51 protein-coding genes and 1 pseudogene (2 of these 52 cut by a window edge) are annotated in these 57671 nt (G+C 61.5%); 22 read left to right on the top strand and 30 right to left on the bottom strand.

What is annotated here, in order from left to right; all coding sequences use genetic code 11:
• On the bottom strand, window positions 1-999 hold the 5' portion of the coding sequence (locus OF122_RS17080) for an NAD-dependent succinate-semialdehyde dehydrogenase (RefSeq protein ID WP_264225383.1). The gene continues 492 nt to the left of window position 1, outside the view; 999 of the gene's 1491 nt are visible here — the first part of the coding sequence; it begins with the start codon at window positions 997-999; the stop codon falls past the left edge of the window.
• Window positions 1000-1186: 187 nt separating this feature from the next.
• Between OF122_RS17080 and OF122_RS17085 the strand changes: the two genes are divergently transcribed.
• Entirely contained in the window at window positions 1187-2116 is a 930-nt protein-coding gene (locus OF122_RS17085) for an aldo/keto reductase (RefSeq protein ID WP_264225384.1), read from the top strand.
• Window positions 2117-2286: 170 nt separating this feature from the next.
• Here OF122_RS17085 and OF122_RS17090 read toward each other — a convergent pair whose 3' ends face one another.
• The 5 genes from OF122_RS17090 to ehuB all read right to left on the bottom strand — a co-directional run bounded on the left by OF122_RS17090 (window position 2287) and on the right by ehuB (window position 6063).
• The gene (locus OF122_RS17090) at window positions 2287-2811 is read right to left on the bottom strand and encodes an Lrp/AsnC family transcriptional regulator (protein WP_264225385.1); all 525 of its coding nucleotides are present in this window, start codon (window positions 2809-2811) and stop codon (window positions 2287-2289) included.
• A 124-nt stretch (window positions 2812-2935) separates the two neighbouring features.
• Complete coding sequence (ehuA, locus tag OF122_RS17095) at window positions 2936-3715, bottom strand: ectoine/hydroxyectoine ABC transporter ATP-binding protein EhuA (RefSeq protein WP_264225386.1); 780 nt, start codon at window positions 3713-3715, stop codon at window positions 2936-2938.
• Window positions 3712-4404 carry an ectoine/hydroxyectoine ABC transporter permease subunit EhuD gene (ehuD, locus tag OF122_RS17100; protein WP_264225387.1) on the bottom strand — a complete coding sequence of 231 codons (693 nt, stop codon included), beginning with the start codon at window positions 4402-4404 and terminating at the stop codon, window positions 3712-3714. The genes ehuA and ehuD overlap by 4 nt, the downstream gene beginning before the upstream one ends.
• Window positions 4405-4408: 4 nt before the next feature.
• On the bottom strand, window positions 4409-5080 hold the full coding sequence (ehuC, locus tag OF122_RS17105) for an ectoine/hydroxyectoine ABC transporter permease subunit EhuC (RefSeq protein WP_264225388.1): 672 nt from the start codon (window positions 5078-5080) through the stop codon (window positions 4409-4411).
• A 113-nt stretch (window positions 5081-5193) separates the two neighbouring features.
• Window positions 5194-6063, bottom strand: a complete 870-nt coding sequence (gene ehuB / locus OF122_RS17110) for an ectoine/hydroxyectoine ABC transporter substrate-binding protein EhuB (RefSeq protein WP_264225389.1) — start codon at window positions 6061-6063, stop codon at window positions 5194-5196.
• A gap of 393 nt (window positions 6064-6456) precedes the next feature.
• On the opposite strand from ehuB, the gene eutB reads away from it, so the two are divergent.
• The 4 genes from eutB to argE all read left to right on the top strand — a co-directional run bounded on the left by eutB (window position 6457) and on the right by argE (window position 11080).
• Window positions 6457-7449 carry a hydroxyectoine utilization dehydratase EutB gene (gene eutB, locus OF122_RS17115; RefSeq protein ID WP_264225390.1) on the top strand — a complete coding sequence of 331 codons (993 nt, stop codon included), beginning with the start codon at window positions 6457-6459 and terminating at the stop codon, window positions 7447-7449.
• A 180-nt stretch (window positions 7450-7629) separates the two neighbouring features.
• Window positions 7630-8622 carry an ectoine utilization protein EutC gene (gene eutC, locus OF122_RS17120; RefSeq protein WP_264225391.1) on the top strand — a complete coding sequence of 331 codons (993 nt, stop codon included), beginning with the start codon at window positions 7630-7632 and terminating at the stop codon, window positions 8620-8622.
• Between the two features lie 33 nt (window positions 8623-8655).
• Window positions 8656-9840, top strand: a complete 1185-nt coding sequence (locus OF122_RS17125; RefSeq protein WP_264225392.1) for a M24 family metallopeptidase — start codon at window positions 8656-8658, stop codon at window positions 9838-9840.
• A 73-nt stretch (window positions 9841-9913) separates the two neighbouring features.
• Window positions 9914-11080 (top strand): acetylornithine deacetylase, encoded by a 1167-nt coding sequence (gene argE, locus OF122_RS17130; RefSeq protein WP_264225393.1) that lies wholly within the window; start codon window positions 9914-9916, stop codon window positions 11078-11080.
• 205 nt (window positions 11081-11285) lie between these two features.
• Here argE and OF122_RS17135 read toward each other — a convergent pair whose 3' ends face one another.
• From OF122_RS17135 to OF122_RS17195, 13 genes are all read right to left on the bottom strand, one after another.
• The gene (locus OF122_RS17135) at window positions 11286-12287 is read right to left on the bottom strand and encodes a TIGR03842 family LLM class F420-dependent oxidoreductase (RefSeq protein ID WP_264225394.1); all 1002 of its coding nucleotides are present in this window, start codon (window positions 12285-12287) and stop codon (window positions 11286-11288) included.
• Between the two features lie 164 nt (window positions 12288-12451).
• Entirely contained in the window at window positions 12452-13249 is a 798-nt protein-coding gene (locus OF122_RS17140; RefSeq protein WP_264225395.1) for an ABC transporter ATP-binding protein, read from the bottom strand.
• Window positions 13246-14304, bottom strand: a complete 1059-nt coding sequence (locus tag OF122_RS17145) for a putative F420-0 ABC transporter permease subunit (RefSeq protein ID WP_264225396.1) — start codon at window positions 14302-14304, stop codon at window positions 13246-13248. Before OF122_RS17145 ends, OF122_RS17140 begins: the two co-directional genes overlap by 4 nt.
• A gap of 2 nt (window positions 14305-14306) precedes the next feature.
• A complete protein-coding gene (locus OF122_RS17150) occupies window positions 14307-15239 on the bottom strand; it encodes a putative F420-0 ABC transporter substrate-binding protein (protein ID WP_264225397.1) in 933 nt (310 codons plus the stop codon).
• A 188-nt stretch (window positions 15240-15427) separates the two neighbouring features.
• Window positions 15428-16237, bottom strand: a complete 810-nt coding sequence (gene cofE / locus OF122_RS17155; protein WP_264225398.1) for a coenzyme F420-0:L-glutamate ligase — start codon at window positions 16235-16237, stop codon at window positions 15428-15430.
• On the bottom strand, window positions 16237-17259 hold the full coding sequence (locus tag OF122_RS17160) for a TIGR03557 family F420-dependent LLM class oxidoreductase (RefSeq protein ID WP_264225399.1): 1023 nt from the start codon (window positions 17257-17259) through the stop codon (window positions 16237-16239). Before OF122_RS17160 ends, cofE begins: the two co-directional genes overlap by 1 nt.
• Window positions 17260-17504: 245 nt before the next feature.
• Window positions 17505-18428: a Gfo/Idh/MocA family protein gene (locus OF122_RS17165; protein WP_264225400.1), complete on the bottom strand. Its 924-nt coding sequence runs from the start codon at window positions 18426-18428 to the stop codon at window positions 17505-17507.
• Entirely contained in the window at window positions 18428-20170 is a 1743-nt protein-coding gene (gene araD, locus OF122_RS17170) for an L-arabinonate dehydratase (RefSeq protein WP_264225401.1), read from the bottom strand. Before araD ends, OF122_RS17165 begins: the two co-directional genes overlap by 1 nt.
• A 15-nt stretch (window positions 20171-20185) precedes the next feature.
• Window positions 20186-21184 (bottom strand): AraD1 family protein, encoded by a 999-nt coding sequence (araD1, locus tag OF122_RS17175; RefSeq protein ID WP_264225402.1) that lies wholly within the window; start codon window positions 21182-21184, stop codon window positions 20186-20188.
• A gap of 57 nt (window positions 21185-21241) precedes the next feature.
• The gene (mmsB, locus tag OF122_RS17180) at window positions 21242-22444 is read right to left on the bottom strand and encodes a multiple monosaccharide ABC transporter permease (RefSeq protein ID WP_264225403.1); all 1203 of its coding nucleotides are present in this window, start codon (window positions 22442-22444) and stop codon (window positions 21242-21244) included.
• Between the two features lie 109 nt (window positions 22445-22553).
• A complete protein-coding gene (gene mmsA / locus OF122_RS17185) occupies window positions 22554-24086 on the bottom strand; it encodes a multiple monosaccharide ABC transporter ATP-binding protein (RefSeq protein WP_264225404.1) in 1533 nt (510 codons plus the stop codon).
• Window positions 24087-24223: 137 nt separating this feature from the next.
• Window positions 24224-25291 carry a multiple monosaccharide ABC transporter substrate-binding protein gene (gene chvE, locus OF122_RS17190; RefSeq protein WP_264225405.1) on the bottom strand — a complete coding sequence of 356 codons (1068 nt, stop codon included), beginning with the start codon at window positions 25289-25291 and terminating at the stop codon, window positions 24224-24226.
• Between the two features lie 259 nt (window positions 25292-25550).
• Window positions 25551-26324, bottom strand: coding sequence for a FadR/GntR family transcriptional regulator (locus OF122_RS17195; RefSeq protein ID WP_408636263.1), 774 nt, complete (start codon window positions 26322-26324; stop codon window positions 25551-25553).
• A 207-nt stretch (window positions 26325-26531) separates the two neighbouring features.
• Between OF122_RS17195 and OF122_RS17200 the strand changes: the two genes are divergently transcribed.
• The 3 genes from OF122_RS17200 to OF122_RS17210 are packed head-to-tail and all read left to right on the top strand — an operon-like array spanning window position 26532 to window position 28893.
• Entirely contained in the window at window positions 26532-27434 is a 903-nt protein-coding gene (locus OF122_RS17200) for a 2-dehydro-3-deoxygalactonokinase (RefSeq protein ID WP_264225406.1), read from the top strand.
• Window positions 27431-28036, top strand: a complete 606-nt coding sequence (locus OF122_RS17205) for a 2-dehydro-3-deoxy-6-phosphogalactonate aldolase (protein WP_264225407.1) — start codon at window positions 27431-27433, stop codon at window positions 28034-28036. Before OF122_RS17200 ends, OF122_RS17205 begins: the two co-directional genes overlap by 4 nt.
• Entirely contained in the window at window positions 28033-28893 is an 861-nt protein-coding gene (locus OF122_RS17210; RefSeq protein WP_264225408.1) for an SMP-30/gluconolactonase/LRE family protein, read from the top strand. Before OF122_RS17205 ends, OF122_RS17210 begins: the two co-directional genes overlap by 4 nt.
• 54 nt (window positions 28894-28947) lie before the next feature.
• On the opposite strand, the gene OF122_RS17215 is transcribed toward OF122_RS17210, so the two are convergent.
• The 3 genes from OF122_RS17215 to OF122_RS17225 all read right to left on the bottom strand — a co-directional run bounded on the left by OF122_RS17215 (window position 28948) and on the right by OF122_RS17225 (window position 32001).
• On the bottom strand, window positions 28948-29973 hold the full coding sequence (locus OF122_RS17215; RefSeq protein ID WP_264225409.1) for a TRAP transporter substrate-binding protein: 1026 nt from the start codon (window positions 29971-29973) through the stop codon (window positions 28948-28950).
• Window positions 29974-30139: 166 nt separating this feature from the next.
• On the bottom strand, window positions 30140-31462 hold the full coding sequence (locus OF122_RS17220; protein WP_264225410.1) for a TRAP transporter large permease: 1323 nt from the start codon (window positions 31460-31462) through the stop codon (window positions 30140-30142).
• On the bottom strand, window positions 31459-32001 hold the full coding sequence (locus OF122_RS17225) for a TRAP transporter small permease (RefSeq protein WP_264225411.1): 543 nt from the start codon (window positions 31999-32001) through the stop codon (window positions 31459-31461). Before OF122_RS17225 ends, OF122_RS17220 begins: the two co-directional genes overlap by 4 nt.
• Before the next feature lie 251 nt (window positions 32002-32252).
• On the opposite strand from OF122_RS17225, the gene OF122_RS17230 reads away from it, so the two are divergent.
• The 3 genes from OF122_RS17230 to OF122_RS17240 all read left to right on the top strand — a co-directional run bounded on the left by OF122_RS17230 (window position 32253) and on the right by OF122_RS17240 (window position 35165).
• A complete protein-coding gene (locus tag OF122_RS17230; RefSeq protein WP_264225412.1) occupies window positions 32253-32711 on the top strand; it encodes a MarR family winged helix-turn-helix transcriptional regulator in 459 nt (152 codons plus the stop codon).
• 92 nt (window positions 32712-32803) lie between these two features.
• Window positions 32804-34639 (top strand): DNA helicase RecQ, encoded by a 1836-nt coding sequence (gene recQ, locus OF122_RS17235; protein WP_264225413.1) that lies wholly within the window; start codon window positions 32804-32806, stop codon window positions 34637-34639.
• Between the two features lie 64 nt (window positions 34640-34703).
• A complete protein-coding gene (locus tag OF122_RS17240; protein ID WP_264225414.1) occupies window positions 34704-35165 on the top strand; it encodes an Lrp/AsnC ligand binding domain-containing protein in 462 nt (153 codons plus the stop codon).
• A gap of 26 nt (window positions 35166-35191) precedes the next feature.
• Here OF122_RS17240 and OF122_RS17245 read toward each other — a convergent pair whose 3' ends face one another.
• Window positions 35192-35515 (bottom strand): ArsR/SmtB family transcription factor, encoded by a 324-nt coding sequence (locus OF122_RS17245; RefSeq protein ID WP_264225415.1) that lies wholly within the window; start codon window positions 35513-35515, stop codon window positions 35192-35194.
• Between the two features lie 298 nt (window positions 35516-35813).
• On the opposite strand from OF122_RS17245, the gene OF122_RS17250 reads away from it, so the two are divergent.
• The gene (locus OF122_RS17250) at window positions 35814-38306 is read left to right on the top strand and encodes a PIG-L family deacetylase (RefSeq protein WP_264225416.1); all 2493 of its coding nucleotides are present in this window, start codon (window positions 35814-35816) and stop codon (window positions 38304-38306) included.
• Between the two features lie 52 nt (window positions 38307-38358).
• Here OF122_RS17250 and OF122_RS17255 read toward each other — a convergent pair whose 3' ends face one another.
• The 3 genes from OF122_RS17255 to OF122_RS17265 are packed head-to-tail and all read right to left on the bottom strand — an operon-like array spanning window position 38359 to window position 42851.
• Complete coding sequence (locus tag OF122_RS17255) at window positions 38359-39249, bottom strand: DMT family transporter (protein WP_264225417.1); 891 nt, start codon at window positions 39247-39249, stop codon at window positions 38359-38361.
• Window positions 39250-41601, bottom strand: a complete 2352-nt coding sequence (locus tag OF122_RS17260) for a PIG-L family deacetylase (RefSeq protein ID WP_264225418.1) — start codon at window positions 41599-41601, stop codon at window positions 39250-39252.
• An 8-nt stretch (window positions 41602-41609) separates the two neighbouring features.
• On the bottom strand, window positions 41610-42851 hold the full coding sequence (locus OF122_RS17265) for an ROK family transcriptional regulator (protein ID WP_264225419.1): 1242 nt from the start codon (window positions 42849-42851) through the stop codon (window positions 41610-41612).
• A gap of 324 nt (window positions 42852-43175) precedes the next feature.
• Here OF122_RS17265 and OF122_RS17270 point away from each other — a divergent pair, with 324 nt between their 5' ends.
• The 6 genes from OF122_RS17270 (at window position 43176) to OF122_RS17295 (ending at window position 49817) form a co-directional block, all read left to right on the top strand.
• Window positions 43176-44438 carry an extracellular solute-binding protein gene (locus OF122_RS17270; RefSeq protein ID WP_264225420.1) on the top strand — a complete coding sequence of 421 codons (1263 nt, stop codon included), beginning with the start codon at window positions 43176-43178 and terminating at the stop codon, window positions 44436-44438.
• A 111-nt stretch (window positions 44439-44549) separates the two neighbouring features.
• The gene (locus OF122_RS17275) at window positions 44550-45482 is read left to right on the top strand and encodes a carbohydrate ABC transporter permease (protein ID WP_264225421.1); all 933 of its coding nucleotides are present in this window, start codon (window positions 44550-44552) and stop codon (window positions 45480-45482) included.
• Window positions 45482-46342, top strand: coding sequence for a carbohydrate ABC transporter permease (locus OF122_RS17280; protein WP_264225422.1), 861 nt, complete (start codon window positions 45482-45484; stop codon window positions 46340-46342). Before OF122_RS17275 ends, OF122_RS17280 begins: the two co-directional genes overlap by 1 nt.
• 3 nt (window positions 46343-46345) lie before the next feature.
• Window positions 46346-47848: an argininosuccinate lyase gene (gene argH / locus OF122_RS17285; protein WP_264225423.1), complete on the top strand. Its 1503-nt coding sequence runs from the start codon at window positions 46346-46348 to the stop codon at window positions 47846-47848.
• Window positions 47848-48918 (top strand): ABC transporter ATP-binding protein, encoded by a 1071-nt coding sequence (locus OF122_RS17290; RefSeq protein ID WP_264225424.1) that lies wholly within the window; start codon window positions 47848-47850, stop codon window positions 48916-48918. The genes argH and OF122_RS17290 overlap by 1 nt, the downstream gene beginning before the upstream one ends.
• Window positions 48915-49817 carry a carbohydrate kinase family protein gene (locus OF122_RS17295; protein ID WP_264225425.1) on the top strand — a complete coding sequence of 301 codons (903 nt, stop codon included), beginning with the start codon at window positions 48915-48917 and terminating at the stop codon, window positions 49815-49817. Before OF122_RS17290 ends, OF122_RS17295 begins: the two co-directional genes overlap by 4 nt.
• A gap of 19 nt (window positions 49818-49836) precedes the next feature.
• Here the strand turns inward: OF122_RS17295 and OF122_RS17300 are convergent.
• The 4 genes and pseudogenes from OF122_RS17300 to OF122_RS17315 all read right to left on the bottom strand — a co-directional run bounded on the left by OF122_RS17300 (window position 49837) and on the right by OF122_RS17315 (window position 54063).
• Window positions 49837-50609: pseudogene (locus tag OF122_RS17300) on the bottom strand (IS5 family transposase).
• Between the two features lie 169 nt (window positions 50610-50778).
• Window positions 50779-51727 (bottom strand): IS630 family transposase gene (locus OF122_RS17305; protein WP_264224182.1). Its coding sequence is split into 2 segments (ribosomal slippage): window positions 50779-51390 and window positions 51392-51727, totalling 948 coding nucleotides; the frame shifts between segments, so codons are not numbered across the junction.
• Between the two features lie 91 nt (window positions 51728-51818).
• Complete coding sequence (locus tag OF122_RS17310) at window positions 51819-52820, bottom strand: 4-hydroxyproline epimerase (protein WP_264225426.1); 1002 nt, start codon at window positions 52818-52820, stop codon at window positions 51819-51821.
• Between the two features lie 10 nt (window positions 52821-52830).
• On the bottom strand, window positions 52831-54063 hold the full coding sequence (locus tag OF122_RS17315; protein WP_264225427.1) for an NAD(P)/FAD-dependent oxidoreductase: 1233 nt from the start codon (window positions 54061-54063) through the stop codon (window positions 52831-52833).
• A gap of 129 nt (window positions 54064-54192) precedes the next feature.
• Here OF122_RS17315 and OF122_RS17320 point away from each other — a divergent pair, with 129 nt between their 5' ends.
• From OF122_RS17320 to OF122_RS17335, 4 genes are all read left to right on the top strand, one after another.
• Complete coding sequence (locus tag OF122_RS17320) at window positions 54193-54915, top strand: GntR family transcriptional regulator (RefSeq protein ID WP_264225428.1); 723 nt, start codon at window positions 54193-54195, stop codon at window positions 54913-54915.
• A 137-nt stretch (window positions 54916-55052) separates the two neighbouring features.
• Window positions 55053-56015 (top strand): dihydrodipicolinate synthase family protein, encoded by a 963-nt coding sequence (locus tag OF122_RS17325; protein WP_264225429.1) that lies wholly within the window; start codon window positions 55053-55055, stop codon window positions 56013-56015.
• Between the two features lie 221 nt (window positions 56016-56236).
• Window positions 56237-57292: a LacI family DNA-binding transcriptional regulator gene (locus OF122_RS17330; RefSeq protein WP_264225430.1), complete on the top strand. Its 1056-nt coding sequence runs from the start codon at window positions 56237-56239 to the stop codon at window positions 57290-57292.
• A gap of 2 nt (window positions 57293-57294) precedes the next feature.
• Window positions 57295-57671, top strand: the 5' end (the start) of a protein-coding gene (locus OF122_RS17335) for an ABC transporter permease (RefSeq protein WP_264225431.1). 601 nt of this gene lie beyond the right edge of the window; only the first 377 of its 978 coding nucleotides appear in the window; the start codon lies at window positions 57295-57297; its stop codon lies off the right edge, out of view.

Genomic DNA, 57671 nt, shown 5'->3' on the forward strand with positions numbered 1-57671 from the left:
ACCGACCGAAAGGGCGGCGGCGGCCTCGGCGAACCGTTCGGCAAAGCTTTCGTAGATGCGGCGGTCGATGAAGAACCGGTTGGCACCCAGGCAATCCTGGCCGGAGGTGGCGAACTTGGCCTTTACGGCCTCTTCGACGGCCTGATCGAGATCGGCGTCGGCAAAGACGATGAAGGGGGCGTGGCCGCCAAGTTCCATGACGAGGCGTTTCACGGTGCCGGCCGACTGGCGATAGAGCAGCTTGCCGATTTCGGTCGAGCCGGTGAACGAAAGCACCCGGACGCGAGCGTCCGCGGTCCAGGGTTCAACGACGGTGGGCGCCTTGCCGGTCACCACGTTAAAGGCCCCGGCCGGGATGCCCGCGCGGGCGGCGAGGACGGCGAGGGCCGTTGCCGAAAACGGAGTTTCCGATGAGGGATGAACAAGGCAGGTGCAGCCGGCGGCCAATGCGGCGGCGGCCTTGCGGGTGATCATGGCCGAGGGGAAATTCCAGGGGGTAATGAGCGCCGCAACGCCGGCCGGTTCGCGCCAGATTTCAACTTCCGCATCCGGGAGGTGGGAGGTGACGGATTCTATATTGGGGCGCTTGGCTTCTTCGGCAAAAAATTCGACGAACGAGGCGGCATAGGCGATTTCGCCGCGTGATTCCGAAATGGGCTTGCCCTGTTCGGCGGTCATGATCAGCGCGAGGTCTTCGCGCGCATCCATGATGAGATCATACCAGCGGCGCAGGATTGTGGAGCGTTCCTGGGGGAGCAGGCCCGACCAATGCGCAAAGGCGGTCTCGGCCTGACCGATGGCACCAGAGGATTCTTCTGCACTGAGTGCCGGGATAGAGCCGATCACATCGCCGGTGGCGGGATCGGTGACGGCGATATCCTCGCCCGAGGCAGCGGCCACCGGGCGGCCGGCGATATGGGCCAACTGGCAGAACAGCTCGGGATCGGTCAGCGTTGAGGCAGGGCCGGACGGGGCATATTTGGCGGACAGGCTCGACATGGGGCACGGAGTCCTTCGTTTAGCGGGGAACCAGGCCGACCATAGCGGGGAAGCGGGAGAGACGGGCGCCAAACTGGTGGGGGGTAAGGCGATGGTTCTCATGGTTTGATGGCCGAAGCGAAGAGGGTTATTCTGCCGGACCCGACTCGCCCCTTTCTTTCCCCAATTCCCCAAGGTCCGATCCGAAATGAAAACCTATGACATCCCCGCGTTCGGCCGGGCCGTTTCCAGTGTCGTTCTAGGCATGATGCGCATTGCGAAAATGGAGAATGGCGAGATCGACGCCCTGGTGCACGGCGCGCTCGATAACGGGGTCAACGTGTTCGACCATGCCGATATCTATGGCGGGGAAAGGCACAAATGCGAGGCGCGGTTCGGCGAGGCTGTGGCCATCTCAGCGGCCGAACGCGAGCAGATATCCGTTCAATCGAAGGTCGGCATCCGCAAGGGGTATTTCGATTTTTCGGCCGATCACATCGCCGCCACTGTCGATGAATCGCTTAAGGCCCTCAAGACCGACTACCTCGATGTCTTGCTGCTGCATCGCCCCGACACGCTGGTCGAACCCGAAGAGGTGGCGGAGGCGTTCGATGCGCTGCACGCGGCGGGCAAGGTGCGCCATTTCGGGGTCTCCAACCATACGCCGGGGCAGATCGAGCTGCTCAAGACGGCGGTGCGCCAGCCGCTGATCTTCAATCAGGTGCAACTCTCGCTCGCTCACGCGCCGATGTTCGCGCAAGGGGTGGCGGCCAATATGGCCGGGCTTGAGCAATCGGCGAGCCGCGATAACGGGCTGCTGGAATATTCGCGGCTCAACACCATGACTTTGCAGGCATGGTCCCCGTTTCAGGCGGGGTTTTTCGATGGCGTTTTCGTGGGCGACCGCGAGCGGTTTCCCGCGCTCAACGCGGTGCTCGACGAATTGGCCGAAACCCATGGCGTGACGCCATCGGGCATTGCCGTGGCATGGATCATCCGGCATCCGGCCAATATCCAGGTGGTGCTGGGCACCACCAAAGCCAGCCGGGTGGCGGAAGCGGCGGCGGGATCGGATGTGGAGCTGAGCCGGGAGGAATGGTATCGGCTGTTTACGGCAGCGGGGCATACGCTGCCCTGACGATGTGCCGTTATCCCGGTGATGGGTGGCTGCAAATAGCGCCTTTCTGCGCTTCCGGTACTCACGTACCTGAAGTACGCTCCGTTCCGGTTCTTGAAAGCCACAATTTTCGCTCACCCCTGACCGGGATTCCAGCACATCGCGGCTTTGCCGATAGGCTGTAAGCCCCTCTACCCCGCCTCGGCCACCGCGCTCACCGGCAAAGGCGTGTCCTTTACCGGGGCGGTGACAACGTAGGAATAGTAGCGCCGCACGCCGATCTTGGCGGCGAGCAGGTCCTCGATGAGCTTTTGATAATCCTCGAGGTCGCGGGTGATGATCTTGAGCATGTAGTCGATGCCACCGCCCACGGCCCAGCATTCGACGATCCGCTCGATATTGCCGATGGCCGTCTCGAAGCGGGAGAAATCCTCGGCCTGATGGCTTTCGAGTTCGATCTGGACGAAAACGATGGTCAGCGGGCCGAAGGCACGCAGCGAAATGCGTGCACCGTAGCTTTCGATAATGCCGGCGTCTTCGAGGCGTTTGAGACGTTCCCAGCAGGGGGTGGGCGTGAGGTTGACCCGTTCGGCGAGCGTAGCCTTGGGTATGCGGCCCTCGCGCTGGAGGATCGCCAGAATTTTCAGGTCCCGGTCATCGAGCTTGATTTGAGCCTGGCGAATGGCAGCGCCCCTTTTTGCCAAATGCTTTTGCATCGGCGCAAGCTACTCTCTTGGGGGGGCTAACGTCCAGATTTAAGACAAGAAAAGTTTCACAGCACAAAGCCTCACCGAAACCCAAGTCCGGTGAGCCAAACCTGCCGGGCGCCGTCGGGAAGGGCTAGTTGCCTTCCAGAACGGCCTTGAGAAATTCGCGCGTGCGCTCTTCCTTGGGGTCGGTGAACAGAACCTCGGGCTTGTCCTGTTCGAGCACTTTGCCGCGGTCGAAAAAGCAGACGCGGTCGGAAATCTGCCGCGCGAAATTCATCTCGTGGGTGACCAGCAGCATGGTCAGATCGTGTTCTTCGGCCAGACGGCGGATGACGCCGAGCACCTCGCCCACCAGTTCGGGATCGAGCGCGGAGGTCGGCTCGTCAAACAGCATGATCTTGGGCCGCATGGCCAGCGCCCGGGCGATGCCCACGCGCTGCTGCTGGCCGCCGGAAAGCTGGTGGGGGTATTTGTCGGCCTGGTCGGTCAGGCCCACCATTTCAAGCAGATCGTCGGCGCGCTCTTTGGCTTCGGCTTTCGAGACGCCCAGAACCTGGGTCGGCGCTTCAGTGAGATTGCGCCGCACGGTCATGTGCGGGAACAGATTGAACTGCTGGAACACCATGCCCATCTTTTCGCGCATCTTGCGCAGATGGGCCTCGCCGGCCGGCTTGAGGCTCCCGTCCCCGGCCTTTTCGTGCCAGAGCGTATCGCCATCGACATAGACCACGCCCTCGGAAATCGGCTCGAGCGTCATCAGGATGCGTAGCACCGTCGATTTGCCCGAGCCCGACGGCCCGATGATGGTGACCTTTTCGCCCGGCTGCACTTCGAAATCGAGTTCGTTGATGACCGTGAAGGTGTCGAAACGTTTGACGACCTTGTCGAACTTGATGATGGGGTCGGTCATTTGAGCGGGATCCCTCTTTTGGGCAGGGCGCGGTCAACGAAGCGAACGCCCGTCGAAGCCACCAGGGTCATGATGAGATAGATCCCACCCACCATTGAGAGCGGGATCAGGTAGTTGAACGTCCTGTCGCCGATGATGCGGGCGACGTTGAGCATTTCAAGCACGGTCACCACCGAAAGCAGCGGCACGTCCTTCATGATCGAGACGAGATAATTGCCCATGGCCGGGATGATGCGCGGGATGGCCTGGGGCAGGATGATGTGGGTGAAGGTGCGGCCACCCGAAAGGTTGAGCGCCCGCGCCGCCTCGTGCTGGCCCTTGGCGACGGCCTCGATACCGGCGCGATAGACCTCGGAGGTATAAGCCGAATATTGCAGGCCCAGCGCCAGCGCACCGGTCATGAAGGCGGGCAGCGTGATGCCGAATTCGGGCAGCACGTAATAGAGAAAGAACAGCTGGATCAGAAGCGGCGTGTCACGCAAAAACTCGGTGACCACGGCGGCGGGCCAGGAAATGATCTTGAGCGGTGCGGCCTTGAGCGCGGCCCAGACCAGCCCCACGACCAGCGCGATGAAAAAGCCCAGCACGGTGGCCTGAATGGTCACCCACATGCCGATGAGAAGAATAGGCAATATGGACGCGGCAAACGCCCAGCCCGAGGAGGTGTCCCATGCGATTCCGAAAAGCATTTTCTTACCTCGCTCCGGCGCGCCAGCGGCCAACGAACCGCTCGAGCAGCTTCATCATGGCGGTCAAAACCAGCGCCAGCCCGAAATACATCAGCAGCGCCAGCGTGTAGATCGTTGTCGAATCCTGGGTGAAATTGCGCAATTGCTCGGCGCGGAAGGCCAGATCGGACAAGGAAATGAGCGAAACGAGCGCGGTATCCTTGAGATTTTGAATGGCCAGATTGCCGAAAGACGGCATCATCTCGGGGATGGCCTGCGGAAGCGCGATGCGCCAGAGCGTCCGGCGCGGCGTGAAATTGAGCGCCTTGGCGGCCTCGTACTGATCCTTGGAAACCGACTGGATGGCCCCGCGCACCACTTCGGCGCCATAGGCCCCGATATTGAGCGAGAGCGCCATCACCCCGGCGACCACGGGGGGCAGGCGCAGGTCGATGCCGATGGCTTGCCCTGCGACCGGCAGCGCGAAGTACAACCAGAACAGCTGCACCAGCAGCGAGGTGCCGCGGAAAATTTCGATATATCCTATCGAAATCGCCTTGATGAGCGGGTTATGGGCGAGCTTGCCGATGCCTGCAGCGAACGCAAGAATCGCTCCGAACACCGTTGAATAGATCGTCAGCTCGATGGTCACCCAAGCCCCCAGCATCAGGGGGCTGAGATATTGCGTCCATTCCATGAAGGCGTTCTCGACCTAGCTTTTTATGGATACGGGTGAAGCCTAACCAATTTACCGGCGGGCGCGGCCAGATTGAGCAGCGCCCGCCGGCAGATCAGATCACACAGCCGAGCTTATTCGGTGCAAAGCTCTTCAGTGCTCATGTCGAACGAGCGCGAGGTGTCCGCATCGGTAAAGCCGTAGCCGGACACGGTCTCGAGCCATTCGTCGGTCTGCTTGTATTCGGCCAGCACTTCGTTGACCGCGTCGCGCAGCTCTTCATTGCCCTGGGCAAAGACGAACCCGCCCCAGGAGCGCTGTTCGGTGCCGTCGATGACCGGATCGGTGAACCCTTCAGCCACTTCCACGGCATCACTCTGGCCGGCCAGTTCGCTGGCGGTCAGACCGGTTGCGGCATAGGCGTCGGCGCGGCCGGTCGAAACCGTCGAGATCGCGTCGGCGTTCGACGAGATCGTCACGAGCTGGTCTTCGGACACACCGAGCGCCTGCATCATGTCGAGCTGGTTGGCGCCGGCCATGATGGCGACGGTCAGATCGGAATTTTCGGCGAAATCGGCATAGCCGCTCAGCCCTTCGGGATTGCCGGCGGGCACCAGAAGACCTTCACCGTATGAGGTGTTGGGCTCGGAATAGATGACCGTGGCACAGCGGGTGGGGATGATGGCCATCTCGGCGGCGACCATGTCGAAGCGGTCGGCCTGAAGGCCGGGGATCAGCGAGGAAAAGTCCGTGGTGATCCATTCGATATCGGTCACGCCGAGTTCCTCGACGATGTGCTTGGCCACGTCGGGGCCGGCACCCATGGCTTCGCCGGAAACCGGATCGATATAGCCATAGGGAATTTCGTTGGCGACGGCGATGCGGATCGAACCGCTCTCCTGGATTTCTTCAAGGCTCGCCGCCTGCGCGGCGCCTGCGACGGTGAGCGCTGCGGCGCTGGCGAGCAGGGTTGTTTTGAGGGCCTTGGAAATTGTTGCGTGCATAATGTTCCTGTCCTTTGATATTATCGCTGACATTGTGCGCAGTGCGGCAATTGAGACCAAATATGGCTCCAATTCACCGAAAGTCGGGCAGCATCATTCCCGAAGTCACTCCAGGGACAAAGCCGCCTCATCACTGCCGAACTTGAGCGTTCGCTGCACATAATGCTTTAACACGGGCTAGGGTTGCCAACTTCTCGCCACAAGTCGAGGGACGATACGTCTATAAGGGCGCGGTCTGGCAGCAAGATCGACTGCGCCGGCGGGGTCAAAATGGAAGGACCGCCCTCGCGCCGGGGCTGCATAGTCGTTGGACAAATTTGCCGGACCAGCCCGATCGTGGCGCATAGAGCCGGCGTGTCGGCTGACTCTTACGCTGGACCCAAGGAGTGGTGCATGGCCGCAATGGTGACGATGGCAGACGTGCTGGCAGCCCGCCGACGCATACGCCCGCTCGTACACCGTACGGCGCTGACCGAAAGCCTGTCGCTGTCCAAAGCGAGCGGGCAGACGATCCTCCTCAAAAACGAACAGCAGCAACTGACCGGCAGCTTCAAGCTGCGCGGCGCGACCAATGCGGTGCTCTCGCTTTCGGTTGACGAGCGCGGGCACGGAGTTGCGGCGGCCTCCACCGGCAATCATGGCCGTGCCCTGTCCCATGCCGCCAAGGCGGCGGGGACGCGGGCAGTGATCTGCATGTCGTCTCTGGTGCCATCCAACAAGGTCGAGGCGATAAAGGCGCTCGGCGCGGAAGCGCGGATCGTGGGCAAGAGCCAGGACGAAGCGCAGGTCGAGGTGGACCGGCTGGTTACCGAAGAAGGGCTCATCGATATCCCGCCTTTCGATAAGGCCGAGGTGATCGCCGGACAAGGCACGATCGGGCTGGAAATTTTAGAGGATGCACCCGAGCTCGACGCGGTGCTGGTGCCGCTTTCCGGTGGCGGGCTGATCGCGGGGGTCGCGCTGGCGATCAAGACGGTTTCGCCCAATACGCGCGTCATCGGGGTGTGCATGGAGCGCGGCGCGGCCATGGTCGCCTGCCTTGCGGCGGGCAAACCGGTCGAGGTCGAAGAGCTTGAAACGCTCGCGGATTCGCTGGGCGGGGGAATCGGGCTGTCCAACCGCTATACCTTTTCAATGGTGCGCGATCTGGTGGACGAGACCATTGTTTTGACCGAGCGGGAAATCGCCGAAGCGATTGCACACGGATATGCCGAGGAACGCGAGGTGCTCGAAGGCGCTGCGGCCGTTGGAATCGGGGCGATCCTTTCGGGCAAATTCGTACCGAGGGGCCCGACCGCGCTGGTGCTGTCGGGCAAAAATATCGACATGGGCGTCCATGCCCAGATCGTTGCGGGCACGCACAAGGCCCTGCGGGAGGCGGCGTGATGGGGATTTTCACTACCGCCGGGCGCTTTGCTGATGCCTTTAGTTGGATTCCGGGAACAAGTCCCGGAATGACAATGGGGGGAAGTAAGCTCTCGCGCTCACCATACACTCGACTGTCATTCCGGGACTTGTTCCCGGAATCCATCTTGAAGCCGCGCCCCAATCTCAGGAGGCCGTGTGATGGCTGATGTGCAGATCCTCACCGAAGCCGACCTGAAAAAGCTCGTGCCGCTCGATCCCGAGGCCGTTCAATGCGTCGAGGACGCTTTCCGCACCTTGGCCGGAGGCAAGGTGGCGATGCCGCCGATCCTTCGGCTCGACATTGCCGAGGCCAATGGCGAGGTGGACGTCAAGACCGCCTATGTGCCGGGGCTGGACAGTTTTGCCATCAAGATGAGCCCGGGGTTTTTTGACAATCCCAAGATCGGGCTGGCTTCGACAAACGGGCTTATGGTGGTCTTGTCGGCAAAAACGGGGCTGCTCGAAGCGCTGCTGCTCGACAACGGGTACCTGACCGATGTGCGCACGGCGGCGGCGGGCGCGGTGGCGGCACGGCATCTTTCGCGTGAAAATTCGGAAAGTGCCGCAATCATCGGGGCCGGCATGCAGGCGAAACTGCAGCTCGAAGCGCTGGCGCTGGTGCGCCCGATCAAGAAGGCCGTCATCTGGGCGCGCGACCGGGGCAAGGCCGAGGATCTGGCGCGGCACGCTTCGCTGAAACTGAAGATCGCCGCATTGGTGGCCAGCAGCCCCGAGACGGCGGTGCGCGGTGCCGACATCGTGGTCACCACCACCCCGGCCACCGAACCGCTGGTTCTGGCCGACTGGATCGAACCCGGCCAGCATGTAACCGCCATGGGGTCGGACGCCGAGCACAAGAACGAGATCGATCCCGCGCTGGTCAAAAAAGCCGATCTCTATGTCGCCGACCGGTTGAGCCAGACCCGGCTTCTGGGCGAATTGCACCACGCCATCAAAGCGGGACTGGTGGGCGAAGGGGACAATTTTGCCGAACTGGGCGCAGTGATCGCCGGGACAGTGCCGGGCCGGACATCTCAAACGCAAATCACCTTCGCCGATCTCACCGGCACCGGGGTTCAGGATACGGCGATTGCCACCCTGGCCCGAACCCGCGCGCTTGCCAGCGGCGCGGGCACACTCTTTCAGACCTGATCGTCAGGTCTTTTTCTGGAGCGCCAAGGCAAAATGCCCAATACCCGCCTGCCCTTTACCCTGCCCGAATATTACGAGCGCCTCGAGGCCGTCCGCCGGTCGATGCAGACGCAGGGCATCGACGTTCTGATCGTCACCAATCCCTCCAACATGCACTGGCTGACCGGCTATGACGGATGGAGCTTTTACGTGCATCAGGCGGTGATCGTTTCACTCACCGACGAGCCCTTGTGGTGGGGGCGCCCCATGGATGCGGTGGGAGCTGAAAAGACCACATGGCTGGCAACGGAATCGATCTATTTCTATCCCGATGATTTCGTGCAGAACCCCGACAAGCACGCCTATGTGCATCTGTGCGGTGTGCTCAAGGACAAGGGCTGGGACCAGCGCCGCATCGGCGTCGAGATGGACAATTACTATTTCACCGCCGGGTGCCTTGAAACGCTGCGCGCCGAAATTCCTTATGTGGCAGTGGCCGATGCCACTTCGGTCGTCACCTGGCAGCGTTCTGTCAAATCGGAAGCCGAGATCGAATATATGCGCCGCGCTGCACGGATCGTTGAAGCGATGCATGCACGTATCCGCGAGGTGACGCGGCCCGGTCTGCGCAAGAACGAACTGGTCGCCGAAATCTACCACGCCTCCCTGGTCGGCGCCGATGGCTATGGCGGAGACTATTCGGCAATCGTTCCGCTTACCCCCTCGGGGCGCGATGCGGCGGCGGCGCATCTGACCTGGGACGACCGCGAGATGGTCAAGGGCGAAGGCACGTTCTTTGAGATCGCCGGGTGCTACAAACGCTATCACTGCCCGATTTCACGCACCGGCTATCTGGGCAAGCCGCCCAAGGACATGCTCAGGGCGCAGGAAGCCGTCCTCGAAGGCATGGAGGCGGGCATGGCGGTAGCCAAGCCGGGCTATACGTGTGGGGAAATCGCCGATGCGTTTTTCGGCGTGCTCAAGAAATACGGCGTCGAGAAGACCTCGCGCACCGGCTATTCGGTCGGGCTGTCCTATCCCCCCGATTGGGGCGAACACACAATGAGCATCCGTCCGGGCGACCCTTCGATTCTGCGCGCCAACATGGTGTTCCATTTCATGCCAGCCATCTGGACGCCCGAATGGGGGCTGGAGATCACCGAAACCATGCGCATCACCGACGAGGGCGGGCCGGAGTGCCTGGCCAATGTGCCGCGCGAGATGTTTGTGAAGAACTAGAAGGGGCAAGGCCCCTCGCCCCGACCCTCTCCCCAGAGGGGCGCGGCCCTAACCAAATATTGTGGAGTTTGATTTGGCCCATAGACTGCTCGGTGAAACGCTCGAAATCCTCGCGGACCTGATCGGCTTTGAGTCGGTGTCGGCGGACAGCAATCTCGAGATGATCGCCTATATCAACCACCGGCTCGACCAGATCGGCACGCGCACCTATCTGACGCTGAACGAGACGGGCAACAAGGCCAACCTTTTCGCAACGCTCGGCCCGCCCGAGGCCGACGGCGGGATCGTTCTGTCGGGGCATACCGACGTGGTGCCGGTGGAAGGGCAGGACTGGAGTTCGGACCCCTTCACGGCCACGCTGCGCAACCGGAAAATCTACGGGCGCGGGGCGTGCGACATGAAGGGGTTCATCGCCTGCACGCTGGCTTTCGCGCCCTATTTCCAGGAAATCGGGATCAAACGCCCCATCCATCTGGCCTTCACCTATGACGAAGAGGTGGGGTGTCTTGGCGCGCATGTGATGCTCAACGAGCTCAAGACGACCGGCCGCAAGCCTTCGCTGTGCATCGTGGGCGAACCGACCATGATGAAGATCGTCGAGGGCAACAAGGGGTGCTGCGAATACACCACCCACTTCACCGGGCTCGAGGGCCATGGCTCGATGCCCGACCGGGGGGTCAATGCCGTCGAATATGCGGTGCAGTACGTCACCAAGCTGCTCGAAATCGGCGGGGCGCTGAAATCGCGCGCGCCGGAGGGCAGCCGGTTCGATCCGCCCTGGTCGACGATCCAGATCGGGAAAATGGCCGGTGGCATCGCGCGCAACATCATTCCCGGCCAATGCTCGGTCGAATGGGAGTTGCGGCACGTCAATTCGGGCGATTTCGCCTTCACACACGAGCAGATCACCGGCTTTGTCGAGGATGTGCTGCTGCCGAAAATGGTGGACATCCATCCCGACGCGGCGGTCATCACCGAAACCATCGGGGAAGTGGCCGGGCTCGAACCGATGACCAAATCGGAAGCCGTCGCGCTGGTGCGCGCGCTGACCGGCAATGAGGACCCCGCCGAATGCGTGGCCTTTTCAACCGAGGCGGGCCTGTTTCAGGAAATGGGCATCGATACGGTCATCTGCGGGCCGGGTTCGATCGAACAGGCGCACAAGCCCGACGAATTCGTCGAACTCGACCAGCTTTCAGCGTGTCTGGACATGATCGAGGGGCTGGAAAAGCATCAATAGGTTGGGTGAGGATTTTTCGCGGGGAGATGACGACGGGCGCGGTGCATTTGCACTCTGCAGTCATCCCGGGCGGAGACCCGGGATCCAGTAGCCGGCAGCGTGGCGGCTCCGTCTCAAGCGTTGGGGGTACTGGACCCCGGCTCAAGGCCGGGGTGACGGTGTTGGTTTGGAGGCGGGGAAGGAACTCGCTGAGGCCTTTTGCATCCTAGCGGAACGCCGGAATGATCTCGCGGCCATAGCGGGCGATGATGTCTTCTTCCTCGCCACTGTCGAGATAGATGTTGAACTGGGTGACGCCCGCCGCTTCCAGATCGCGGATTTTTGCGATGTGATCCTCGGGCTCGCCGAGCACGCAGAAGCTTTCAACGATGTCGTCGGTGATGAAATCGAGGTACGGGTTATCGGACTGGCCGTGCTTGGAATAGTCATAGCCGCGCCGCGCTTCGATGTATGAGGTCAAACTGGCGGGCACCTTGTCGGAATCCGCCCCGTATTTCTCGACGATATCGGCCACGTGATTGCCCACCATGGCCGGGAACCATTTTGTGGCTTCGATGGCCTTCTTCTTGTCCCCGAAATAGGCCGGCGCGGCGGCCATTGACCGATAGGCCGACATATCGCGCCCGGCGGCCTTGCCCGCTGCGATGCACTGGTCGGTGAACCATTTGCACAGGCCCGGCTCGGCAATCTGGAGCACGACGCCATCGGCGCTTTCCCCAGCGGTTTTCAGCGCCAGCGGACCATAGGCGGCAATCCAGCTCGGCATGTCGTGGCCCACCGCCCAGGGAAACTGCACCGGATTGGGCACATCGCCATACATCACCTCCTCGCCGCGCACCATGGCGCGGGTCTTGGCAATGAACTCGGCCACGCGCTTCAATGTCGCGGGCTTGTGGCCCATGACACGGCGCGAGGAATCCCCCCGGCCGACGGCCAGATCGAAGCGCCCGCCGCTCTGCTTGGCGAGCGAGCCGAACAGCGATGCCGCCACCGACCAGTCGCGCACGTCGGGATTGGTGACCAGCGGCCCGAACCGCATGTGTCTGGTCCATTCCATGCCCATGGCCATGGCCGGGTACGGATCGCGCCAGAGAATGTGGGAATCATAGAACCAGCAATAGGTGAACCCGGCATATTCGGCGGCCTGGATCAGATAGCGTGCCCTGTCGTGATCGACAAAACCCTTGAAGGTTATTCCGAATTCCATGATGTTCCTGCCCTCTTGAACCGTTCGCTCCGTTTGCCGCGGAGCAATATTTTGACCAGACGATCAAATTTTTGATCGCCGCGCAAGCGGAATTTGTCGGAGGCTTTCAGGATAAGTGGGCGCCACTTATCCGGCTGGCAAGCGGGCAAAGCCAAAGCTGCAGATCATTTCCTCGCTTCGGTGAAATGATCCGGCCCATAGGCGATCATCGGGCGGCCCGAGCGAGGGTTATGCACAATTGTTGCCGCAACGCCATAGACGCGCGCCAGAAATGCGGCGTCGATGACCGTTTCGGGTGCCCCTTGTGCCACCACCCTGCCCCGATCGAGCGCCACGACATGGTCGAACCAGGCGGCGGTCAGGTTGAGATCGTGCATGGTGACGAGAATGGTCAGCCCTTCGCCCGCGAGCGCGCGCAGGATTTCCATGACGGCGATCTGGGCCGAAAGGTCGAGATGGTTGGTGGGTTCGTCGAGCAGCAGCAGGCGCGGGGATTGGGCCAGGGCGCGCGCAATATGCACCCGCTGTTGCTCTCCCCCTGAAAGAGTGGGAAAGCGCCGGGCTGCGAATTCGGTGACCCCGGCCCGGGCCATGGCGCGGGCGGCGATCTCCTCGTCACCGGTCTCGCTGTCGGCAGCCCACAGGCCCTGATGCGGCAGGCGACCCAGCATCACCACGTCATGGACGTCGATGGGCTGCTCGGTCGCGGCGCTCTGTTCGACCAGCGCGGCGACGCGGGCGCGCTCCCGGCGCGGCAGGGCGTGAAAATCGGCACCCTCGAAGTCGATATGGGCGCGCGCCCCCGGCTCGAAGCCGAGGATCACCCGCAGCAGCGAGGATTTCCCGGCGCCATTGGGGCCGATCAGCGCGTTGAGACGGCCCGGCTGGATGGCAAAGGATACATCATCGAGGATGGTCTTGCCCTCGAGGGTGAGACTGGCGCTTTGGATGGAAAGGCTCATGTGGCTCGCCTGTTGCGCAACAGGATGAGGAAAAAGGCCGGAGCGCCGATAATGGCAGTGACGATGCCGACGGGCAGCTCACGCGGGTCGAACAGGGTGCGGGCCGCCGTATCGGTCCACACCATGAAAACGGCCCCGGCCAAAGCCGCGAGCGGGAGCAGATGGCGATGGCGTCCGCCGGCGACCAGCCGCACCGCATGGGGCAGGATCAGTCCCACAAAGCCGATGGCGCCCGAAATCGCGACAAGAACGCCGGTCAGCAGCGCCGTGCCGCCGAGCATGATCCAACGGGTTTTTTCCACATCGATGCCCAGAGCGCGGGCGGCCGTATCGCCGAAGACGAAGCCGTCAAGGATACGGCCCGAGGCAATGAGCGGAGCGCCGACCGCGGCGAGCGCCACAAGCGCCAGCCCGGTATCGGACCAGCGCGCGCCGGCCAGCGAGCCCATCAGCCAGGAAAGAATTTCGCGGTAGGAATCCCCGGTCGCCGTCCAGAAGATCAGAAACGAGGTGAGCGCCGAGGCGAGCGCGGAAACGGCCAGCCCGGCCAGAATGGCGCGCGACGCGGTGATGGCGCCGAGCGAGCGGGCCAGCCCCAGCGTCAGGCCCATGGCAATCAGTGCGCCAATGAACGCCCCGACCGGCAACAGCAGCGTCGCGCCGATCAGCATCATGGAGACAGCACCCACCGAAGCGCCCGAGGACAGGCCCAAAAGATAGGGATCGGCCAGCGGATTGCGGGTCAGCGCCTGCATCACCGCGCCGCAAATGGCCAGCCCGGCCCCCACGGCGGCAGCGGCCAGAACGCGCGGCAGCCGCAATTCCCAGACGATCCCCTCGCGCAGGCGCGAGACCGGGTTGTCGGCAAGAAGGCCGAGCTTGTGGGCGATCACCGCCCAGACCTCGCCAGGAGAAATATCGGCAGGGCCGATAGTCACCGCGACGATGAGAGACACCCCGAGCGCCAGCGCCAGCCCCGCCAGCCCGGCCTGAAACTTCAGCCGCCGCAATGCGGCGGGCGTCAGGGCGGACAGGCCGAGCGGGGCGGCGACCATGGCTAGAGATCGAGCTCCTGGAGTTGCCGGGCCAGATCGGCGGTGGCGGGGATGGAGCGGATGCCCGGTTCGGCGGCAGGGAACGGGATGATGATGTAGCGCTCGTTTTGAACGGCGCTCATATTTGCCGTCGCCGGATTGTCGTTGAGCAGCGTGATTTTCTGGGCGACCGAATTCCACGCCGCATCGACGAGGATCATCACGTCCGGGTCCTGATCGACGATGGCTTCCCAGCTTGCCGAGGTCCACGTGTCGGCCACATCGGCAAAGATATTGGCAATGCCCAGTGCCTCCATGGTCATCTGCGGGCCGCCGAGACCGGCCCCCACATAGGGCGTTGAAGTGGCCGAGGAATACCAGACGCCGGTCAGGTTTGAGGTGGGCTTGACCTCTTCGAGCATGGTACGCTGTTCGGCCACCAGTTGGGCGGCGCGATCCTCGACATCGAAAATTAAGCCCATTTCGACGATCTGGTCGAACACGTCTTCAAACGAGAGCTTTTCCAGCGTGCCTTCCGAGCGGCAGGCGGTCGGCGCGACATAGGTGGCAACCCCCAGCGCATGCAGGCTGTCGCGTGTCCCTGCCCCATCGGCGGCAAAGCTCGATTCCCAGCCGCCATAGACAAAATCGGGCTCGGCTTCGAGGACCACTTCCTGGGAGGGAACGCGATCGGCAAGGACGGTCAATGGCGTATCGGGCACCCATTCTTCGGGCACCGGACCGTCCTGAAAGCCGACGCCGACGATCCTGTCGCCAAGGCCCAAAGCCAGAAGCAGTTCGGTGGCGGTCGACTTGATGGTGACGACCCTTTCGGGCGGCGCATCGAAGGTAACGGTCGTGCCGCAATTTTCGATTTCGAGCGGATAGTCAGTGGCGAGGGCAGGGGTTGAGAGGGCGGCGGCGACCAGGAAACCGGAGAGTGCCGCAATGGCCATGGCCCCTCGCTCCCGCCGGAGAAGCGAAAGACGAAAAGTCGTGCCACGCCCCCAGCTTGTCACCCCGGCCTTGAGCCGGGGTCCAGTAGCCGGCAGCGTATGCGATTTTGCCGGAGCGCTGCCGTGTACTGGATCCCGGGTCGCGCCCGGGATGACGGCGATGCTTGCGGCACAGGACGTAAATCCGCTCATTTCACCTTTTCCTTTTTCGCCGCCAGCTCGCGCATCGCAGCCTCATAGCCCTGCTTATAGGCCTCGGTCGAGCCGAAGCGGAACATGTCGTCTTCGCCCAGCCTTGCCAGGGTTTTCGCGCCGGGGCTTTCCGGGTCGATCACCAGCTTTCCCAGGCCCCGCGCTATCGCCACTGGCATGCGGGACGCCTTGCCCTTGACCAGATCGGCGGCGGCGGCAAGCTCATCGGCAAGCACGGTGACCGTAACGTTCAATGGCCGGCCATTGGCATCGACCCCGCCGCGCAGATCGTCGACCAATTGCACGCCCGCCGCGCCGATGGCCGCATCGGTCTGGCCGACGCGCCAGGGGCGGCCAAGGGTATCGGTGATGATGATGCCGAGCCTCTTGCCGGTCTTCGCCCGCAGGGCCTTGCACAGCGCCCGCGCCGACGCGTCGGGGTCACGCGGCAGGCGCAGGGCTAGGCCGTCGGGGACGTTGGAGGTGTCGAGCCCCGCGGCGGCCATCACCAGCCCCTGCCGGGTTTCAACGATCTTGGTGATCCCGCCCGCATGCGCGCGCTCGGCGACGATGCGGACCGTATCTTCCTCAATGGCCATTTCGCGCGCCGCGATGGGAACCTGCATGCCTTCGGCTTTGGAGACGATCTTGGACGTGACGATCAGGATATCGCCATCGGCCAGCGCGGCGTCCGGATCGGAAATGGCCATGTCGTCGATGGCGCCTGAAATCAGCGCGACCAGATCGTCCCCCGCCGCGATCTCGGGGATGCCTTCTATGCCCCAGAGTGTCAGTCGGTTGGCCATCAGCGCTTCTTGAGTTTGGGCAGCACTTTTTCGGCGAACACGTCTATCCATTCGCGCTGGTTACGGCCCACATTGTGCAGATAGATGCGATCGAAGCCGAAATCGGCGAACTTTTGAATATGTTCGAGATGCTCGTCAGGATCGGGCGAAATCACCATTCTTCCCTTGAAGTCCTCGGGGCGGACCAGCTTGGCCATCTGCTCGAAATCGAAAGGAGAGCGGATGTCGGCCTTGGGGAATTTCATGCCGCCATTGGGCCATTCGGTCATGGCGTTGGCCAGTGCTTCTTCGTAGGTCTCGGCCCAGCTCAGATGGAGCTGGAGCACCTTGGGCATGGTGTCGGGGTCCTTGCCCGCCTCGCGGGCGCCTTCGGAAAATTTTTCAAACAGCATCTCGATCTTTTCGAGCGGAGCGCCGACCGTGATGATGCCATCGGCAAATTTGCCGGTCTTTTTGGCGTTGAGCGGCCCGGCGGTCGCCACGAGAATTTCGGGCGCGGTTTCAGGCATGGTCCACAGCCTTGTGGATTCCATGCGGTAATATTCGCCCTTGTGCTTGGTGTCCTTGCCGGCAGCCGAGTTCTCGAACAGCTTTTTTATGATCTGGACGGCCTCGAACATGCGGGCGGAACGCTCGCCCACATCGGGCCAGTATTGGGCGAGGAAACTTTCATTGAGCGCTTCGCCCGCCCCCACACCCAGCCAGTGGCGGTTGGGATACATGGCGGCCAGCGTGGCCGACGCCTGCGCCACCATGGCGGGGTGCCAGCGGAAAGTGGGGGTCGTGACGCCGGGGCCCATATCGCCCTTGGTGCGCTCGCCGATGGCGGTCAGAACGTTCCAGACAAACGCCGATTGGCCCTGCTGGGGCACCCAGGGCTGAAAATGGTCGGCGGCCATGGCGCCGTTAAAACCCTTTTGCTCGGCATATTCGGTCAATTCCACGCAATCGCGCGGGTGAAACTGCTCGAGCATCACCGCATAGCCGATCAACCCCTCTTGTCCCGATTTGAAAACGGACATCGATGCGACTCCCCTTGGCTTTGCCATCAGTCAATCACAAAGCCGGAATGAGCAACAGGGGGATTTTTGACCTTTTGGTAAAATTTTTTTGGTACGAAGGAACATAGCGCTCCTTCTTGCTCAGACTGTCATCCCGGACCTGATCCGGGATCCAGTAAACCGAAGCGCTGGCGATTGCGCGCTGGCGCGGAGCGTACTGGCCCCCGGCTCAAGGCCGGGGTGACAATTGGTGCAGCAGGCCAGCCTTATTCGATAAACGCTTCTACCTTGGAAATCTCGCCGAGCATACAGGCGTCGGCCACCAGTTGCAGCGGAGAAATATCGACATCGCTTTTGCCCTGCGCCAGAAGCGAGGCGAAATGGGCGTAGATGCCGTCATATTCGGTGTCGTCGGCGGCCAGTTGGGTTTGCCCGTCGATCTTGAGCACCGCACCGCCGCTCGAGAGTTCGAGCAGTCCCGCATCGGTTCGAACGGTGATGTCCCAGGTCTGCGGCCCCTCCTGGCGCCAGTCGAAATCGGCGGTGACCTTATGGCCGGTGACCGCAACGAAATCGATTTTCGCCGCGATGGGGGTCTGGCGGTTCTCCGGCACCTCGAGCACCGCGCCGGTCACCAGCACCGGTGCGGGCAGGACATGGGTGAGGATCGAGAGCGCGTTGATGCCGGGATCGAACACGCCCATGCCGCCGGGCTCCCAGATCCAGTCCTGGCCGGGATGCCAGCGGCGCACGTCCTCGCGCCAGACGATCTCGACGCTTTTTATGGCCTTGTCGGCCAGCCACGCGCGTGCCGGTTCGACGCCCTGCGCGTAGCGCGAGTGCCATGTGGCAAACAACGTTACGCCATGTTCGGCGGCCATCGTCTTGAGCCAGTCGACTTCGGCGACGGTGGCGCCGGGCGGCTTTTCGAGCAGCACGTGCCGGCCGGCGCGGATGGCGGCTTCGGCGTATTGGCGGCGCACCTGCGGCGGGGTGCACAGCGCCACTGTGTCGATATCGGGACGCGCCGCGAGCATCTCATCGAGCGCCTGGAAATGGTCGACACCCTCGAGCTCGGCGTTGCGCGAGACGATGGCGGCCAGCTCGAAATCGGGGTTCTTGGCGATCGAGGGCAGATGCTGGTCACGGGCGATCTTGCCCAGCCCGACAATGGCGATCCTGTGTGTCATCAATGGGAATCCCTGCCCACTTCGCGGCCGCGACAGCCCCTGAGAAAATCGAAATCGGCGCCGGTATGGGCCTGATCTACGTGATCGAGGAACATCCTTGCATAGCCCGAGTCCGGCTGATCGGGCAGCGGAGACCAATCGGCCAGCCGGGCGGCGATCTCGGTTTCGGGAACGTCGAGATGGATGGTGCGGTTGGGCACGTCAATGGAAATCATGTCGCCATTGCGCACCACGGCCAGCGGACCGCCCACCGCCGCTTCGGGCGATGTGTGCAGGATCACCGTGCCATAGGCAGTGCCCGACATGCGGGCATCGGAAATGCGCACCATGTCCTTTATGCCCTTGCGCAGCACTTTGGGCGGCAGGCCCATGTTCCCCACTTCGGCCATGCCGGGATAGCCCTTGGGGCCGCAATTTTTGAGCACCATGACGCAGGTCTCGTCGATATCGAGCGCCTCGTCGTTGATCTTGGCCTTGTAGTCGTCGATGTCCTCGAACACCACGGCGCGGCCGGTATGAACCATCAGATGCGGGCTGGCCGCCGAGGGCTTCAAGACACAGCCATTGGGCGCCAGATTGCCCTTGAGAACCGCGATACCGCCATGGCTGGTCAGAGCCTTGTCGACCGGGCGGATCACGTCCTCGTTCCAGTTGCGGGCATTGACGATTTCCTCGCCCATGGTGCGGCCCGAAACGGTCAGCGCATCGCCATGGAGCTTTTTGCCCTCGAGCAGGGATTTGAGCACCACCGGCAATCCGCCGGCGTAGAAGAACTCTTCCATCAAATATTTGCCCGAAGGCATGAGGTTGACGATGGTGGGAATATCGCGGCCCAGCCGGTCCCAATCCTCGAGCCCCACATCGACGCCGACACGGCCCGCCAGGGCCAGCAGATGAACCACCGCATTGGTCGAACCGCCGATGGCGCCATTGGTCATTATGGCGTTTTCAAACGCCTCGCGGGTGAGGATATCGGAGGGCTTGAGGTCGTCCTTGACCATATCGACGATGCGGCGGCCCGTCAGTTGCGCCATGACGCGGCGGCGGCTGTCGACAGCGGGGATCGCCGCATTGCCCGAAAGTGCCATGCCCAGCGCCTCGGCCATCGAGGCCATGGTGGAAGCGGTGCCCATGGTGTTGCAGGTACCCGAAGACCGGCTCATGGCCTGTTCGGCCTCGAGGAAATCCTCCTGGGTCATTTCCCCGGCCTTGATGGCTTCGCTCATCTGCCAGAGCGCGGTGCCCGAGCCGACCCGCTCGCCCCGGAACCAGCCATTGAGCATGGGGCCGCCGGTGACGACGATCGAGGGAATGTCGGTGGAGGCCGCGCCCATCAGCAGCGACGGAGTGGTCTTGTCGCAGCCCACCAGCAGCACGGCGCCATCGATAGGCTGGCCGCGCATCACCTCTTCGACCGCCATGGCGGCGAGGTTGCGATACATCATGGCAGAAGGGCGGAAGGTGTTTTCCGAGGCCGAGAACACCGGCACTTCGAGCGGGAAGCCACCGGCCTCCCAGACGCCGGCTTTCACTTTTTCGGCCAGCTCGCGCAGATGGCCGTTGCAGGGGGTGAGGTCGGACCAGGTGTTCAAGATCCCGATCACCGGGCGACCGTCGAACAGATCGTGCGGATAGCCCTGATTTTTCAGCCACCCGCGATGATAGATGCTATCGCGCGAGGTTCCGCCATACCATTCCTGCGAGCGCAGCTTGCGTGGCCATTGGGCCTTTTCAAATGCCATTGCCCTGCCCTCTTCTTATAGCGTTTTGACTGCGACAGGCGCGTCGGCGGGGCGTGTCGTATCGATGGTGAGCGGATTGGTGAGCGGCAGGCCGAACGGGGCCGCCTCGATCTCGAAGATGTCGCCTTGCCGGGTCCGGATGCCGTCGGCAAAGCTCAAGGTCGCCGTGCCGAACATGTGCACATGCACATCGCCGGGCTTGCGGAAGATTTCGTATTTGAAGTGGTGGTGCTCGAGGTTGGCCAGCGTGTGGCTCATATTGTCCTCGCCGGAAACAAACGGCTTTTCCCACAGCACTGCACCATCGCGGATGACACGCGAGGTGCCCTCGATATGGGCGGGCAATTGGCCAACCAGGATTTCCGGGCCGATCGAGGCGGGGCGCAATTTCGAATGCGCGAGATAGAGATAGTTCTGCCGCTCGGTGACGTGGTCGGAAAATTCATTGGCCAGTGCAAAGCCGATCCGGTGCGGCACGCCTTCATAGGAGATGACATAGATGCCGGCGATTTCGGGTTCCTCGCCCGCGTCGAGCGCAAAGCCCGGCGAGACGATGGGCTTGCCCGGCGCGACCAGTGCGTGGCCATTGCCCTTATAGAACCATTCGGGCTGCACGCCGGTCTTGCCTCCAGCCGGCTTGCCGCCCTCGACCCCCATGCGGAACATCTTCATGGAATCGGTGATGTTTTCATCGGCACCGGCCTTCTGGTGCATGGCGTTGCGCGTTGCAGCCGAGCCCAGATGGGTCAGCCCGGTTCCGGTCAGGTGCAGGCGGGCGGGATCGTCGGGAGTGATCGGAGCGAGAACCCGACCCTCGGCATAGGCGGCCGCCAGATCGACGCTTTCGCCCAGTCCCTGTTCGGCGATCAGCGCGACCAGCGCCATATCTCTGGCGATGGCGCGCCTGGCCAGCGCCAGAATGGATTCCGCGCCATTGACGATCTTGGCACTGTCCCCCTCGCGCGCCACGACGCGCTGGGAACCGCTGGTATCGAGAATCTGGGAGAGCAGCACTTCAATAAACTCCAGGCAACAGGGGGAGACCGGCGCGCTGGAGCGCGCCGGAAAAGATCAGGCGGCCTTGTTCTTGTTGTAAACGTCGAAGATCACGGCAGCGAGCAGCACCAGGCCCTTGATCATCTGCTGCCAGTCGATGCCGATGCCCATGATCGACATGCCGTTGTTCATCACCCCCATGATGAACGCGCCGATCACCGCGCCGACGATGGTGCCGACACCGCCAGCCATCGAGGCGCCGCCGATGAACACAGCGGCGATGACGTCGAGCTCGAAGGTTTCGCCCGCCTTGGGCGTCGCCATGTTGAGCCGGGCTGCGAACACCAGCCCCGCCAGCGCGGCCAGCATGCCCATATTGGCAAACACCATGAAAGTCAGACGTTCGGAATTGATGCCCGAAAGCTTGGCCGCCTTCTGGTTGCCGCCAACCGCATAGATGCGGCGGCCGATAGTGGTCTGCTTGGAGATGAAGCTGTAGCCCGCGATCAGCACCGCCATGATAATGAAGACGTTGGGCAGGCCGCGCGAAGTAGCCAGGAGGTAAACCAGATAAACCACCGCCCCGGCGACCAGGATGTTGCGGCCGGTGAAAAAGGCGAAGGGCTCGTCGGGCGTGCCGTGCTTGGCTTCCTTGGCGCGGGCCCGCACCGAGAGCAGCACGAGGATGGCCGCGGCGGCAACGCCGAGCAGCATCGAAAGCATGTGCATGCCCTCGACCGAAAACAGGTCGGGGATAAAGCCCGAGGCAATCAGGCGGAATTCATCGGGGAACGGCCCGATGGACTGGCCCTTCAAGAGCACCATCATCAGCCCCTTGAACACCAGCATGCCGGCGAGAGTCACAATGAAGCTGGGGATTTTCCAGTAGGCGATCCAATAGCCCTGAATGGCTCCGATGGCCGCGCCAACCGCCAGGCAGATCAGGGCCGCGGGCACGAAATGGATATCGAACTGCACCATCAATACGGCCGCCAGTGCGCCCACAAAGCCCATGACCGAGCCGACCGAGAGATCGATATGGCCGCACACGATCACCAAAAGCATGCCCACCGCCATGATGACGATATAGGAGTTCTGGAGCACCAGATTGGTGACATTGGCCGGGCGCAACAGGATGCCGCCGGTGGCGAACTGGAAGAACACCACGATGGCGATCAGCGCGAACAGGATGCCGTATTCGCGCAGATGGGTCTTGAGATAGCCCACAAACACCGACTGGCCGCCGGTTGCGGACGAGGATTGGGTGAGGTCAGTCATTGTGGTGTTCCGTTGGTGAATTGATCGAGAAGGCTCAGCCCTTTTTTGGGGAACGCCCGTCCCCCACCGGGGCAGCGACCGAGCGCGGAAGACGCGAGGGACATCGCCATCACGCCGCCCTCCCCGTTTTCAGGATCATCGACATGATCTTTTCCTGGCTGGCTTCGGCGATGGGCAATTCGCCCACGAAGCGCCCGGCGTTCATGACGTAGATGCGGTCGCAGGTGCCCAGCAGTTCGGGCATTTCGGACGAGATCACGACGATCGCCTTACCCTGGGCCGCCAGATCGTTGATGATGGAATAGATTTCGTATTTGGCGCCCACGTCGATGCCGCGGGTGGGCTCGTCGAGGATCAGGACGTCCGGCCCGGCATAGAGCCATTTGGACAGCACGACCTTTTGCTGGTTGCCGCCCGAGAGATTGACCGTTTTCTGGCTGATCCCCGAGCTCTTGATGGCCATCAGCTTGCGGTAGCGTTCGGCGACCTCGCGTTCCTTGTGGTTGTCCACCACGATGCCATTGGCAATGGCTTTGAGATTGGCGAGAGGGACGTTGTCGCGGATCGGCTGGTCAAGGACCAGGCCATAGGTCTTTCTGTCTTCGGTGGCATAGCAGATGCCGTTGGCAATGGCTTTGGGCACCGAGGAGGTATCGACGGGCCGGCCGCGCAAAAGCACCTCGCCGGAAATCCTGTCGCCATAGGATTTTCCGAACAGGCTCATGGCCAGTTCGGTCCGCCCCGCGCCCATCAGCCCGGCGATGCCCACGACCTCTCCGGCGCGCACCGAAAAGCTGACATCGTCGACGACCTTGCGCTCGGAATGGATGGGGTGATGGGCCGTCCAGTTTTTGACCTCGAACAGCACGTCGCCGATCTTGGGATCGCGGGCCGGGAAGCGGTCGGTCAGAGACCGCCCCACCATGTCGCGCACGATATCGGCCTCGGAAATCTCGGAGGTGTGGCAATCGAGGGTGGAAACGGTGTGCCCGTCGCGCAGCACCGTGATGCGGTCGGCGACCTGTGAAATCTCGTTGAGCTTGTGGGAAATCAGGATCGAGGAAATGCCCCTCTCCTTGAGTTCGACCAGAAGGTTCAACAGCGCCTGGCTGTCGGTCTCGTTGAGCGAGGATGTGGGCTCGTCGAGGATCAAGAGCTTGACTTGTTTTGACAGCGCCTTGGCGATTTCGACGAGCTGCTGCTTGCCCAGGCCCAGATGGGTGATCTTGGTGCGCGGAGATTCCTTTAGGGAAACGCGCTTGAGCAGGTCTTCGGTGCGGCGATAGGTTTCCGACCAGTCGATCACGCCGTTGCTGGCGCGCTCATTGCCCAGAAAGATGTTTTCGGCAATCGAGAGCAGCGGAACCAGCGCCAGCTCCTGGTGAATGATGACGATGCCGCATTTCTCGCTGTCGGCGATGGAATGGAAATGGCGTTCCTCGCCTTCAAAAAAGATCTGGCCCTCATACTCGCCCGAGGGATAGACGCCCGAGAGTACTTTCATGAGGGTGGATTTGCCCGCCCCGTTTTCGCCAACCAGCGCGTGAATTTCGCCCTGCTCGACCACGAGGTTGACGTTTTCGAGCGCGTTGACGCCCGGAAAGCTTTTTGTGATGCCACGCATTTCGAGAATGGACGTCATGGCGTTCCGTCTCTCTTTTCTGAGTGTGCGGCGGGGCGTTATGCTGCCCCACCGCACGGCCTCTGGAGGAGGATCTTATGATCCCGTCGGTCGCGCTTTCGAACCGCAAAAGTGGTGCCCACTTTTGCTGAAAGCACTCAGTTGGCGATCTGATCCTGGGTATAATACCCCGAACCCACGAGAACCTCTTCGAGATTATCGGCTGTCACCAGCACCGGCTCGAGCAGGTAGGAGGGGACCACCTTGACGCCGTTGTCATAGGTTTCGGTGTCGTTGATCTCGGGCTCCGCATCGTTGATGAGGGCCGAAACCATGCCCACGGTCACGCGGGCCAACTCACGGGTGTCCTTGAAGATCGTCGAATACTGGTCGCCGGCCATGATTGCCTTGACCGAGGGGATTTCGGCATCCTGACCGGAAATGATCGGCATGGGCATGTCGCCCGAACCGTAACCGACCCCGCGCAGCGAGGAGATGATGCCGATCGAGAGCCCGTCATAGGGCGAAAGGACGGCATCGACAGTGTCGTCGGTATAATGGGCCGAGAGAAGGTTATCCATGCGGGCCTGGGCAACCGAGCCGTCCCAGCGCAGGGTGCCAACCGTATCCATGCCCATCTGGCCGGATTTGACGACCAGCGTGCCATCGTCGATCAGCGGCTGGAGCACGCTCATGGCGCCGTCATAGAAGAAATAGGCGTTGTTGTCGTCGGGCGAACCGCCGAACAGTTCGATATTGTAGGGTGCTTCGCGACCGGAGGCTTCGAGCCCGTCGACCAGCGACTGGGCCTGCTGCACGCCAACCTTGAAGTTGTCGAAAGTCGCATAATAATCGACATGCTCGGACCCGCGGATCAGCCGGTCATAGGCAATCACGTGGATGCCGGCAGCGGCGGCGTTCTCGAGCGCGGTGGTGAGCGTGGTGCCGTCGATCGAGGCGATCACCAGAACGTCGACGCCACGAACGATCATGTTTTCGATCTGGGCGAGCTGGTTGGGAATATCGTCTTCGGCATATTGCAGATCGGTCTGGTAGCCGGCTGCCTCAAACAGTTCCACCATGGAATTGCCGTCCGAGATCCAGCGGGCCGAGGATTGGGTCGGCATGGAAATGCCCACCGAACCGGCTTCCTGCCCAACAGCAGGCATCACCGATAGCGCAGAGGTCATCACCAGAGCGCCAAGCCCTGCCAAAATTGATTTCATGAGGTTTTCTCCCTGTCAGTTTCGCCCGACGCCTCTCGTCGTAGCGACCTCCTGTACCGCGTCTCCCGCGGCAACCAGCAGCACATTTGCATATAGTATGATTATTTGTAAAGCGGCTGTTTGAGCGGTCGCGCGCTTTTTCAACACCGATCCACTTTGCGTCGCGCGTGAGTGCAGCGAGGGTCCATTGGGCGTCACCGAGCATAAGGGGTGTGTCCAGTGGGCGTCAAAACGCTGAAAGCACCGACATACCGAGGGTTCAGCCCTTGGCGCTGCCCAATGCGGTCGTTGCCCGATCGACACCCGACTGGATGGCCTGACGCATGGCGACGCGCGCCATTTCGGGGTCTTTTGCCGCTATGGCCTCGGCGATGTTGCGGTGCAGCCGCACCGCCTTGTCAAAGGCCGTCCCACCCTCGACCGGCGAGGAAATGGTGAACGATGCCATCAGCGCGATTTCGACGACATTGGAGAGCGAAACCATGAAGGGATTGCCCGATGCCTGGGCCACGACCCGGTGAAATTCCACGTCGTTGCGGGCGAAGTCCTCGGCGCTCTGGCCCTTGGTCTCCATGCCCCTGAGCCAGCCCATCAATTCATCGGCCTGCTCGTCGGTACGCCGCTCGGCGGCCAGCGCCGCCGCGTCGGGTTCGACGGCCATGCGGATTTCGGCCAGCGAAGCGATAAAATCAAAGGAAATCCCCGACTCCAGGTGCCAGAGCAGCACGTCGGAATCAAACATGTTCCAGCGGGCCCGCGGCAGAACCCGGGTTCCGACCCGCGCCCGCGCCTCGACAAGACCCTTGGCCGACAATGTCTTGAGCGCCTCGCGCAGCACGGTGCGGGATACGCCGAACTGGTCGATCAGATCGCTGTCGCCGGGGAGAATCTGGCCTTCCTTATAGGTTCCGCCGACAATGGCGGTTCCGAGCGTGTACATGACATGGGCATGGAAATTGTGCGGCTTGCGTCGTGCAGCCGCCGGCCCGGCAGTTGTTCCCGCTCCCTCCCGATCGCCTATAGTTCCCGCCATGCCGGTCCGCCTTTACTGGTGCGCCAGCGTATCGCGGCGCAAACCGAACATGACAAAGGCGGCAATGGATTGTCAAAATAAAAATATAATAAGATAAATGGCGCTCGATGAGGGAGTCGGGAAGAGCGGCTGGTGCCATTTGCCGCCAATATGAGGAAAGAATCAATCCATGACGCAATTTGCCCTGTGGCGGAAGCCGCGCGCGACATGACGATAGCTGCCGACTGGATCGCCGTCGATTGGGGGACCTCGAACATGCGCGCCTGGGCGCTGAGCGCCGACAACAAGGTGTTGGCGCACGGGGAAAGCCCAAAGGGCATGGGCCAGCTTTCCCCATCGGAGTTCGAACCGGCGCTGCTCGAGGTCGTGGAAAAATGGCTGGATTCAGAACGCGTTACACCTGTCATGGCCTGCGGCATGGTGGGCGCGCGGCAAGGGTGGATCGAGGCGGAATACGCAATCACCCCCACCCCGCCCGTCGCCGCCCGGCCGACACGCGCGCCGGTCACCGACCGGCGCATCGCGGTTTTCATCCTGCCCGGCGTCAGCCAATCGGCGCCCCCCGACGTGATGCGCGGCGAGGAAACCCAGATCGCCGGCTACATCGCTTCCCAAGGCGATAATGCCGTCCTGTGCCTTCCGGGCACGCACAGCAAATGGGTGGACATCGCCGATGGCCGCATTGCGCGCTTCCGGACGGCAATGACCGGGGAAGTCTTTGCTCTGCTTGCCGAAAAATCCGTTTTGCGTCATAGCGTTGGCACGAGCGAATGGAGCGATGACGCCTTTGCCGCCGGCGTTTCGGCCGGGTTGGAAGCGCCCGATATTCTGACCAGGCTGTTTTCCATCCGTGCAGCGAGCCTGCTTGAAGGCGCCTCACCACAGGTTTCCAGAGCCCGGCTTTCGGGGTTACTGATCGGCGCGGAACTGGCGGGAACAAGCGATTTCTGGCGTGGCAACGCCGTTGCGCTGGTTGGCGCATCGCAATTAAGCGCGCTATACCAGACGGCGTTGGCGCTGGCCGGTGTTTCTGCCCACCGGTACGATGCGCAGGACATGACACTGGCCGGACTTTGCGCCGCCCGTTCGACCCTGGAGGACACGCAATGACCCGCAAGCTGATTGCCATATTGCGCGGCCTCAAACCCGATGAGGCGCTGGGGATAACAGAGGCGCTGATCGAAGCGGGCATTACCGCTATCGAAGTGCCACTCAATTCACCACAACCGCTTGATTCAATTGAGAAAATGTCCAAGGCATTCGGTAGTGACGCGCTGATCGGCGCAGGGACCGTTCTGAGCGAAAAAGACGTCGCCGAAGTCGCGCAGGCTGGGGGGGAACTGATCGTTTCGCCCAATTGCGACGCGACGGTGATTGCCGCCACAAAGGCGGCGGGCCTACAATCATTTCCGGGCGTTTTTACCGCCACCGAATGTTTCGCAGCGCTCACGGCGGGCGCGGACGGGCTCAAGATCTTTCCCGCCTCGATCATGGGGCCGGCGGGCGTTTCGGCGCTCAAAGCCGTGCTGCCCCGCTCGGTCCCGGTCTATGCTGTGGGCGGCGCCGGAGCGGACAATTTTTCCCAATGGCGGGCCGCCGGGGCCGACGGATTCGGCATCGGCACGGCGCTCTATGCGCCCGGCCTGACGGCGAAAGAGGTGGGCGAGAGGGCCCGCAAACTTGTATCGGCCTATGACGAGGTTATGGCATGAGCGCGCATATTTTCGACGATCGATCCTGCTTTCTGGGCGAAGGCCCGCTCTGGCATCCCCAGCGCGAGCAGTTGTTCTGGTTCGACATCATCGGGCGCACGCTTTTGACCCGAAAGGGGGGCGATACGGGCGCCTGGACGTTTGATGACATGGTTTCGGCAGCCGGTTGGATCGACCGCGACAACCTCCTGGTGGCCAGCGAAACGGCGCTGCTCAAGCTCAATATCGAAACCCGGGAACGCGAGATCGTCGCCGCGCTCGATATCGGCGAGGGACTTAGGACCAATGACGGACGTGCCGATCCGTGGGGCGGGTTCTGGATTTCATCGATGGGCAAGAAGTCCGAAAAGGACGCGGGTGCGATCTATCGGTTTTACCGCGGCGAAGTCACAAAGCTGTTTTCGTCCATCACCATACCCAATGCCATCTGCTTTTCGCCCGATCGGGCCTATGGCCATTTCGCCGACACGAGCCGCGGTTTCGTCAAGCGTGTCAGGCTCGATTCCGAGACCGGCGTACCGGTCGGTGAGCCCGAGATCTATCTTGACCTCGCCGGGGAAGGGCTGAACCCCGACGGCGCGGTGATCGATGCGGCGGGCAATATGTGGCTTGCCCAATGGGGTGCCGGCCGGGTTGCCGTATATGACCCATCGGGCCCCTTGCTTAAGGCTGTTTCTGTAGGGGCGCCGCATTCCTCCTGCCCGGCCTTCGGCGGCGCTGATTTCTCCACCCTCTATTGCACCACGGCGCGCGAAGGGCTGGACGCGGAGGCGCTGGCGGCGCATCCGGATTCGGGCAAGGTGTTTTTCGTCGAGGGCGTCGGCCCCGGACGGCCCGAACCTGCGGTAATTATCTGATTTCCAGACAAAGAAGGGGCGCCGGAGCGCCCCTTCACATTACGAACCGGCCCCCTACTGGCGTTCGGCAGCCATTGCTTCCTGGGCGGCGGCGTAAAGTGCCTCGCCGTCAATGCCGATGGCATCCATATCGGCAATCCACTGGTCGATGGTCGCCTGAGCGGCTTCCCTCCAGCGCGCTGTTTCCTCTTCGTCGAGGGTTATGATGGTGTTGCCGGCGTCCTCGGCGATCTGCCGACCTGCAGCGTCACCCTGATCCATGGCACGGCCGAACATCTTGGAGGTTTCGAGGCCGGAATTGGCGTCGATCACAGCCTTGAGATCGTCGGGCAGGCTTTCATAGGTGCCACGGTTCATCACGAACCCGAAGGTCTGGGTGTAAAGGCCGTTTTCGCCCGAAAAGCCTGTGTGGTTGGTGACCAGTTCGGCTATGCGCAGCGAAGGGGTGACTTCCCAGGGAACCGTCGTGCCGTCGATCACGCCGCGCGAAAGCGCTTCGGTGGTCTGGGGCACAGGCATGCCCACCGGTTCGGCACCGAGCTGGGCGAGCATGTTGGAAATGATGCGCGACCCGCCGCGGATCTTTACGCCCTGGATATCCTCGAGGGAATTGACCGGATTTTTCGTATGGAAAAGGCCGGGACCATGGGTGTGAAGGGCGATGACCTGAACGCTTTCGAACTCGTCAGCGGAATTTTCCATGACGTAGTTGTAAAAGGCGGCCGAGGTTTCTTCGGCGCTGTTGGACATCAGGAAGGGCAGTTCGAACACTTCCGATTTCGGGAAGCGGCCGGGCGTATAGCCAAGCACGGTCCAGATCACATCGACCACCCCGTCCTGCGCCTGACCGAACAGGGCGTCGGGCGAACCGCCAAGCTGCATGGACGGATAGAGTTCCACCGAAATACGGCCGTCGGACTGTTCCTGAACGGCTTCCGCCCACGGTGTGATGGCGTCGGCCGGAATGGTGGCTTGTGGCGGCAGCATCTGGTGGACGCGCAGCGTCACCTCCTGGGCCATGGCTCCGGCGGCAAATGAGACGGTGGCAACCGCCCCGAGCAGTATAGATTTCAGTTTCATTTGGTCTTCTCCCTTTGTTGCACGCTTTTTCGCGTGTGAACTCCTCACAGTCTTTAGAGCATTTCAGCGCTTCTTCGAATCGCTTCGATTGCTCCAAGTCCTTGTTTTTTTCGCGCTTCCGAACCGGATACGTGGTGCCCACCTATCCTGGCAGCGCTCCAGCCGCTCAATAGAGCAGCCACACCAGCCCCAAGGTTATCGGTGGGAAGGCGACGAGAATGATGGTGCGCACGACGTCGCTGGCGACGAATGGCAGCACACCACGAAATGTTTCCGACAGGCGCGTTTCCCTGGCCATCGAATTGATGATGAACAAGTTCATCCCCACCGGCGGCGTTATCAGCCCCACTTCGACGACGATGAGAACCAGAATGCCGAACCAGATGGCAAATTCGTCCGGGGTCAGGCCGAAATCGAGGGCCGACATCATCGGGAAGATGATGGGCACCGTCAGAAGGATCATCGAGAGCGAGTCCATGACGCAGCCGAGGACGAGATAGAGCAACAGCACGATCGCCATGACCACCCAGGGGTTGAAGCCCTGCTCGGTGACCCATCCGGCTGCAAATTGTGGCAGTTGCGAAAGAGCCAGGAAGCCATTGAGCGAGGCGGCACCCAAAACGATGAGGAAAATCATCGCCGTTGAGGACGCCGTGCCCAGAATGGCCGCCTCGAGCCCCTTGCGCGACAGCCGGCGCGAGGCAAGCGCCACCAGTCCCGTTCCCGCTGCGCCGACGGCAGCGGCCTCGGTGGGGGTGAATATGCCCGTATAGATACCGCCGATGACCAGCACGAAGATAGCCACGACCGGCCAGATGGTTGCCAGTTCGCGGAATCTTTGACCATAGGGCACCCGGGCGCGGATGCCTGCCGATTCCGGGCTGACGCGGACATAGATGGCTACAACGATGAGATAACCGATGGCGGCCAGAATGCCCGGCACAAAGGCGGCCATGAACAGCTTGGCGATATTTTGTTCGGTCAGGACGGCAAAGATGACCAGAATGACCGAAGGGGGAATAAGGATGCCCAGCGTGCCGCCGGCAGCGACGGCGCCGGTCGACAGCGCGCCGGAATAGCCATGTTTCCTCAGTTCGGGCAGGGCGACATGCCCCATGGTGGCCGCCGTCGCCAGCGAAGACCCGCAGATGGCGCCGAACCCCGCGCTGGCGCCCACGGCAGCCATGGCGACACCCCCCTTGCGGTGGCCCACCCACGATGCCGCGGCATTAAACAGCGCAGCCGACAGGCCCGACAGTGTCGCGAACTGCCCCATCAGGATGAACAGCGGCACGACCGAAAGCGAATAGGACGCAAAGGTGGAATAGGTGAGGCTCTTGAACTGGGCCAGCGCCGGATTGAAGGTGCCGGTGATGATCCAGGAACCGAAAATGCCCACGCCGAGCATGGCCAGACCGATGGGTACACGCAGAAAGATCAGCAGCAGGATGACGGGAAACGAGAGCAGGCCAATAACGATATTGCTCACAATTCGCCCCCCGACGACTGGATTTCGGACCGTCCGCCCATCGCATTTGAAATGGAACGGCCAAGCACGTAAAGCGCAACGATTACAAAGACGACGGCTCCCGCCAGCGCGGCGCTGTAGGACCAGCCCAGCGGCATGCGCAACAGGAGCGTGGTCTCGTTGTAGCGGAACTTGTCGAGCATTCCGTCATAGAGGCGCCAGGCGATAAAGCTGGCGGCGACAAGCATCATGATGTCGGTGACGACGAGGATCCATCTGTTGACGATGGGGCCGAAACGGTCGGTCACTATGGTGACGATCGCATGGCCCCGCTCAAGATGGGCCCAGGGCAGGAAAGCGAAGACAGCAAAGCCGATGCCGGCCTCGACGAGTTCATAATCACCGCGCACCGGCCGCAGGCCGGCCCACAGCAGCGCGCGACCGGTGACACTGACAACGACAAGAAGGACGAGCGCTATCAGCACCACGCCGCCGGCCAGCGCCATGAGCTTTGCCAAGCCATAAATGCCTCGCCCCAAGGGCGACTTATCCTGGAACAAATTTATCCTCCCCAGCACGCCCCGATGATACCTTTCCATCACCCGATTGTGCGCCGTTCACCCTTGTCCATGGCCGTTTGAGCGAACAATGGATTATGCACACAAACGACAGGACAATCCGAACATCGAGCTTATGCTTCTTTGCCAAAATGTATATATCATAACTACTTTTGACAAGCGTTCCCCAGCGCGTGATTGCCTTTTTCGCCCAGCGCATTAAATTCTGTCTCATAACAAACAGGGTTGAGCCTATGTCTGCTGTCCAGGGGTCCGTCACCGATGAAGCCATGCTCGAGACCGGGGCGACCACCGATATCATAGGGTACCGGTTGCGCAGGGCACAATTGAGTGTCTTTCAGCGTTTTCTCTCGGCCTTCGAGGCGCTCGATCTGCGTCCGGCCGAATATTCGGCCCTGGCGCTAATTGGGGACAACCCCGGCCGCAAGCAGACCGAGATTGCGGAGATTCTTGGAATCAAGCGCGCCAATTTCGTTGCGCTCATCAATGGGCTCGAAGGCCGAGGCCTCACCGAGAGGCGCACGGCACCCGGTGACAGGCGAGCCAACGCACTCTATCTCACCAAAGAAGGTGAGCGCTTTCTTGCAAGAGCCCGCAAAGTCCAGGATGATTTCGAAGCCGATTGCATAGCACGGCTGGGCGGACCAAAGGCCCGCGACACGCTACTCGAGCTGCTGGGAAAGCTTTGCTGATCGCCCATCCCGGGTTGCGCAGCCGAAACGATCAGAGTCAAATGGGCTGGCGAATCATCTTCTCCTGACCGCACCGGGCCTTCTTGTCTTCCATGTCGCTCTTTTCCAACGCTACGGCCATCGACGCTGCGCCGGCCGGTGGGCTGGACATCTTGCGATCGGTGTTCGGGCTGGATGCCTTCCGTGGGCAGCAGCAAGAGGTTGTCGAGCATGTGATGGGCGGCGGCGATGCCGTGGTCCTGTTTCCCACAGGGGCGGGGAAATCGCTGTGCTATCAGATCCCGGCGATTGGCCGACGAGGGGTCGGTGTTGTCATTTCCCCCCTGATCGCCCTGATGCGCGATCAGGTCGAAGCGCTCAGGCAGGCCGGTGTCAAAGCTGCGGCTCTCAATTCCTCACTCTCGCCTGACGAGAACCGAAGCGTGCGGCAGGCCCTGCGCGACGGGGAGTTGGACCTTCTCTATGTGGCCCCGGAGCGGTTGGCGGCGGCGGGATTTCTTGAGCTGCTGGCCAGCGTCGAAATCGGGCTTTTCGCCATCGATGAAGCCCATTGCGTGAGTCAGTGGGGCCATGATTTCCGGCCCGAATATCGCGAACTGGCCAAGCTGCGCGAGCTGTTTCCCCATGTGCCACGCGTCGCGCTGACCGCGACGGCGGATCCGACAACGCGCGCCGATCTGATCGAGCGGCTGGGGCTTGAGGAAGCGCAGCTTTTCATATCGAGTTTTGATCGCCCCAATATCGGTTATTCGATTGTCGAGCGCGCCAATGCGCGAGCGCAATTGCTCGATTTCCTGGGCCGACACAAGGGCGAAAGCGGTATTGTTTATTGCCTGTCGCGCGCCAAGGTGGAGGCGATCGCCGAGTTTCTCAATGACAAGGGTATTGCCGCCCTGCCCTATCATGCGGGACTCGATTCGAGCGTGCGGGCGCGCAATCAGGATGCGTTCTTGAAGGAAGACGCTTTGTGCCTTGTTGCCACCGTGGCCTTCGGGATGGGGATAGACAAGCCTGACGTGCGCTATGTGGCACATATGGATCTGCCCTCCTCGATCGAGGCCTATTATCAGGAAACGGGCCGGGCCGGGCGCGACGGTCAGCCCTCGGAAGCCTGGATGTGTTATGGGCTGTCAGATGTGAGCCAGAGGCGGCGCATGATTGCCGAAGGCAATGCGCCCGACGAAATCAAACGGCTCGAAAACACCAAGCTCAGCGCCCTTCTGGGCGTATGCGAGACGGCGGGCTGCCGGCGGCAGGCGGTTCTCGCCCATTTCGGCGAACAGCATCAAGGCAATTGCGGGAACTGCGATACCTGCATCAACCCAGTCGATAGCTGGGACGGCACCGAGGCCGCCAACAAGGTGATGTCCTCGATCTATCGCACCGGGCAGCGGTTCGGTGCGGCGCATGTGATAGATGTGGTGATGGGCAAAGTTACCGAAAAGGTGGAGAAATTCCGGCACCAGCATTTGCCGGTTTTCGGCGTGGGGCAGGACATTTCGGTCAAGACCTGGCGCTCGGTGGTGCGGCAGCTAACGGCCATGGGGCTGGTGCATGTGAACCATGAGGCCCATGGCGCGCTTTATCTCGACGAGGGTGCGCGGGCGGTATTTCGGGGCGAACGGACGGTGACGCTGAGACGCGACCACGAGCGCAAGAAATCGGACACGAACCGTGCGCTGGGTTCGGGCGAAGCGCTGTCGCCTGAGGCCGAGGCTGTGTTCGAGCGGCTGCGGCGCAAACGGCGCGAACTCGCTTCGGCGCAGGGCGTCCCGCCCTATGTGGTGTTTCAAGACACAACGTTGCGGGCCATGGCGCAGCACAAACCCGCGACGCTGGACCAGTTGCGAGCCCTGCCCGGCGTGGGTGATGCCAAGCTGGAGCGATATGGCACAGCATTCCTCGCGGCGATAGCCAGCGCGGACTAGCTTTGCGTACTCCGGCCGCGCTACAACCGCACATCTTCCGGCCGATTAAAGCAAAGCCAGCACGATGACCGAGATTGACAGGATTGACCGCAGAATTCTCATGGAGCTGCAACGGGACGGGCGGATCACCAATTCCGAACTTGCCCAGCGGGTCGGTCTGGCGCCCACCTCGATGAGCGACAGGATGCGGCGGCTGCAAAAGCACGGCTATATCAAGGGCTTCCGCGCTATTCTCGACGCCGACCAGATCGGGCTGGGGCTGTTGGTTCTTGTGGAAGTGTCGCTCGACAAGACCACGCCCGACATCTTCGACAAGTTCGCTGCCGCTGTGCGCAAGCAGCCCGAAGTGCTCGAATGTCACATGGTTGCAGGCGGGTTCGACTACCTGGTCAAGGCCAGATTGCCCGACATGGCGCGCTACCGGGCCTTTCTGGGGGACGTGCTGCTGTCACTGCCCGGAGTGCGGGAAACCAGAACTTATCCGGTGATCGAAGAGGTCAAGGATGATGGGATCCTGCCATTGTAAGGCAGGATCAATCGGTTGCCGCCGTCTCAATCGGCACCATCTGTTTCTTCGTGCTCGCCGGCGTGAATAATCATGTCAGAGATCACATGGCGGATGTGGTGGTCGTCTGCCTCATAGTGAACGTGCTTGGCGTGGCGCGTCCCTCGCACCAGGCGCGCTGCCCGCAGCAGGCGCAAATGGTGGCTGACAAGGGATTGGGACGCATCGATCTTGCGGGCGATATCGCCCACAGCCATGGACTGGTCGAGACAGGCGAGCAGGATCTTGAGGCGGGTGGGGTCACCGAGCAGCTTGAAAGTCTCGGCGACGACGAGAATTTCGGTTTCGGTAGGACTGGGTCGGTCGCTCAAAAGGCCCTCGCGGCACAGAATTGATCGTGGCCGCCATCCTATCCGGATTCTGCCGCGCATGCACAACGCGTTCGCTTTTTTCAGAGCCGTCAGAGCGCATGATGATTTCGCCGGCCAGTTCAAGGCCGGCAACATCCTCGGCGACAGGCAGCGAATGCCGATTCGCCTGCTAATAAAGTAACTCACTTGTGTTATTATTTCTTGCGGCGCATACTCTGGTCAAATTGGACGAAAAGATCCGATGCCAGTCCCGCTGAACGGGGCATAGGAGTGTAATTTCAAAGGTAGGATTGTCCCGATGACCAAGATCACACGACGCATGTTCATGGCGTCTTTACCGGTGATGTATGCAGCCTCGCACATCCCGGCCTGGGCGGCTCCGCTCAGCGATCTCGACCTGATCGCGCAGCAGAAACTGGAGCCGGCCATTGTCACCCTTTATCGCCGTCTCGAGCGGCTGACCTCCACCGCCACGATCATGACCACAGGCGCACACCCCGATGACGAACCGTCGGCAATGCTCGCCGCGTTGCGCCACGTCTATGGCATCCATCCGGTGGTCTATGCCATCACCCGCGGCGAAGGCGGCCAGAACTCGATCGGGCCGGAGCTGGGCTCGGTGCTGGGCGTTCTACGGACGCGCGAGATGGAAGAAGCTTCGCGCTCGCTCGATGCTTCGTTGGCGTTCGGCAGCTTCGGGCACACCGATTCCGTCCACGATTTCGGCTTTTCCAAAGATCCCAACGAGACCATCGATCAGTGGGGCCGCGACAAGATCGTCGAGCGCATGACGGCAGCGTTTCGCAAGTACAAGCCCGACATCATCATGAACTGTTTTCTCGACGTTCCCGGCCAGCACGGACATCACCGGGCCGCCAATGTCGCGACGTTCATTGCAGCCGAACTCTCGGGCAATCCGCAGGAATTCCCCGAGCAGATCGCCGGCGGGCTCGATACCTGGGAAGTGCCAAAAATCTACCAGCCGGCCTATGGCGGCGGTGGCGGCGTCTATGACGACGAGGTGCCCCCACCTCCCGTGACCCTGGTCGTTACCGCGCCCGAGCGCGACAAGATTTCCGGTGCGACTTTCCCACAGATGGGAGAATGGTCCCGCTCCTGCCATCTGACCCAGCGCATGGGCCGCTGGCGTCCCGAGCCGCAGACCGAGTGGGAACTCAACCTCTCCCGCGTTGCCGGTGGTGGTCAAGGCGGTCCGGAAAGCGACATCCGGGAAGGGCTTATCGCCACAGTTGGCGATATCGCCGAACTTGACGGCATGCCGTCCAATACCGCCGACGCGCTGCGCGAAGCCCAGGGGCTGATCGAGGAAGCCATTGCCGATTATGGTGATCCGGTCGTCGTGCTCGCGAAATTGGGCAGAGTGGGCGAACTCATCGACATGGCCCGCGAGAGCCTACCTGAAGCGTTGCGCGCCAATGTCGCGCACAGGCTGGATCGCAAGGTCAAGGAAATCGACCTCGCCCTCGCCGCCGCGGCCGGTGTCCAGATCCGGTCCTACACGGAAGGCGGGGACGTAACGCCCGACGACGAAGTGGTTATCAAAACCATAGTCGACGGCCCCGAAGATGTGACGATCGAGGGTGTCGAGATCGTTGCGCGCGAGGGGCTTATGGCATCAGGGGAAACGGTTTCTGTTGCCGCAGACGCAAGCTACACCAATCCTCTGAGCGAAGAGTTTGATCCGCTGGGCGGCAATGGCGATGCGCACACCAGGGTCTCGCTCAATATCGGGGGTCGGACCGTGGTGCTCGACGTCGATCTGGAAGATCAGCTGCGTGTCATCCCCAAGGCGTCGATGACAATCGAGCCGAGCGCCGTGGTTTTCAATACCACAGCAGAGCTGGGGCCCGTGCCCCTGACGGCGACGCTGACCAATGCGACGCTTGGCGATCTGTCCATGCCGGTTCCCGAGGGTTGGGCGCTCGATGAGACCGAGCGCGCTTCGGATATGAGCGGCACGTTCGAACTGGTCCCGCCCCAGGGGCTCGAGCAATCACGCTTTGACATCGAGCCTGACCTTTTGGGCGAACGGGCCTATCAGATCGATACCTTCACCTATCCTCATATCGGCCGGTCGGTTGTCCCCACCACGGTATCGGTTCCCGTGCAGGCCGTTGGAGCCGAGTTGCCATCGATCAAGCGTACCGGTTACGTGTCGGGCGGCAACGACAATGTCGGGCTGTGGATGGAAAGGCTCGGGCTTGAGGTGGTGGAATTGTCACCCGAGGATATCTCGAGCGGCACCTACGCCGATCTTAAAACGATCGTCATCGGGATATTTGCATTCGGGCGTCGGCCCGATCTGGCCGAAAACATCGGCGCCCTTCATGATTGGGTGCGCAATGGCGGGCATTTGGTGACACTGTATCACCGCCCGTCCGATGGCTGGAATCCCGAGACCATTCCGGTCGCCTATCTCAAGATCGGCTCTCCCTCAATCCGCTTCCGCGTGACCGACGCCAATGCGGAGGTCGACGTCCTTGAACCTGACCACCCGCTGCTCAATTACCCCAACACCATCGGTGCCGATGACTGGGCGAACTGGGACAAGGAACGTGGGCTGTACTTTGCCGAGGAGTGGGATGAGGTCTATAAGCCGCTTCTGGCCATGCACGATACGGGTGAAGACTCTCTCAACGGCTCGTTGCTTTCGGCCGAGATCGGGGCCGGACGGCATACTCACACCAGCCTGATCCTGCACCATCAGCTCGATCATCTTGTGCCGGGTGCCTTCCGGCTGCTCGCCAACCTCGTCCAGCCGGCCGAATAGTTGCCAAAGGCACGGTTGTGACGATGAGCGCCCCGGTTCGCCGGGGCGCTTTTTATGTCTCGACTTCCGAATTTGCCTTGCGCCGGACGGTGGCGGCTTCGACCATGTTGGTCGATTGCAGCGCAATAAGAATGACGGCCACGCCGATGATCGTCGCCCACGAAGGGATTTCATTGAAAAAGATGAACCCGGCGAGCGCCGCAAACCCTATGGACAGATATCCCAGGGGTGCCAGTATCCGCGCCGGCGTTGTCTGGTAGGCGCGCAGGAAGCAATATTGGCCGATCTGCGCCAGAATGCCGATGGCCAGCAAGGTCGGCCAATCGGCCGACGCTACGGGCTGCCAGACAAGTGCTGCGGGAATGGCGGTCAGGATGGAAAGCCCGACCGTATAAAAGACCATGAGGACGGCGGTATCCTCTTTTTCCATGGCGCGGATCTGGATCACGGCAAGAGAGCCAAACAGCACCGAGCCGAACGCGGCGGCAAGGCCCCATGAGAACGCCACTTCGCCCGGCGCGAGGATCACGAGAATGCCGGCAAGGCCGATGACGGTGCCGATCCAGCGCACCGGGGCGATCTTTTCGGCCAGCAGCAAGACTGCAAACACCATGACAACCAGCGGTCGCATGAAGCCGATGGCATTGACCAGCGCGAGGGGCAGAGCCGCCAGCGCGGTGAAATTGCAGGTCAGGGCCAGCGTATTGCACCCAACCCGCACCAGATGCCGCAAAGGCTGTCTGGTGCCGATGACCGCTTTGCGCTTGCGCCAGGCGAGCGGCAGAATCGATACCAGCCCGATCAGTGAGCGGATGAACACCAGCTGGACGGCCGGATAGGTGGCGCCCTCGAACTTGACGAGAACGGTCATCACCGTAATCAGCATCATATCAGCCAAAAGCCAGGCAATGCCGCTGCGATAAGAAGGTGCCGGGTCGGCCATCTACATGCGGCCGCCCGCCACGAGATTTGCCAGAATGCGGAAGGCACCGGGGACAAGGTTATCGAGCTGGTGGTGCAGAACGAGGCTGGTGTGGGTGTGACGTCCCCCGCCGATTTCGGCGGTCAGAAGGGAGCCCTCTAGCGGAGCCTCACCCTTGTCGCTCATGGCGAGGAGCGGGACATAGGCGCCGTCCCACTCGGAAGCGAAATAGAGGCCGCGTTCCTTGTTCCAGCCCTCGAAATCGCGCAGCGAAATCGGGTTGGGACCGGCAAGAATCGGATTGTCGGCCGCCAGTATCTCCACCGGCGCTTCGGGATTGGTCACCCGCCAGCGCAGCGATGGCTGGCCGATCTTGAGGAAGCGCGGCGGAACGGCGTCCGGCGCCCAGCCGTCCCAGGGGCGATGGTAGAGCGTGACGAGATTGCCCCCGGCCTCGACATAGGCATGCAGCGCATCGTTGCTGGCTGCCAGATCGGGGCGCAGCCCGAAGGCGAAGATGCCGACGACGATGGCGGGGAACGCCGAGAGATCCTCGGAAAGCGCCCGCGCATCGAGTTCGGTCACCTCGAATCCCATGCGCGCCAGCCACAGGCCCACATTGTCGGCACCGCCACCGATATAGGCGACGCGGCGGTCCTCGGGCAGGGCGAGGTTGAGCGCAAGAATATCGAGACGTGCGGGAGTCAGATAAAGGTTCTTGCCGATATGGGCGTAGTCAATCTCTCTGGCCGTGAAGGCGGGGGCATCATCAAGCAAGGCGTCGAGGGTGTAGCGTCCCTCGGCCAGCCCGCCTCCCGAGAGTGTGACGCTATCCCTGCTCGACGAAATTTGGACGCCCTGGACGCTCGAAAGGGCCAGATCTCTGGCAACGCCTTCGATCTTGGCTTCCACCGATAGACCGGAAAACCCGGCATCTGCCGCCACCAGCAGGGCGCTGGGCGTCAGGCTGACCGAAGCGGCGGGCACGATGGTGAGAGGGCGTTCCAGTCCGAAGGCGCGCGAAATGGTGCGCCCGGCAACAGAGAGGGTGAGGATAACGCATGCATCGCCATTGGCCCCGGAAGCCGCATAGGACTGGGTGAACGGCTCGGCGATGGGGGCGTCGGATGCAACCTCGAGCACATATCGACCCGGAGATTGGGCGATGACCGAAACGCCTTCGGGCAGGATCAGATCGATCGAAATATCCTTGGGAGCGCCGCGAAGAGTCAGACACAGATCGACCGCCTGGCCCTGCGCCACGATCGGTCTGTCGAGTGCGGCGGTGCAATCAATGCCTGTTGCGACCAGAATTGCAGCTTCGAGATCGGCAATCATGGTCTCGATGCGATGGATGTGCTCGGCAGGCACAGTGTCGATATGAGCCTCGATGATTTCGAGCGCCACAGCCAGGGGAGCGATGATCTCGTCGGCCTTCGGGAAAGCGTTAATCGCCGTCGCGATGGCCGTATCGGCTGCTGCCAATCCTGGAACAATGTCGGCCAGGCGCCGGGGGAGATTGTCTGTGAGTGCGCCGTTGTCTTTTGGTCCGACGCGAAGATGGAACGGCCATTCGGTCTTTGGGTTTTCCGGCCAACGTCCCATGCCCTGGCTGGCGTGGTAGAGCCGCGACCATTCCCCGATTTCGTCAAAGAGTGCGCCGGTTGCGAAATCGGGGTCTTTCGCGATCAGTTTCACGGTTTCAGGCGGCGGAGGCACTTCGTCGTCATAGGTCGCTCCCCCGCCCGACCAAGCGGGCAGGTAATATTTGGTGACCTGCCAGGGCGCCAGGCCCTGCGCGAAATGCTCGGGATAGGCATTGGGGTCGGCAGCCAGCGCGATCGCCTCCTCGGCGGCCATGGTCATGGCGCGGTGGTGGCCGTGCTGACCTGGCACGTCGAGAAATGTCGGGATGACGATATCGGGCTTTTCGCTGCGATAGGCGTGGACCATACGTTCGACGATCAGGTCATGCTGCCAGCGCTCAAGCGTATCGTGGCCGTTCTTGGAAAACCCGAAATCATGGACTGGGTCGCCCGGCCCGAAACCGAACCAGGCGATGTCGGCATCGATGACCTTGGCCGCTTCCTCAAGCTCGCGGGTCCGAACGACACCAAGTGCGCCGCCGCGCTCGGGGCCGAGCGTGTTCTGACCGCCCTCCCCACGGGTCGAACAACCGATGATGGTGCGCATCCCGAGCCCGAAGCGCATGAAGGCGAGCATGGCGTTCTGCTCATCATCGGGATGGGCGCCCGTGTGAAGCACGGTCACTGTCGATTTCAGCCGTGACAGCGCCCTGTAAAGCGTCACAAGCCTCGGGCTGGCACGGCGCTGGGAAAAACGATGGGAGAGCTGGGCGCGCGATAGGGGCATGGATAGTCCTATGGCCGTGCGGCAGCGACCGCCGGCGAATATTCGAGGGAAAGTTGAGGCGACAAGATATTGTGCAGGGCAAGCGCTGCCGCACCCAGCGCCGCTGTGAACCGTCCGGTTTGTCCGCGGATGACGCGCGGCTGTGTCCGTTCTGAACGGGTCGAGACGGAAACCGGCAGCGGTTCGAGCGCCGCAATCAGGGCATCGAGAATGACATCGGGAAGATTGCCGCCAAACACCACTGTTTCGGGATCGAATATGTTTTCGATCATGGCGACGGTTGGCGCCAGATAGTCGGCCGCTTCCCTTATCCAGTCCACAAGCACGGGGTCATTATTGGCGAAAAGCGGCTCGAGGGTTTCGCTATCGATGTTGGGGCGCCCGCTGGCTGCCAGTTTTTCGCGCAGGGCGTAAAGCGATGCAAAGCGTTCCAGCGCGCCATCCGGGCCGTAGCTTGGCACGCCATGGCGCGGCACCAGCGCCACATGGCCGATTTCACCGGCATTGCCAAAAGCCCCGCGCAGGGGCACGCCGTCCTTGAGCACACCCAGCCCCAGCCCAACGCCGAAATAGAGGAAGCAGAAATTGGAGATCTGGCGCCCGGCACCGTAGAGCCGTTCGCCGACCGCTGCGGCTGTGGCGTCGTTTTCGATGGATACCGGCTGTCCGATTGCCCGGGAGAGGGTGGCCTTTGCGTCGATGCCCTTCCACCCCGGCAGTGTCGCGGGTCCGACCGAGCTCATTCCTTCGATCTCGAACGGTCCCGGCATCACGGCACCAAACCCGATCAGTCGGTCACGCGATGCGCCGATCTGGGAACAAAGTTTGTCGATTTCGTCCGAGACCCGACCGGGCACCTGATCGGGAGTGGCCGACTCAAGGGGAGCGATTGCCTGGGCGCGGACCGCGCCGGAAAGATCGAGCAGGGTCGTCGCTATGTGATCTGCGGCGATTTCCACGCCTCCGGTCAGTGGACCGTCGGGATTAATGGCGAACTGGATCGGCGGCTGTCCGCGGCCAGACCGCAGGCGGCCCAGTTGTACCAGCATGCCCTCGCCCAACAACTCTTCGACGATGTTGGCAACGGCCTGAGGTGTTATGCGCGCACGGCGGGCGATTTCGGTGCGTCCCATATGCCCATGGGTGCGGATGACTTCGAGCACCACGCGCCGATTGTGGGCGCGATTGCGCTCCGGATTGGACCCTATGACGAGGCGCGGGCCACGACCCTGCTTTTCCGAACTGGTCAAGGTGTTCCCTCTTGCCGACTGGACACGCGCTATCGAGTGAGCAGACTAGGCATGCCGTTCGAATAACACAAGTAGATTAATTTAATCGATGGCGAGCGGCGCGCTGCCAGACGCACTGGATATCCAGCATTGTCCCCATTTTTCCGGCCACGCCAAGCGCCAGTGTGAACCGGCGCCTGCCCATCCGATAATAACGAAAGTAAATTATTTTATTGACAAGGCATCGCACATCATTTGACGATGCGCGCATGGTGGACGGAGGGGTCCGAGCCGCCAAACAATCACGCAGGGAAGATGTTTCCCTGCTCCCAAAGGAGGGACACCATGCGTAGAGCACTTGCGTTGACCGCACTTTCAGCCGGCGTCAGCCTGGCTGCACTGGGTTCGGCCCAGGCGGTCGAGATCGAATACTGGCAGTACGTGTTTGATACCCGCGTCCAGGCGATGGATCAGTTGATCGCCAATTTCGAGGAAGCCAATCCCGACATCACCGTCAATCACCAGACCTTCCCCTACGCCGATTACCAGACCCGCGTCGTGGCCGCCAATGTCGCCGGACAGGGCCCGGACGTGGTGCAATTGTTTTATGGCTGGCTCGACAATTTCATTGCCGGTGGATTGATTCAACCGCTCGATCCCGCCGTTTTCCCCGCCGAGGAAATCGAAGCCGACTTCTTCCCCATCGTTTCCGCCATGGAACGCGACGGCCAGTATTGGGGTCTGCCTACTGCTGTGCGTTCGCTGGCGCTGTTCTACAACAAGGACATTTTCGAGGCCGCCGGACTCGATCCTGAAAATCCGCCCCAGACGCTCGACGAGCTTGTCGAGGCGGCCGAGGCGACAGTCGAACGTGACGGCGGCGGCAACATCACCTCGGTCGGCATTGCCATGGGGATGGCCGGGCAGGATCACCAGTGGTGGCGCGAGGGTCTCATCCGCCAATTCGGCGGCCAGCCCTATTCCGACGATGGCCGCACGGTCACCTACAATGACGAGGCGGGCCTGGCTGCGACCACGTGGCAGGCAGAACTGTATCTGGGCGACGATGCGGTAACCCAGGTCGGGTTCATGGATGAGCCGCAGGCCGCCTTCCGCGCCGGCCGTGCTGCAATGACGATTGACGGCACGTTCCGGCTTGGCGCCTTCGGGTCGATCGAGGACTTCGAATGGGGCGTCACCGAGCTGCCTGCCAATGAAGAGGGCATGCGCTCGAATTATGCCAGCTATTTCGCCAACGCGATCGGTGCACGCGCCGAAGGCGAAGAGCTCGAAGCGGCCCAGAAATTCCTCGACTACATCAGTTCGCCCGAAGCCATGGAAATCTGGCTCGAAGTCGTGGGTGAGCTGCCCGCACGCCATGAGGTCGCCCTGACCGAGGAAAACCTTGCCGACCCGGTCTATGGTCCGTTCCTTGCTGGCCTTGAATACGCCCACACCACGATTTTCGTGGACGAGGCTGCCCAGCGTCAGGTGGCGATCGACATGGAAAGCCGCATGTCGCTGCAGGGTCAGTCGCCCGCAGACTCACTGGCCGCGGCTGCCGAGGAAGAACAGGCTATCCTCGACGCATTCTTTGCCAACCAGTAACATCGGGAGTGGACCGGTTCTAACCGGTCCGCTCTTTTTGGCATCTTTTGCAATCTGGCCGGCAAACAACCCGGCCGGACCGGCTATGCAAATCAGCAGGAGTGGCAGGCGATGACTCTGGCAGCATCGGCAAGTGGCACCGTGGAGCGATCCGGGGCATGGAACCGCCTCAGCATTGGACAGAAGCGCCTGATCTGGGTCTGGACTTTTTTGGCCCTGCCCGTGGTTTTCTATGTCGTTATCCGCTTTTATCCCACCGTGCAGGCGTTCTGGCTGTCGTTTACGAACTGGGACCTTCTGCGTCCGGCACAGTTCATCGGAGCCGACAATTACATCAAGCTCTATAACGACCCGCTGTTCTGGCAGGTGTTTCGCAACACCTTCGCCTATCTGATCGTCGGCACGCCGATCAGTCTCGTCGTTTCGTTTGCCGTTGCCTATTATCTCGACCGCGTGCGCTTCATGCACAGTTTCATACGGGCTCTCTATTTCCTGCCGTTCCTGACGACCGCAGCCGCAATGGCGTGGGTGTGGCGCTGGTTCTACCAGCCGCCGCCCATCGGGATCATCAACGGCTTTCTCGGAGCCGCGGGTCTGCCGGCGCAACCCTTCCTGCGCTCGACCGAACAGGCCCTGCCCGCCATCATGGTCACTGCCATCTGGGCGGGGCTGGGGTTCCAGATCATCATTTTCATGGCCGGGCTGCGGGCCATTCCGCAGACCTATTACGAAGCGGCGCGCATTGACGGACTGGGTGAATGGGCGATCCTGCGCAAGATCACTCTGCCGCTTTTGAAGCCGACCACGGTGTTTCTTGTCGTCTTTTCCTCAATCGGGTTCCTGCGGATTTTCGATCAGGTCTACAACATGACCAGCAACGATCCGGGCGGCCCGCTCAACACGACAAAACCGCTGGTGCTGATGATTTACCAGACGGCATTTTCTTCCTTCAACATGGGCTATGCGGCAGCGCAGACGGTGGTGCTCTTTACCATCCTTCTGATCGTTTCCCTGATGCAGCTCTGGGTTCTGAGGACACGCTGATGACCGCAACAGCTGCCGCAGGCACCGAACTCAAGCTCAACAGCGTCTCGATCCGCCCCGGTCGGGTTCTGGTCTGGACGTTGCTGTTCATCGGCGGGGTGCTGATGATCACGCCGCTCTTGTTCATGTTTTCCACGTCGCTGAAAACGGCGAGCCAGGTCTATGACCTGCGGCTCATTCCAGCCGCGCCGACCTTCGATAACTATATCAAAGTGCTCTCGGACGGTCGTTTCGTGCGCTGGTTCTTAAATTCCACCCTTGTCGCGGTTTGTGTCACACTCTCGAACGTCTTTTTCGACTCCCTGGTCGGTTACACCCTCGCCAAGTTCCAGTTTCGTGGCCGGTATCTGATTTTCATCGCCATCCTGTCCACCCTGATGATCCCCACCGAAATGCTGGTGATCCCCTGGTACCTGATGAGCGCTCAACTGGGCTGGATCGACAGTTATTGGGGCATCATGTTCCCGGGCATGATGACGGCGTTTGGCACGTTCTTGATGAAGCAGTTCTTCGAGACCGTTCCGGACGATTTCCTCGAAGCGGCGCGGGTGGACGGGCTCAACGAATTCACCATCTGGTGGAAAATCGCCATGCCCATGGTGGCCCCGGCTATCTCGGCGCTGGCGATCTTTACGTTCCTGGGCAACTGGACAGCGTTCTTCTGGCCGCTGATCGTCACCAACAGCCGCGAGCTTTATACGCTGCCGGTGGGACTTTCGAGTTTTGCCGTCGAGCAATCGATCCAGTGGGAAATGATCATGACAGGGGCGGCGCTCGCGACCATCCCCACCCTTATCGTGTTCCTCGTCCTGCAGCGCTACATCGTGCGCGGCGTGATGCTGGCCGGGCTGAAGGGCTGATTGATGAGTGCAATGAAAGACACGAGCGTTTTCCCGGATCCTGTCTATAAGGAAACCGTGCTCCGCCCGCTGTTCGATGGTGCCAAGGACCATCATGCCGACGGGTTCAGGGCCATCGACCGGGCGCATCTGGTCATGCTGGCCGAGACCGGCATCCTGACACGCGAACAGGCCTCTTCGATCGCCAAAGCGCTTGTCGCCATCGATGCCGAAATCGATCTCGACAGCCTGGTCTATACCGGCGAGGTCGAGGATTTCTTCTTCCTGATCGAAAAGCATCTCAAGGCCCGGCTGGGGCCCGATTTGGCGGGGCGGCTGCATACTTCCCGGTCGCGTAACGATATCGATCACACCCTGTTCAAACTCGGGCTCAAGCCGCGCACCGAAATCCTGCTTGAAAAGATGCGGGGTCTGCTTGCGGCGTTGCTGGCTACCGCGGACCGCGAAGCCGAAACGCTGATCGTCGCCTATACGCATGGCCAGCCGGCCCAACCGACCACCTTCGGACATTATCTCGGCGCCATGGCCGAGGTGCTGATCCGCGACATCGAAAAAGTGGAAGCGGCGCTTGAGGTGATCGATCTCTCGCCGATGGGCGCCGCGGCGATCACCACATCGGGTTTCCCCATCGACCGGGAGCGGGTGGCCAAACTGCTCGGCTTTTCCCGTCCGCTGGAAAATTCCTATGGCTGTATTGCCTCGGTCGACTACATCACAGGGATCTATGGCGCGATGGCACTGAGCTTTCTCCATCTTGGTCGGCCCATACAGGACTTTCAGGTCTGGTCGAGCTTCGAGGTTGGCCAGCTCTACGTGCCCAATGCGCTGGTTCAGATTTCGTCGATCATGCCGCAAAAACGCAATCCGGTGCCCATCGAGCATCTGCGCCATCTGGCCAGCCAGACCTATGGCCGCGCCAAGGCAATGCTCGATGTCATGCACAACACGCCCTTTACGGACATGAATGACAGCGAAGGCGAAAGCCAGGCCATGGGCTATCAGGCGTTTGACGCCGCCTATCGAGTGCTCGATCTTTTCACAGCGCTGATCGCGCAGGTCTCGATCAACCCCGAGCGGGTCGAGATCAACACCAAGCGCTCCTGCATCACGATTACCGAATTGGCCGACAGTCTCGTCCGGCTCGAGGGTCTGTCGTTCCGGCAGGCGCACGAGGTATCGGCGGCCGTGGCAAAAGCCGTGGTCGCGGCGGATGGCTCACTGACCCACGATGGGTATGCGCCCTTTGCCTCCGCGTTCGAAGCGGCAACCGGAAGAGCTTCGACCCTTTCGTCCGAGCGGTTCGCGGAACTGGTTTCGGCGCGGCACTTCGTTTCGGTTCGCGACAGGCTCGGCGGTCCGGCGCCCGCTGCATTGCAGGCCTCTCTCGGGCGCTATCGCGACAAGCTCGATGCGTTCTCGGATCAGGCGGCTCGACGTGGCGAGCACCTGAAAAATGCGCATCACGAACTCAACACTCAATTCAATGCACTTTTAGGAGCGGCGTGATGGCAGAAATCCAGTTGGAAGGCCTCGTTAAGCGCTATGGCAAGGTGACTGCCGTTCATGGCATCGACCTCGAAATCGCCGACGGCGAGTTCGTGGTCTTCGTCGGACCATCGGGCTGCGGGAAATCGACAACCCTGCGCATGATCGCCGGGCTCGAGGAAATCTCGGGCGGCGTGCTCAAGATCGGCGACACGATTGTCAATCAGTATGAGCCCAAGCAGCGCAACATCGCCATGGTGTTCCAGAACTACGCGATCTATCCCCACATGACAGTGGGCCAGAATATCGGGTTCGGGCTTTACACTTCCAAACTTTCCAAGGCCGAAAAGCAGCAGCGCATTACTGAAGCCGGCAAGATATTGGGGCTCGAGGATTTGCTCGAGCGCCGTCCGGCTGCGCTTTCCGGCGGCCAGCGCCAGCGCGTCGCCATCGGCCGTGCCATGGTGCGTGATCCGGCTGCGTTTCTGTTCGACGAACCGCTTTCCAACCTCGATGCGCAATTGCGTTCGCAGATGCGTATCGAGATCAAGCGCCTTCACCAGCGGCTGGGAACGACCATTGTTTACGTCACCCACGACCAGATCGAAGCCATGACAATGGCCGACCGGATCGTTGTGATGCGCGACGGGCTGATCCTGCAAGTCGGCACGCCGACCGAGCTTTACGACAGTCCCGTCGATGTCTTTACCGCACGATTTATCGGCAGCCCGTCGATGAATCTCATAGAGGGCGGTGCTGCAGACGGGGAACTGACAGCCGGTGGCGTCAAGATCAAAGGCTCCCTGCCGCAGGCACGATCAGGCAAGATCCTCGTCGGTGTGAGGCCACATGACCTTCTGGTGGGCGAAGCTCCGGCCGATGCCGCGCTGGCCTTCCAGGGCAAGGTTACCGCCGTCGAGCCGCTGGGCTCGGAAACGCTTGTGCATCTCGATATTGCCGGCTCCACAGCCATTGCGACAGCGCCCGGCAAGCTTCTGCCCTCCGTCGACAGCACGGTTACAGCCTGGGCCGCGCCGGGCAATCTTTATCTCTTCGACGCGCAGAGCGAGAAAGCCTTGGGGCGTCTATGAATCTCAAATCGCCGCGCGACGCTGTCATCAGCGTCGGCCGCATCTATTGCGACCTTGTTTTCGCCGGCCTCTCGGGCATGCCGCAAATGGGCCGGGAGGTCTTTGCGCGTTCCATGCAGCCTGTGCTGGGGGGCGGGGCGTTCATCGCCGCGGCCCATCTGACTCATCTGGACCGTCCGGCGGCTCTGCTTGCCTCGTACGGCACCGACCCGCTGTCGCAAACGCTGGCCCCGCAGCTCGAAGAAAGTGGTATCGATCTGCGTTTTCTCGAGCGCCGGGCCGATGCCGGGCCGCAGGTCACCGTCGTCATGACCGACGCCGAAGACCGCGCGTTCCTTTCGTGCCGGGCCGGGCGCGCGGTGCCGGCCCGCTTTGGAAATGCGCTGGCATGGGAGCGGGCCGCCCTTTTGCACATCGCCGAATACGCAACGCTAGCCGAGCAATCCGATCTTGTTTCCCGCGCCAAGACGGCCGGGCTCAGTGTGGCGCTCGATCCGAGTTGGGACGAAGCCCTGATTGGCAAGCCGGGGCTGCTCAAAGCCTGCGCTGGCGTCGACATATTTCTTCCCAACGCCGAGGAAGCCGTTGCAATCACCGGCAAGTCCGATCTTAACGCGGCGCTCGACGTGCTAGTCGATCATTTTCCCATCGTTGCGATCAAATGCGGCGGCCGCGGCGCATTGCTTGGCTCCGGCAAGGCGCGTCTCTCGGCCAGCGCTCCCAAGGTTCATTTGGTCGATACGACCGGGGCGGGCGATGCGTTCAATGCCGGACTGATCGACGCCTATCTCGCCGGGCGCACATTGGCCGAATGTCTCGATGCCGGCGTTGCTGCCGGATCATTGTCGGTCCAGTCGACCGGCGGCGCCCCCCGCCTTGCGACATCGCTGGCCGTGTAACCTTAGGGTCGAGACTCGTTCATAGCCAGTATGCGACTGCCGCTGCGAGCATGACGGCAGATAGATAGTTTCGGGCAAGCTTGTCGTATCGGGTGGCAACGCGGCGGAAATCCTTGAGCCGGCAGAACATGGCCTCGACACGCCAGCGGTCTTTGTAGCGTTTCTCGTCGTATTTGATTTTGCGCTTCCGGTTCTTGCGGCCAGGGATGACCGGGATTGTCTTCTGGTTGCGCAGAGTGGAACGAAGGCGGTTGGCATCATAGCCGCGGTCAGCAATAACTCTCTTCATGCCCATCGTGTGGGCGATGAGCAGATCGGCCCCCTTCATGTCCGAGGCATTGCCGGGCGTCAGGATGAGGCGGATCGGTCTGCCGATAACGTCGACGAGCGCATGGATCTTGGTGGTCCGGCCACCACGCGAGATGCCAATGGCATTGGTTCGCGCCCCCCTTTTCCCCCGCCTGCACAGCGATGGGCTTTGATATAGCTGCTGTCGATCTGGGCGGTTTCCGCAATCCAGCCTTGTTCGGTCAGAGCCGCGAGAATGCGTGCCCATACGCCGCGGCGACTCCAGCGGTTCCAGCGATTGTAGACTGTTGTCGAGGGGCCATACTCGGCAGGGCAATCAGCCCAGCGTCCGCCGCACTTGAGCATATGAACGATCCCCGAAATTACCCGCCGGTCATCCACTCGACGTGCTCCAGGCTGGTTCTTGGGGAGATGTGGCTCAATGGCCGCCCAAGCTGCATCACTCAACCAAAATAGTCTGCTCATCGATACCTCCGAACTCATCTAAAGCCAGAGAATCTGATTTGCAGCGTCTATTCAACAAACTGATTGGGTATGGACCCTAGATCGGGTCAGCGTTTCTTTGAATCACTGACCCGATCTAGTCGTTTGTTTTGTCGCAAGTCTTTTCGAAAAACCGGTTCCCACTTTTCCGGACTTGCTCTAGAGCCTTTCAGTTTTTAACAGAAGCGTATCCTGCATTTTCGAGATAATTTGCGCATTCGTCTTGGCTGATGTTTGAGATGAGGTGGCCGACGTGACGCCATGTATCCTCAAGGGTGCGCATTTGGGCTTGGCGCATCCAATGCTTGATCTTGGCGAAGGCCTGCTCGATCGGGTTGAGGTCGGGCGAATAGGGCGGCAGGAACCAGAGCCTGGCACCGGCGGCCTTGATGGCTTGGCGAATGGCTGCGGCCTTGTGGCTGCCGAGATTGTCCATGACGACGATATCGCCAGGTTCCAGCACCGGCACGAGTTGCTGCTCGACATAGGCGCGGAAGCACTGACCATTGATCGGCCCGTCGAACACGCAAGGCGCCGTCAGCCGGTCGCAGCGCAATGCGGCCAAGAAGGTGAGCGTGCGCCAGTGACCATGCGGGGCAAAACCACGCAGGCGTTTGCCCTTCTGCCCCCAGCCACGCAGCGGCGCCATGTTGGTCTTGATCCATGTCTCATCAATGAACACCAGCCGCCGGGGATCGAGATCCGCCTGAAAAGACCGCCAGCGCCGTCGCCGCCGGGCTATGTCGGCACGAGCATGCTCAAGGGCGAACAGTGTTTTTTTTGAAACGAAGCCCCTCACGGCGCAGGAATTTCCACACCGTATCGTGCGACACCTTCACCCCGCGCGCCGCCAGCTCCTCCTTCAGTCCGTGCAGCGTCAGATGCGGTCTCTGGTCAATGCGCTCAACGATGAATGATCGGTGAGGGTCGAGAATGCGCTTGCGGTGCCCACCCATCTTGCCGGGCTCCACCGAGCCCGTAGCCCGGTAGCGCTGATGCCACTTCACCGCCGAGGAAACGGCAACACCAAAGCGGGCCGCGACAGACCGGCAGCTCTCACCGGTCTCGATCGCACCAACGACACGCTCGCGAAGATCATTGGATAGAGGTGCTGTCATCAGATGCTGGCCTCCTTCCCAGCCGACATCTTGAATCACAAAATCCCGAACTCGGGAATCCCCAACCGATTCAATCAATGACTGAACCGCTCTAGATCACCGTAAAACCATGGGCATAGGGATCGCGGTCGTCGATGAAGATCGTGTTGAATCCGGTCTGGCGGGCCCAACCTCCAATCGAAGGAATGATGGCATCGATATTGCCCACGCGAGCCGCCGCTTCGACCCGCCCCGAAAACAGCGAGCCAATGATGCTTTCGTGGACGAATTCGTCACCCACCGCGAGCCTTCCCTTCGCGGCCAGCTGCGCCATGCGCGCTGACGTGCCGGTGCCGCAGGGGGACCGATCTATCGCCTTGTCGCCATAGAATACTGCATTGCGGGCCGTAGCGCCCTGTTGGGTCGGCTGCCCGGTCCATTGAATGTGGCTCAGCCCGTTGATCTGTGGGTGCTCGGGGTGGACGAACTCATATTTTTCGTTGAGGGCGGCGCGCAGTTTGGGCGACAGCCCGATCAGTTCGGCGGCAGTGAAATCGGCCATGTCGCGAAACAGTTTCTGCGGTTCGACGATCGCATAGAAATTGCCGCCATATGCCACATCAACGACCAGTTCCCCGAACCCTTCGATTTGGGCGGTCAGCCCCTCGGCGTAGAGGAACGACGCCACGTTGGTCAGCCGCACTTCCTCGACGAACCGGCCCTCCTGACGATAGGTGATGTCGACCTTGCCCGCCGGTGTTTCGATCGACAGTTTCCCCGGTTCACGCGGATTTATCAGCCCGTTCTCGATTGCCATGGTGATGGTGCCGATAGTGCCGTGCCCACACATCGGCAGACAGCCGGACGTTTCGATGAACAGCACCGCCACCTCGCAGTCGGAGCGGGTGGGCGGATAAAGAATCGAGCCTGACATCATGTCATGGCCGCGCGGTTCGAACATCAACCCGGTGCGAATCCAGTCATATTCGGCCAGGAAATGCGCGCGCTTTTCCAACATGGTGTCGCCCTTGAGCATGGGCGCGCCGCCGGCAACCAGGCGCACTGGATTGCCGCATGTGTGTCCGTCGATGCACTGGAATGTATGCTGGCTCATAAAACTCTTCTCAAAAACGGGTTGCCCGGAACGGTGCTATATCGATGGCTGGCGCGACACCGTCCACGAGGTCGGCAATGATCTCGGCGGTTCCCGCCGACTGGGTAAGCCCCAGATGGCCATGACCAAACGCAACAATGACACGGGAATTTCCTGGTGCAACATCGATAACCGGCAAGCTGTCGGGCATGGAGGGGCGAAACCCCATCCAGCGGCGTCCGCCGGTGGTGTTGAGGTCAGGCAGAAACCGCGCCGCCTTGGCCAGCAGAGCATCGGCGCGGCCCATGCGCGGCGCCAGGTCGAGCCCGCCCAACTCCACGCCGCCACCAACGCGTACACCATCCCCGATACGGCTGACCACAAAGCCATGGCCGGGAAAAGTCAGATGCGTGCGCAGATCGAGCGCACCTTCGGGCAAGGTAACATTGTAGCCGCGCTCGGTTTCAAGCGGCAGACTCAAGCCAAGTTGCCGCGTCAGCGTTTTCGAGTGGGCGCCTGCCGCGATAATGATCCTGTCGAAAGACGAGTCCTGACCGGAGCCGACCAGTTCCACACCGGCTTGAGTGGATCGGATCTCCCCGATTTCGCTACGAACAATTTTGGCGCCACGATCCTGTGCCCGCTCGGCCAGCTCCCTGGTCCATACCGCCGGGTCGGTGACATTTGTCCAGTCTGGGGTAAAGCCGGCATGGGTAAAGCGAGACGCGAGGCCGGGCTGAATTTCTGCGATTTCCTCGGTGCGGGTCAGGAGGTCGAACTTGACGCCGACCGCGCGGCGTTCCTCCCAGCCTGGCAGGCTGGCCTTAAATTTGCGCTCTCCCTCATAGAGCTGCAGCTGCCCTTCGCGGCGCAGCAATCGCTCGAGGTCATAGGTTGCCACAAGCCTCTCGAGAGCGGCTGCGGAATGGCCCATGAGGGCGCCCTGTGCTTCTACTGCCGCTCGATAGCGGGCCGGCAAGCTCGCCTTGAAAAAGGCCAGCAGCCAAGGGGTAATCTTGAGAGCGTAGGCGGGCGGAATGGACAAGGGCCCGTCGGGATCGAGCAGCCAGGCGGGCGCCTTTTTCATGATACCCGGCGTTGCCAGCGGGATGACGTCGGAAAAGGCAAACGCTCCGGCATTGCCACCTGACGCGCCGGCGGCTACACCTTCGCGGTCGAACACGGTGACGGTGTGCCCGCGCCCGGTCAGGGCAAGTGCTGCGGACACGCCTATGACCCCCGCTCCGATCACCGCGACACGCATGTACTTCCATCCCTTATTTGAGAGCTGTACCCTCTATAGGCGCCGGCATCTTCTCTGTCGACAAAGAAAATATTGATTATCGACAACAATCCTGATTGATGAATGGGCATGAATTCCGGAGGTGGCGGCATGGCCAGAGACGCAGCGCTGACAAAACCCGAAGGGGTTGACACACCCAAGCGCGGTTCAGGCTCGGCGCATGTTTATAAAGTGCTGCGCAACGAAATCATTGATCTTGCCCTGGCTCCCGGCAGTCCCATGGATGAACTGCAACTGGCCGAGCGGTTTTCTCTGTCACGAACGCCGATCCGCGAGGCACTGGTCAGGCTCTCGGTCGAGGGACTGATTACGACGCTGCCCAACCGGGCAACGATCGTTTCCAACATAGACTTTTTGAACCTGCCCCAGTTTTTCGATGCTCTTACGCTGATGTATCGGGTCACGACCCGGCTGGCGGCCGGTCATCACCGTCCAGGCGATGTCGCGCGCATGCGGGCCAGGCAACAGGAATTCACCCGCGCCGTAGAGGCCCGTGATGCGCTTGCGTTGATCGCGACCAACCAGGATTTTCATCTGGAAATCGCACGGGCTGGCGGCAACAACTATTACACCGAACTTTTCACGCGACTGCTCGATGAAAACCGGCGAATCCTTCGGCTCTATTATTCCTCGTTCAACGACGAGTTGCCGCGCGCATACGCCATAGAGCACGACCAGATGATCGCCGCGATCGCGGCGCGCGATATAGAGGAAGCTGACCGGCTGGCCAGCGCCCATGCGGCACAGATCGTTAGCCAGATCCAATCCTACATCACCGCCGACAAGCGCATAAACGCCAACCTGTCCTTATAACGGCGGCCCGGAAAGCCGCACGGCGCCTAAAGCTCTCCGTCCGAAATTTCTGTCGACAAATAAAATACAACGGGTATTATGCGGCCATTCCGGTTCGGCTGATGGCCGATTTTGACCAAGTTCGAGGAGAAGCCGATATGGCTGCCAGCATTTTTTCAGGATGCATTCCTGCCCTGATGACCCCCTGCAAAGCGGATCGGACTCCCGATTTCGACGCGCTTGTGCGCAAGGGCCAGGATCTGATCGCGGCGGGGATGAGCGCGGTTGTCTATTGCGGATCAATGGGTGACTGGCCGCTGCTGACCGACGGCCAGCGCATGGAAGGGGTCGAACGGCTCGTGGGCGCGGGCATCCCGGTGATTGTTGGAACCGGTGCCATCAATACCGCCTCGGCGGTTGCCCTTTCCGCGCACGCCCAGAAGGTGGGCGCCCAGGGACTGATGGTCATACCGCGCGTTCTCTCGCGCGGCCCCTCGGCCACGGCGCAGCGCCATCACTTCAAGGCGATACTTTCAGCGGCGCCCGACCTTCCCGCAGTGATCTACAACAGCCCCTATTACGGGTTCGCAACCCGCGCCGATCTGTTCTTTGCGCTGCGTGAGGAGCACAAGAATCTCGTCGGGTTCAAGGAATTCGGTGGCACCGATTCCATGACCTATGCCGCGCAAAATATCACCAGCCAGGATGATGAGGTGTCCCTGATGATCGGGGTTGATACCAACGTCTTCCACGGCTTTGTCAATTGCGGCGCGACGGGGGCCATAACCGGCATCGGCAACGTTCTGCCTCGTGAAGTGCTTCATCTTTGCGCCCTGTCGCGCGCCGCGGCGCGTGGCGACGTCGAGGCCCGCCAGCGTGCCCTTGAACTCGAAAACGCGCTTGGCGTTCTCTCCTCGTTCGATGAGGGCCCTGACCTCGTGCTGTTCTACAAGCATTTGATGACGGTCAAGGGCGACAGCGAATACGCGCTCAACTTCAATGAAACCGACGCTCTGACCGAGAGCCAGCGTGGTTTCGCCGAAAGCCAGTTGCAGCTGTTCGACACATGGTACGCGCAGTGGAGCAAGCTGCCGGGCGCCGTCCAGACATATAGCTCCTAGTACAGCGGAGCGGAGCCAAAAGCTCCTCTAATGGGATACTGCCATGGGCCGGCGCGGGAAGCGCCGGCCCATATATTTTGTTGCGACACCTGGCCCTGGCGCCCTGCCTCAGTGCCTGCCCGATCCCGTGCCGAGGAAACTTTTCGACCGCACTTTACAGCTTGAGACCCGTTTGGTAACGTTCCCAAAAATGGGAGGAAGCGGTTTATCCGCATAACGGCATGCCCACGCCCCGAAACAAGCAACCGACGATCATCGATATTGCGGAAGTGGCCGGTGTTTCCAAAAGCACCGTAGCGCGCGCATTGTCCGGATCGCCCCATATCGGGGACAAGACGCGGGAGCGGGTGCTCAATGCGGTGCGTGCGCTGGGATATGAGCGCAACCATCTTGCCCATTCGTTGCGCTCGGGAAAGACAGGACTGATCGGCCTGGTCATTCCCGATATTGCCAATCCGTTCTGGGCCGAAGTGGCGCGCGGCGCTCAGGATGCTGCAGCAGCCAGCGGCGCTTCACTTCTGATTTTCAGCTCCGACTGGGATCCCGAGCGCGAAGCGCACCATCTGCGCGCCCTGCGCCAGGCGAGAGTCGATGGCGCCATCGTCAATCCGGTGGCAGACAACGTGGACGGGCTGGGCCGGTTCGGCCTTCCCGTGGTGCTGATCGGTTCGAGCGCCGAGCGGTTTCCCGAACTTTCCAGCGTGGGCAGCGATATTGCACAAGGCGTTGCACTGGGCCTCGATCACCTCGCCAGCCTTGGCCACCATCGCCCGGCGCTGCTCGTCGGCTCGGCAAACCGCTTGGCCCGGGTACGCTTCATGCGTGTTGTCCATGACTATTGCATTGGCCACGATATCGACCCGGCAACGCTGGTGGTCGAAGAAGGCAGTTACACTGTCGAATCGGGACGCGCGGCGATGCTGCGCCTTCTCGAACGCGACCCCAAGGCGGCGCGATGCGTCTTTGCCGCGAACGATCTGATGGCGCTTGGCGCGTTACTCGCTGTGCGTGAAGTCGGGCTGCGCTGTCCAGACGACATATCGATTCTGGGCTTTGACGGCATTCCGGCGGCGGCCTTTTCAGACCCGGGCCTGACCACGATCGAAAAACCTGCCCGTACCATTGGCGTGGAGGGCATGCGCTTGCTGGCCGAGACGATCGAGGGCAAGCTCGAGCATCGGCGCGTCCTGCTCGATTGCGCGCTCACCTCGCGCGGGTCGCTGGCCCGCAGCAGCGAGAATGGACCGGCCCGCCTGATGGCCGTGGGGAGCAACTAGCCATGAGCCTTGACGAAAAAGAACTGGCTTCAACCATATCCAATTTTGGGAACGTTCCCAAAAGATCCAAATCTATTCCACGGCGTGTGGCTTTCGGCCTCAAGCTTAGGGCCTGGTGGCCGTACTACGCGATGATGGCTCCTGGCCTCGTCTATTTTCTGGTGTTTCACTATTTCCCCATCTATCAGGCCAAGCTCGCCTTCGAGGATTTCCGGATCTTCGGCGACAATCTTTTTGTGGGTTTCAAGCATTTCGACACACTGTTTGACTCCCCGGCCTTTTTCCAGGTCCTGGCCAATACGCTGATCATCTCCGCCATGAAGATGGTTTTCGTCTTCCCGGTGCCCATCTTCATCGCGCTGTTCATCAACGAAGTGCG

Origin of the sequence: Pelagibacterium flavum (assembly GCF_025854335.1) — a bacterium.
Lineage (GTDB): Bacteria > Pseudomonadota > Alphaproteobacteria > Rhizobiales > Devosiaceae > Pelagibacterium > Pelagibacterium flavum.

Excerpts from the sequence above, each read along its gene's own strand:
- OF122_RS17085 (WP_264225384.1), top strand. The coding sequence starts at position 1,187 with ATGAAAACCTATGACATCCCCGCGTTCGGCCGGGCCGTTTCCAGTGTC.
- OF122_RS17090 (WP_264225385.1), bottom strand. The coding sequence starts at position 2,811 with ATGCAAAAGCATTTGGCAAAAAGGGGCGCTGCCATTCGCCAGGCTCAA.
- ehuA (WP_264225386.1), bottom strand. The coding sequence starts at position 3,715 with ATGACCGACCCCATCATCAAGTTCGACAAGGTCGTCAAACGTTTCGAC.
- ehuD (WP_264225387.1), bottom strand. The coding sequence starts at position 4,404 with ATGCTTTTCGGAATCGCATGGGACACCTCCTCGGGCTGGGCGTTTGCC.
- ehuC (WP_264225388.1), bottom strand. The coding sequence starts at position 5,080 with ATGGAATGGACGCAATATCTCAGCCCCCTGATGCTGGGGGCTTGGGTG.
- ehuB (WP_264225389.1), bottom strand. The coding sequence starts at position 6,063 with ATGCACGCAACAATTTCCAAGGCCCTCAAAACAACCCTGCTCGCCAGC.
- eutB (WP_264225390.1), top strand. The coding sequence starts at position 6,457 with ATGGCCGCAATGGTGACGATGGCAGACGTGCTGGCAGCCCGCCGACGC.
- eutC (WP_264225391.1), top strand. The coding sequence starts at position 7,630 with ATGGCTGATGTGCAGATCCTCACCGAAGCCGACCTGAAAAAGCTCGTG.
- OF122_RS17125 (WP_264225392.1), top strand. The coding sequence starts at position 8,656 with ATGCCCAATACCCGCCTGCCCTTTACCCTGCCCGAATATTACGAGCGC.
- OF122_RS17135 (WP_264225394.1), bottom strand. The coding sequence starts at position 12,287 with ATGGAATTCGGAATAACCTTCAAGGGTTTTGTCGATCACGACAGGGCA.
- OF122_RS17140 (WP_264225395.1), bottom strand. The coding sequence starts at position 13,249 with ATGAGCCTTTCCATCCAAAGCGCCAGTCTCACCCTCGAGGGCAAGACC.
- OF122_RS17145 (WP_264225396.1), bottom strand. The coding sequence starts at position 14,304 with ATGGTCGCCGCCCCGCTCGGCCTGTCCGCCCTGACGCCCGCCGCATTG.
- OF122_RS17150 (WP_264225397.1), bottom strand. The coding sequence starts at position 15,239 with ATGGCCATTGCGGCACTCTCCGGTTTCCTGGTCGCCGCCGCCCTCTCA.
- cofE (WP_264225398.1), bottom strand. The coding sequence starts at position 16,237 with ATGGCCAACCGACTGACACTCTGGGGCATAGAAGGCATCCCCGAGATC.
- OF122_RS17160 (WP_264225399.1), bottom strand. The coding sequence starts at position 17,259 with ATGTCCGTTTTCAAATCGGGACAAGAGGGGTTGATCGGCTATGCGGTG.
- OF122_RS17165 (WP_264225400.1), bottom strand. The coding sequence starts at position 18,428 with ATGACACACAGGATCGCCATTGTCGGGCTGGGCAAGATCGCCCGTGAC.
- araD (WP_264225401.1), bottom strand. The coding sequence starts at position 20,170 with ATGGCATTTGAAAAGGCCCAATGGCCACGCAAGCTGCGCTCGCAGGAA.
- mmsB (WP_264225403.1), bottom strand. The coding sequence starts at position 22,444 with ATGACTGACCTCACCCAATCCTCGTCCGCAACCGGCGGCCAGTCGGTG.
- mmsA (WP_264225404.1), bottom strand. The coding sequence starts at position 24,086 with ATGACGTCCATTCTCGAAATGCGTGGCATCACAAAAAGCTTTCCGGGC.
- chvE (WP_264225405.1), bottom strand. The coding sequence starts at position 25,291 with ATGAAATCAATTTTGGCAGGGCTTGGCGCTCTGGTGATGACCTCTGCG.
- OF122_RS17195 (WP_408636263.1), bottom strand. The coding sequence starts at position 26,324 with ATGGCGGGAACTATAGGCGATCGGGAGGGAGCGGGAACAACTGCCGGG.
- OF122_RS17200 (WP_264225406.1), top strand. The coding sequence starts at position 26,532 with ATGACGATAGCTGCCGACTGGATCGCCGTCGATTGGGGGACCTCGAAC.
- OF122_RS17205 (WP_264225407.1), top strand. The coding sequence starts at position 27,431 with ATGACCCGCAAGCTGATTGCCATATTGCGCGGCCTCAAACCCGATGAG.
- OF122_RS17210 (WP_264225408.1), top strand. The coding sequence starts at position 28,033 with ATGAGCGCGCATATTTTCGACGATCGATCCTGCTTTCTGGGCGAAGGC.
- OF122_RS17215 (WP_264225409.1), bottom strand. The coding sequence starts at position 29,973 with ATGAAACTGAAATCTATACTGCTCGGGGCGGTTGCCACCGTCTCATTT.
- OF122_RS17230 (WP_264225412.1), top strand. The coding sequence starts at position 32,253 with ATGTCTGCTGTCCAGGGGTCCGTCACCGATGAAGCCATGCTCGAGACC.
- recQ (WP_264225413.1), top strand. The coding sequence starts at position 32,804 with ATGTCGCTCTTTTCCAACGCTACGGCCATCGACGCTGCGCCGGCCGGT.
- OF122_RS17240 (WP_264225414.1), top strand. The coding sequence starts at position 34,704 with ATGACCGAGATTGACAGGATTGACCGCAGAATTCTCATGGAGCTGCAA.
- OF122_RS17250 (WP_264225416.1), top strand. The coding sequence starts at position 35,814 with ATGACCAAGATCACACGACGCATGTTCATGGCGTCTTTACCGGTGATG.
- OF122_RS17255 (WP_264225417.1), bottom strand. The coding sequence starts at position 39,249 with ATGGCCGACCCGGCACCTTCTTATCGCAGCGGCATTGCCTGGCTTTTG.
- OF122_RS17260 (WP_264225418.1), bottom strand. The coding sequence starts at position 41,601 with ATGCCCCTATCGCGCGCCCAGCTCTCCCATCGTTTTTCCCAGCGCCGT.
- OF122_RS17270 (WP_264225420.1), top strand. The coding sequence starts at position 43,176 with ATGCGTAGAGCACTTGCGTTGACCGCACTTTCAGCCGGCGTCAGCCTG.
- OF122_RS17275 (WP_264225421.1), top strand. The coding sequence starts at position 44,550 with ATGACTCTGGCAGCATCGGCAAGTGGCACCGTGGAGCGATCCGGGGCA.
- OF122_RS17280 (WP_264225422.1), top strand. The coding sequence starts at position 45,482 with ATGACCGCAACAGCTGCCGCAGGCACCGAACTCAAGCTCAACAGCGTC.
- argH (WP_264225423.1), top strand. The coding sequence starts at position 46,346 with ATGAGTGCAATGAAAGACACGAGCGTTTTCCCGGATCCTGTCTATAAG.
- OF122_RS17290 (WP_264225424.1), top strand. The coding sequence starts at position 47,848 with ATGGCAGAAATCCAGTTGGAAGGCCTCGTTAAGCGCTATGGCAAGGTG.
- OF122_RS17295 (WP_264225425.1), top strand. The coding sequence starts at position 48,915 with ATGAATCTCAAATCGCCGCGCGACGCTGTCATCAGCGTCGGCCGCATC.
- OF122_RS17310 (WP_264225426.1), bottom strand. The coding sequence starts at position 52,820 with ATGAGCCAGCATACATTCCAGTGCATCGACGGACACACATGCGGCAAT.
- OF122_RS17315 (WP_264225427.1), bottom strand. The coding sequence starts at position 54,063 with ATGCGTGTCGCGGTGATCGGAGCGGGGGTCATAGGCGTGTCCGCAGCA.
- OF122_RS17320 (WP_264225428.1), top strand. The coding sequence starts at position 54,193 with ATGGCCAGAGACGCAGCGCTGACAAAACCCGAAGGGGTTGACACACCC.
- OF122_RS17325 (WP_264225429.1), top strand. The coding sequence starts at position 55,053 with ATGGCTGCCAGCATTTTTTCAGGATGCATTCCTGCCCTGATGACCCCC.
- OF122_RS17330 (WP_264225430.1), top strand. The coding sequence starts at position 56,237 with ATGCCCACGCCCCGAAACAAGCAACCGACGATCATCGATATTGCGGAA.